Below are 57,671 nucleotides of genomic sequence, written 5' to 3'. Positions count from 1 at the left end.
TTTTAATATCTTACATTATTGCAATTTTAGCAACTCAATTTAACCATATAAAAGGTATATTTGCATTTGTTGTAATTGGCGTATATATAGTTTATTTATATTTAACATTTAATGGCAGAAGCTCAGAGCTTGAATTTAAAGACAATTTATATTTTTTTAAACTCTTTAAAATAAAAGAAAACCTTCTATCCGGTTTTTTTCAATTAATTGTGTCTTTGGCTACTATTATTTTTGGTGCTTATGCTTTTGTCAATGGTTTAAGCACTATAAGTCAACATTTTGGCTTTAATCCTCTGATATTTTCTCTATTAATTTCTCCAATAGCAACTGAGCTTCCAGAAAAAATCAATTCTCTAACCTGGACACTAAAAAACAAAGACATTTTGGCTTTTGGTAACATAAGTGGTGCTATGGTTTTTCAATCAACATTTCCAGTAAGTGTTGGAATTTTACTAACCAATTGGACTATTACGCAAAATGCTCTTTTGAGCGCATACATTGCACTATTTAATATTGCTTTAATGCTTTTGTGGGTTTGCCTGCTAAAAAAAATAAATGGGTTAGTTTTTAGCATAAACCTGATAACTTATATTTATTATATAATTAAAGTTGTATAGTTTGGTCATTGTTTTGTAAAATTATAATTAGCTAATTAGTTTTAGACAAAGGTTTTATTTTTAAAATAAATTAATTATAAATAATTGACACAAATCAACTAAAAAATTATAATTAAAACTAACTTTTAAGTAAGGGGGTTTTTATGAAACGTTTGCTGTTTAAAACAGTTTTATTTGCTCTTGTAACTATCTTTGCTATTGGCTATGGAGTAAGTAAAACTTATGCAGCTAGCAACACCATAAAAGTAGGTGTTGTGTATTCAATGACAGGACCGGTCGCTTCTTTTGGACAAAGTGCGTGGCAAGGTTTACAGGTAGCAAAGGAAATCATGCCAACCGCTTTGGGTAAAAAAATTGATCTGATCCTTGTTGATGATCAAGGCGATAAGGTTCAGGCAGCTAATGCTGTAAACAAACTAATTTATGACAACAAAGTAGATGTAATTATCGGACCTTTAATTTCGGGCAATGTTATGTCTGCAACTCCAATTGTAGAAAAAGCTAAAATTCCCTTAATCACGCCAACTGGAACAAACCCATTGTTAACAGAAGGCAAAAACTTTATATCCAGAGCCTGCTTTATTGATCCATTTCAAGGAAAAGTTGCAGCAATTTATGCTGTAAAAGACTTACATGCAAAAACTGCTGCACTAGTAATTGATTCTGCTCAAGATTATTCAGTTGGTCTTGCAAAGTTTTTTGAGGAAAATTTTAAAAAATTAGGTGGCAGAATTGTAGCTAAAACATTTATACAAACAGGCGAAAGTAACTTTTCTGCTCAAATTGCTTCACTTAAGCCAGCAAATCCTCAAATTATCTATATGCCTTGCTATTACCAGGAAATAGCTTTGTTTGCAAGACAAGCCAGAGAATTTGGATTAAAACAGCCCATACTTGCTGGTGATGGCGCAGCTGAAGCTGCTTTAATAAAAGTAGGCGGCGCTGCTGTTAATGGACTTACATTTACTACTGGCTTTGCGCCAGAAGCTATAAAAACTCCATTGGGTAAAAAATTTGAACAAGCCTACCAAGCAAAGTATCATAAACTTCCAGATAACTTTGCTGCATTATCAGCAGATGCTTATTTTATGTTAGTCAATGCAATTGATAGGGCAAAATCAGATAATCCAATTAAAATCAACACTGCACTTAGAGCAACAAAAAATTTCCAGGGTGTAACTGGTAACATAACACTTGTTAAAGGTGATGCAATAAAACCTGCGGTTATTGAGAAAGTGGAAAACGGTAAATTTGTATATGTTACTACTATTAACCCATAGTTTTGCAATATCTTTTGGAGCAGAAGTCTTCTGCTCCTTTAAACTTTTAATACATACCTAAAAAGGTGGCTAAATAGATGTTAACAACAGTATTGCAACAATTAATAAATGGTCTTTCTGCTGGAAGCCTATATGCCCTTGTAGCAATTGGATACACTATGGTATATGGCGTTTTGAGAATGATTAACTTTGCGCATGGCGACATCTTGATGGTTGGAGCATATCTAGCGTTTTTTGGAATTAGTGCTTTTATGCTACCATGGTGGGTATCATTTATTACTGCAATTATTTTAACAGGTTTTGTAGGTGTATTGGTAGAGAAATTAGCTTACAAACCCATTCGTAATGCAAGTAGGGTTTCTTTACTCATTACTGCTGTGGGTGTGTCGTTTTTTCTTGAAAATTTATTTTTAGTGTTATTTGGTGGTGTACCAAAGGCTTTTCCTATAGCACCAATATTTCATGGTGTATTGAATTATAATCAATTATATTTGCCTGTTGTTAGTATCTATACCCCTATTGTTGCACTTGTTTTGTTATATATACTACTTTATATATTGCATCATACAAAATACGGTATGGCTATGCGTTCAATTGCACTCGATATTGATACTACAAGCCTAATGGGTATAAATGTAGATATAGTTATATCTTTAGTTTTCTTTTTAGGTTCTTCTTTGGCTGCTGTTGGCGGGATCTTGTGGTCTACACAGTATCCTTCAATAAATCCATTAATGGGTATTATGCCAGGACTTAAAGCATTTGCTGCTGCTGTTTTAGGTGGCATTGGTGATGTTGCTGGCGCTGCTATTGGCGGACTTATCCTTGGAATATCAGAAGTTTTAATAGTAGCATTTTTCCCTAGTTTGGCTGGTTATAAAGACGCATTTGCATTTTTGTTATTGATACTTGTGCTTTTGTTTAAACCTACTGGTATTATGGGAAAAGAACTTGAAAGGAAGAGATTTTAATATGAAAAGAAATACAATTTTAACAATCTTAAGTATAATATTACTGTTTGTTTTTTTATATTATGCAAGTCATCACTTTAGTCGTTATACAATAATTATACTAAATAATATAGCTATTACTATGATACTGGCTGTTAGCTACAATTTGATAAACGGTATTACTGGGCAATTTTCCCTTGCTCCAAATGGTTTTGCTGCAGTTGGTGCCTATACTGCTGCACTTTTGAGTTTGACGCCAGCACAAAAACAAGCAATGTTTATAATAGATCCTATTATGCCTTTTTTGGGCTCAATCCACCTGCCTTTTTTGGCTGCACTTATAGTTGCTGGACTTGTAACAGCATTTTTTGGCTTTATTTTAGGATTCCCTGTGTTTAGAACAAGAGGCGACTACCTTGCTATTGTTACACTTGGATTTGGTATTGTTATAGATATTGTTGCAAACAATGCAATTACAATAACAAATGGCCCTTTAGGTCTAAAAGGCATATCAAACTATACGAATGTTTGGTGGAGCTATGGATGGCTTGTATTTACTATTTTTGTAGTTATGAGCATAATAAACTCCAATTACGGTAGAGCTATGAAAGCAATAAGAGACGATGAAGATGCAGCTGTAGCTATGGGCATAAATACATTTAAAATGAAAATGATCGCTTTTGTTGTAGGTGCTTTTTTTCAGGGTGTTGCAGGAGGTTTGCTTGCACACTTAATTACAACTATTTCTCCAACGCTTTTTACATTTTTCTTAACATTCAATTTGCTTGTAATTATAGTTATGGGTGGTCTTGGTAGCATAACAGGAACAGTTATAGCTACAATCGTTATTGTTTGGGGATCAGAACTGCTTAGAGTATTTGATCAACCAATGCATATATTTGGTATAACAACACCAGGCATACCTGGCTTGAGAATGATCATTTTTGCTTTACTGTTAATTTTAACCATGCTTTTTGCAAGAGAAGGCATAATGGGAAAGAAAGAATTCTCATGGGATTGGCTATTTAATGCTATAAAAGGTGGCATAAAAAATGGAAAATAATATACTTGTATGCGAACATATTACAATGAAGTTTGGTGGTCTAGTCGCTCTAAATGATGTTAGTTTAAATGTTACCAAATCAAGCATAACTGGTTTAATTGGACCCAATGGCGCAGGAAAAACTACAATGTTTAATGTTATAACATGCAACTTGAAACCAACCTTAGGAAATATTTTTTTTGAAGGCAAAAATATAACAGGTTTTAAGCCTTATAAAATTGTACCTCTTGGTATGGCAAGGACATTTCAAAATATAAGATTATTTGAAAATTTAACCGTTCTTGAAAACATAATGATAGGTTTTGCACATAAAGTTAAATATAGATTATTTGAGCCAATTTTAAAAACACCAAAATTTTTAAATCAAGAAAAAGAAATAAAAATAAAAGCGTTTGAATTATTGGAAAAGGTAAATTTAAAAGAAAAAGCGTATCTAAAAGCAACAGGTCTATCTTATGGAGAACAAAGAAAAGTTGAAATTGCAAGAGCTCTCGCAACTTCACCAAAACTATTACTTTTAGATGAGCCTGCAGCAGGCATGAACCCAAGTGAAAAGATAGCCTTAATGTACTTTATAAAAGAAATTAAAGATTCATTCAATCTAACCATACTTTTGATAGAACACGATATGAAGTTTGTAATGGGAATCTGCCAAAAAATTTATGTACTTGACTATGGTGCTAAAATTGCAGAAGGTACACCTGAAGAAATTCAAAAAAATCCAAAAGTTATAGCGGCATATTTAGGGGAAGCAAATGTTAAAGGTTAAAAATTTAAATGTTTTTTATAAACTTATACACGCAGTAAACGATATTTCATTTGAGGTTCCCGAAAGCAAAATAGTAACATTAATAGGGCCAAACGGTGCTGGAAAATCAAGTACGCTGAAATCCATTGTAGGACTTGTAGCATCAAGTGGTCAAATAAATTTTTTATCGCATAATATATCAAAAGAAAAAACATATCAGCGAATTAAACGTGGCATAGCACTTGTACCAGAAGGCAGAAAAGTTTTTGTTAACCTGACAGTTTTAGAAAATTTACGCATTGGGGCATTTAATAAACCAGCTTCAACATTAGAAGAAAAATATGAACGGATTTTTCAAATATTTCCTATTTTAAAAAAACGTGCCAAACAATATGCTGGAACACTTTCTGGTGGTGAACAGCAAATGCTGGCTTTAGGTAGAGCTCTTATGAGTGAACCTTCCCTTTTAATGCTTGATGAACCATCGCTTGGTTTAGCACCAAAAGTTGTACAAGAAGTTTTTGAGATAATCCAGCACTTAAACCGTGAGGGTATGACAATTTTACTTGTAGAGCAAAATGCTGCAATGGCATTAAAAATTGCCCACTATGGTTATGTGCTTGAAGCAGGCAAAATTGTGCTTGAAGATATAGCCCAAAACTTATTACAAAATGAAGAAGTAAGAAAAAGTTACCTGGGTGAGGTGTAAAATTAGCATAGAATGTATTTTTGATAATATTTATAAAATAGAAGTACCCCTACCTCAAAACCCCCTTAAATCAATAAACTCTTATGTGATAAAAGGAGAAAGAAGTTTAATTATTGATACTGGTATGAATAGAATTGAATGCGAGCAGACACTAAAATATGCTTTGGCAAAACTTGATATTGATCTTGAAAAAACAGATATTTTTATTACTCACATGCATGCAGACCATAGTGGATTAATTGGTAAACTATCAACACCACAATCAATTGTATATTTTACCAAAGAAGATGCGCCATACATATTAGGCACAAACTGGGAAAAATTCTGGCTTGAAGAAGCAAATTATGCAAAAAAATTTGGGTTTCCAATAGATTCTCTGTCAAATGCAATAAAAAAACATCCAGGTTACAAATACGCTTTTAGGGGCAATCTTCTTTCGAAAATTTCTTATGTTGAAGATCAGCAGGTATTAAATTATGGCAACTTGGAACTTAAATGTATTAAAACACCAGGCCACACGAAAGGTATTGTATGTCTATATGAAGCTAATAAAAAATTATTTTTTTCGTCGGATCATGTGTTGGAAGATATAACTCCAAATATATCTGCAGCATATGAAAACAAAAACCCTCTAAAAGAATATCTGGAAAGTCTTGATAAAGTTTATAATTTTGATGTAGATATGGTTTTGCCTGGACACAGAAGAATTTTTTATAATTTACAAAAAAGAATTGATGAGCTTAAAAAACACCATGAAGAAAGATTAAATGAAGTATTGAATCTTATTGATACAAAAACTCCAAACGATGCCTACAAAGTAGCCTCACTGATGCATTGGGATATAAAGTACAAAAACTGGGAAGATTTTCCTATTGCTCAAAAATGGTTTGCACATTCAGAAGCATTAGCGCATCTTTTGTATCTAGTTGATATAAAAAAAGCAAAAATCGTAATTCAAAACGATAGAAACTATTTTTTAAAAACTTGACATTTAATTTATTAAGTAATATAAAACTAGTAACTTTAATTTTAAAGGAGTGTAATTATGGACATAGCGTACCTTTTAAAACCAAAATCTCAAAGAAGAAAAGAACAATTAAAACCTACACAACCCTTACCTTTTGGCCAATTAAGAACGGATCACATGTTTTTGATTGATTATGAAGATGGAGAATGGCAAAACGCACGTATTGTACCATATGAGCCATTTACTATATCACCTGGTGCAATTGCACTGCACTATGGACAGGCTTTATTTGAAGGTGCAAAAGCTTTTATGCATCCAGATAATGAAATCTATACATTTAGAATAGATAAAAATGCAAAAAGATTAAATAAATCAGCCGAAATTCTCTGTATGCCATCCATTGATGAAAAGCTTCAAATACAAGCCATACATGCATTGATAGATGTTGATAGATTGTGGTTTCCAATTCAGAATGGTGCTTCACTATACATTAGGCCATTTATGTTTGCAACTGAAGATTCTTTAGGTGTGCATCCAAGTAAGTCTTATAGATATGCAATCATTTTATCACCAAGCGGTCCATACTACCCAGAAGGATTTACCAAACCAATCAGGCTTCTTATAACCAAAAAATTCCACAGAGCTGTAAGCGGTGGCACTGGTGAATCAAAAGCCGCAGGTAACTATGCCGCATCTTTGAGAGCCGGAGAGTTTGCAAAACAATTTGGCGCAAGCCAGGTTCTTTATTTGGATGCTCAAAATAAATACATTGAAGAAGCTGGGGCAATGAATCATTACCATATAGAAAAAGATGGGACAGTAGTTATACCTGAGTTTACTGATACTGTATTAAGAAGTATTACTTCTGAATCTATTATTGAATTACAAAACTCTTTAGGACTTAAAGTAATACAAAAAAGAGTTGCTTTAGACGAATTCATTGGAAAAATTAAAAGTAAAGAAATAATTGAAGCAGGTGGATTCGGTACAGCAGCTGTAGTATCACCTGTTGGTGAATATGTTTTTGAAGACAATAGTATTTTAACTGTAGGAGATGGTTCTATTGGAGCATACTCAAGAAAAATTTACGAGTATTATACTGGTTTACAAACAGGAAAAATTGCTGCACCTAATGGGTGGCTAAAAAAAGTAGAAAAAAGAATTTAAAGCTTTAAGACGCAAAGCCAGAACTTTGCGTCTTTTTATGCAAAGAATATATATAAATAATCAAAAGTGATAAAATTATAAAAAAAGAACCAATTAAATCTGTTAAGCTGAATTTTTCATGTAGTTGAATATATGATTCTATCATTGCAAATACAGGTATTGCAAGTGATGACAAACCAACAATGCTTGCTGGGAGTTTTTTTAATAGAAAAATCCATAAAAACCATGCAAAAGCCGTAGCTATTATACCAGTGTAGAGAATTGCAAAAATCAAATAACTATTTAAAACAACGGTTCTTTGATAAGGTATCAAAACATTAAACAAAATAACAACTAAAACGACAAATACCATTTGCCAAAATGTAAGAGAAAATACATCCCAATGAGAATATTTTTCCCAAATAATTACAGAAACTACATTACCGATACCCCAGCTTACACCATATAGTATTGCGAATAAATATCCAAAAACACTTGCCCTGAAATACCAGGGCTGCATTATAAGTATCAGCCCTATAAAAGATAAGCTAATGGGAATATATTTTATTTTTTCCAGCTTTGTTTTTAAAATTAATCTTTCTAATAATATTGTCCAAAAAGGCATAATATAGCCCAAAACAGTTACTTTGCCAGCAGATGAGTAAACCAAAGCCAAATTGTAAAAAACAACAGGCAAAGCATTTTGAAATAAACCCAGTAAAAAAGCCCATTTTATACTTTTTGGTTTTTCAAGTTTTTTCATAAATGCTGTAATTAAAAATAAAAACAAAAATCCCACTAAAACTCGCCAAAGTGTAAATTCAAAAGGACCAATATAGTTTAGTGCAATCTTTGTAACAACAGCAGTATACGACCAACCAAGGATTAATAAAACAAAAGCAACATACAGCATATCTTATTCTTTTATTTGCCTAAACCAAACAGGCGTATCTTCAAGTTGTTTTGCTAATTTAAATAATATATGATCGTTTGCATAAGATGACATAAATTGAACACCAAGCGGTATATTTTGTGAGCTAATTCCAGCTGGAATACTCATTGCAGGCAATCCAGTTTGATTTGCAAGTTGCGTAAATGGAAATACACTTAATTGCTTAAAAGCTATCTTTTTTATAATTGGTTTTATATATGAGCTTAGATTAACTGAGGATATGGTTTTTAATGCTAATTCTTCAAAGCTTGATGGTAATAAACTACCTAATTTTATATGAGGATTTGCAAGTGTTGGTGTCATATAAATATCGTATTGTTCAAAAAAACCTCGCATTAAGTAAGCTGTTTGATCCCAGAAATGCTTTATATAAACATTCAATTTTGAATGAAGACTATCACCAATTTTTGCAAGTATGTATGTAGAAGGTTCAACATCGTTAATTGTAATCTTTCTATGTAATTTGTTTTCGAGATAATCTAATAAAAATGATGTTTCTATAAACATAGCATCAATGTATGTATCGTATAGTCTGGCAAAATCTAGCTGCGGTTGAGTTTCTTCTACCGTATGACCTAAGTCTTCCAATGTTTTTGCTACTTTATAAGTTACTTCTATTATTTGACTATCTACATTGCCAAGATATGAATTGGTATTTAAAGCAATTTTAAGTGGCTTTAATGGCTTATCTAGCTCTTTGAAAAATGATTCAACTGGTTTTTGACAATAAATTGGGCCGTCAAAACCATATTCCACATCTAGAAAAAATGCACTATCCCTTACAGTTTTTGTTAAAACATGATTTACAACTAGACCCATCCATGCATCAAAAAACTCGCTACCCATTGGTGTAAAATACCTTGAAGGTTTAAAACCAAATAATCCACACATAGAGGCAGGAATCCTGATTGAGCCACCACCATCGTTACCAGTAGCCACACTAACCATCCCGCTTGCCACACTTGCAGCTGAACCACCGCTTGAGCCACCAGGTGAATATGCTGAATTAAAAGGGTTTCTTGTAGGACCAAATAGTTTTGGTTCAGTTGTTCCCATTAAAGCAAACTCAGGAACATTTGTTTTCCCTAACACAATACATCCTGCATCTAAAAGTCTCTTTACAAATGTGGATGTTTCTTTAGAAATATAGTTTTTTAAAAGTCTTGAGCCCATAGTTGAGCATGTATTTTCAATTTCATGCAAACTGTCCTTTAGCAAAATTACTACACCATAAAGCGGTGCACTTTTATCAGATGTTTCTATTTGTTTTTTAGCTAAATCGTAATGAGTACATATAACTGCATTGAGTGTGGGATTTAATTTTTCAATTTTTTCTATAGCTGCTTCTAATACTTCAAATGGGCTAACTTCTTTTTTTGCTATAAGACGAGCAATATCTATAGCATCATACTTTACATATTCATTTAATTTCATATTAATATTATACAATATTTAAAAAATTAATTCAAGCTTATAAAGCTACTTATTGCAGCACTTTTCTAAAAATTTGCTTAAATATTCCTCAGATAATCTTGGGGGCATTTTGCCATGAGAATAAAAGTAATATGCATCAAAACCCATTTTCATGAATTTCGGTATTTTACCACTAAGTGTTAAATCTCTATTTCCTCCATACATCCAGTCTGATAAAATTAAAGTTGCATTTTCTCCTCTATTCATGATACATAAAATTTCTGGTTTAAATGGTACAATTACATTTTTTTGCGTGATTTCGCTTATAATAACGCTTGCTGCTGTATAAGATTGCCTAACTGCAATATGACCTAACTTTGGCATCGAAGAAGCATTTATATCACCTGCTGCAAAAATATTTCCGTAATTAATATGTCTCATATATTTATCTGTAGGAATAAAACCAGCTTCATCAGTTAAATTTGAATCGATAAGAAATTGAGGTCCTTTGTATGGTGGAATAATTATAGCCATATCACACTCAAGTTTTGTAGAGTCTTCAAATTCTATATATTCTTTATCAATGCGCTTTAAAACTTTATTGGTTACCACATTAATATTACTTTTTTTAATTATCGGCTCCATATCTTTATGAACTTTTTCGCCTACATCTTCAAAAAAAATCTTACCTGGTGTAAAAACTGTAATACTTGTTTCGTGTCTTCTATTGTGTTTTCTTAGATAATAGTCAAGCATAAACATAATTTCGCCAATTGGTCCTTCGCATGGTGCAGCAAGTGTCTTTACAGTTGATGCACTACCCCACTTTGTAAGAGCAGCACCAATAACTATCTTTTTACCGATAGATGTTGCCCTTCTGTCTAAAAACCTTAACGCTTGTGTATAATCGCATATAGAATAACCATACTCATTAAAACCTTCTATTGCATCATAATCCTTAACAGCCCCAACACTTATTAATAGATAATCATAATCAACAATGGTATCATCTGTTAAAATAACTTGATTTACTTGTGGTTTTATTAATTTAACTTCTTTTCTTATAAATTTATGATTGAATTTTTCGATAGTTGAACCAATTGGTATAAGTGCTTCATTTAAAGCCCTTTCTCCAAAGGCAACTTCAGGTAAAATTGGCTTTGATAGACTAAAAACACTCGAATCAATAACAGTAAGCTCAGCCTTATCTTTTAATTTTTTTGCTAAGCTATAAAATGCTCCAAATCCAGCAAAACCACACCCTAAAATAACAATCTTTGGCTTCATAATAAGCCTCCCATTATAAGATATTTAAATACTAACAAATGTAACAAAAATTGTCAAGTTTTCAAAAAATTATTAATTATATTGACAAAAAAAATTTAAACGATTAATATTGCTTATATGGAATTAATCTATGGTACTATAATTGGTTTAACGCTTGGTTTAACTGGTGCTGGTGGTTCAATTATAACTATACCTATACTGCTTTATTTGCTTAAGATGAATGTTCATAGTGCAACAGGGACAAGCCTGGTTGTTGTTGGTGTAGGCTCTTTGGCTGGTGCTATACAATACATGCTTGGCAAACAAAAATATGTTCACTGGAAAATATCTATTGTATTTTCTATAGCTGGTATATTTGGTGCATTTTTAGGCTCCTACATAAATTCTTTGCTGCCAGCAAAAATTATACTGTTTGGATTTTCTGCATTGATGCTAATTATTGGCATACTAATGCTAAGGCAAAAAGAATACCAAAATAAAAAAGAATGTGAACAACCAATAAGCCTAAAAAATATCAAAGGTTTAAGCGCATGGTTAAAGTTTGTTTTGGCAGGTTTTGGTATTGGTTTAATGACGGGTTTTTTTGGCGTAGGCGGGGGTTTTTTAATAGTACCAACGCTTGTTTTGATTTTAGATTTTCCAATGAAAGATGCTATTGCAACAAGTCTCTTAGTTATTGCCTTAAATTGCTTATGGGGTATCCTTTCAAGGCTTAGTGGTGTAGGTTCAATAGAAATCACAAAAGCTATATACATAAGTATTGGTGCAATTATTGGCATGGCTATTGGTGTTATAATTGCAAAAAAGATAAAAGTAGGCTATTTAACAAGAATTTTTTCATATTTTGTTATAATACTTGCTTTTTATATGTTTGCAAGAACACTTGGTTTAATACATTAATATTTGGAGGTTTGATGGCTACAGACAAATCTTTTTCATTTAAAAGCATATCAACCCTGGCAACGCCTATCAGGCTTGTGCTTGGATGGCAATTTTTTAGTGCATTTCTAAGAAGAGTTGTAAATGATCCAGAAAAACTTGATCCAAATTCGCCTGCATTTATGGGGCACGCATTTAATCACTTTTTGCCTCATGCGCTATTTATTAAACCGATGATTGAATACCTTATTACACAACCTCATTTGCTTTATGTTTTCTTGGTAACATTTACAATAATAGAAGGTTTAGTTGGCATTGGTTTGTTATTGGGTTTGTTTACAAGACTTTCTGCTATTGGAGCAACGCTTTTATCTTTTGGAATTTTGCTTGGCTCTGGCTGGCTTGGCTCAACCTGTGTAGATGAATGGCAGATTGGCATAGCAGGCATATCAAGCGGTCTTGTTATTTTTAGTTTAGGTGGGGGTTTATTTTCACTTGATAATATGTTTTTTAAAAATAAAAATTCAAAACTCCTTGCATATTTGGCTTCAAATAACTTAAAAACTAATGAGTCTTCTTTTAAAACAGAAGCTTTGATTTTTAGTATTATAGCTATGTTTATAACACTATATACTTATCAGGCCCTTCATGGTGGCTTATACGGTAAATTGTACAATTTATCAAAAATACCAAAGATTGAAATTTTAAATGCACATCTCAAAAAAAATGGTGAGTTAAATTTAACTATTTATCGCACAAATGGTCCTGATACTTACGGTGCTTTTATTGAAGAAATAGCTCTTCTTGATGAAAAAGGCAAGGTAGTTGAAACAATAAATCCAAACAATCAAAATTTATTTAAAAATGATATAAAAAATTTTTACTTTAATAAAATTGAACCAAACAAATTTTCACTTGTTGTACCACTTGGAGCAAAAGCCACAATAAATATCAAGCCAACAGGCAACATATCACTTAAAAAAGGTTATTATACATTAGAGTTAACCGATGTTAGCGGTTTGAAATGGTCTAAGAAAATAAACTTAGATTAAAACTAATATCACAAGCTTGCTCAATTAATTGGGCAAGCTTGTCTATACCTTTATGATATGTAGATGATGTTTTAATGTATTTTATGTTTAATGTTTCAATGGCTTTTTTTGTTTTAGCAAGATGAGATTGGCTTGCTTTATCTATTTTTGTAAGCACAATTACAGTACTTAAATTATTATACTTAAGCCAATTTAAAAAAATCTCATCGCTAGGCATTATTGATATCTTTGTATCTATGAGCAAAAAAATCAACCGCAACATATTGGCATTTAGCAAATAGTTTTCTATAGGTTTTTGCCAGGCATTGACCATGGATTTTGAACGCTTTGCAAAACCATACCCTGGCAAATCAACAAGGTAAAATTTTTCATCAACCAAAAAAACATTTATTGTTGTGGTTTTTCCTGGAGTTTTGCTTACTTTAGCTATTTTTTGATTTAAAATAGCATTTATCAGCGAAGATTTACCTACATTACTTCTTCCACAAAAAACAAACTGAGGTAATTCAAGCCTTGTGGGAGCTTCTAAAAAGCTACCCACAAATTTTACTTTTTTAAAATAAGCTTGTTTCATACCTCATGGATTGCTTTTGCTATTAGATCACCCATTTGTGCTGTGTTGACCTTTTTATCTGAGTTTGTTGCAATATCTGGCGTTCTATAACCCATCTTTAAAACCAAACTAACAGCATCTTCAACGCATTTTGCTTCTTTATCAAGCTTAAGACCATATTTTAAAAGCATTGCAAGTGATTCAATCTGAGCTATTGGATTTGCAATACCAAGCCCTGCAATATCTGGAGCAGATCCATGTATTGGCTCAAACAATCCAACCTTGCCTCCCACAGATGCACTGGCAAGCATACCAATAGAACCTGTTAACATACTTGCTTCATCACTTAGTATATCACCAAATATGTTACCAGTTACAATTACGTCAAATTGCTTTGGGTTTCTAACAAGTTGCATCGCAGCATTATCAACATACATGTGATTTAGCTCTACATCGGGGTAATCTTTGGATACATCTATTACTATATCACGCCAGAATTGTGATACTTCAAGAACATTTGCTTTATCTACACTTGTTAATTTTTTTCTTCTTTGTCTTGCGATTTCAAATGCGAGTTTGGCTATGCGTCTGACCTCTTCATCTGTGTAAACCATTGTATTGAAAGCTTTTTTTCTATCTTGGCTAAAACCCCTTGGCTCGCCAAAATAAATCCCCCCCGTTAGTTCTCTAACTACAATTAAATCAATTCCTTCAATGACTTCTCTTTTAAGCGTTGATGCATCGACAAGCTCATTAAATACCTTTGCAGGCCTTAAATTTGCAAAAGCGCCTAAAGCTTTTCTGATTCCCAAAAGACCTGCTTCCGGCTTTAAATGATGTGGCAGGTTTTCCCATTTTGGACCACCTACAGAACCAAAAAATAACGCATCGGTTGACAATATCGTATCAATTGTTTCTTGTGTTAGCGGTACTCCAAATTTATCAATTGAACAGCCGCCTACATCCACATACTTATACTCAAAAGTATGATTAAATTTCTTTGCTACTTCTTCTAAAACCTTAATGCCTTCCTTTACAATCTCTGGACCAATGCCATCGCCTTCCATTACGGAAATTACAAATTTACTCATTTTAAGCTCCTTTTTGAATCATTTTTTTTGCATAATTAAACAAACCGCCGCTTTCAATCAACTCTTGCATGAATTCTGGTATAGCTGTTGCCTGGTATGTTTCGTTTTTTGTTTTATTGAAAATTTTACCAGTTTTTGTATCTATTTCTAAAATATCACCTTCACTGATTTTGTCTGTTTCGGGTAACTCTAAAATTGTTAAACCTATATTAAAAGCATTCCTGTAAAATATCCTTGCAAATGACTTTGCTATAACGCAGGATATACCAGCTGCTTTTATAGCAATAGGTGCATGTTCTCTAGATGAGCCGCTTCCAAAATTAAAACCTGCAACAATACAATCACCTTTTTGCGCTTTTTTTACAAAATCTGGATCTGCATCTTCCATACAATGTTTGGCAAGTTCAGCTTCATCAGAAGTATTTAAATACCTTGCAGGTATAATTAAATCTGTATCAATATTATCTCCAAATTTCCATACTTTTGCAACAATCATTTTATCACCTCAACTGGATTTATTATTTTTCCTGCTACAGCGCTTGCTGCAACAACAGCTGGATTGGCAAGATAAACAAAAGATTTAGGCGATCCCATTCTGCCAACAAAATTTCTATTAGATGTTGACACTGCAACTTCTGAGTCAGCCAAAATACCCATGTGTCCACCAAGACATGGTCCACATGTAGGTGTGGATATAACAGCTCCTGCTTCTAAAAAGATATCAAATAAACCTTCTTTCATAGCTTGCTTGTAAATCTCAACAGTTGCAGGTATAATAATTAAGCGCACATATTTTGCCACTTTGTTGTTTTTTAAAATTTCAGCCGCAATTCTTAAATCACTTATGCGACCATTTGTACATGAACCAATAAAAGCCTGATCTATTTTTATATCTTCTTTAATCTCGCTTATGCCTTTAGTGTTTTCTGGCAAGTGTGGAAAAGCTACTTGTGGTTCAATATTTGAAGCATCAAATTCATATATTTTTACATATTGGGCATCTTCGTCGCTTTTGAGTATCTCATAATCTGCAATATTTCTTTCTTTTAAATAATTAATTGTGGTTTCATCAGCTTCAATAATACCGTTTTTTCCACCTGCTTCTATTGCCATATTGCACATTGTCATCCTATCATCCATAGGTAACTCACTAATTGCGCTACCGCAAAATTCCATAGATTTATAAAGTGCACCATCAACACCAATTGTGCCAATTATTTTAAGTATAAAATCTTTACCGCCAACCCACTTATTTCTTTTTCCATTGATAATAAATTTAATGGATTCTGGAACTCTAAACCATGATTTACCTGTGGCGAAAGCAAAACCTACATCAGAACTTCCCATACCTGTTGCAAATGCACCAAAAGCTCCATGCGTACAAGTGTGTGAATCTGCACCTACTATTAACATACCAGGTTTAATATACCCCTGTTCAGGCAAAAGCGCATGCTCTATTCCCACCTCTCCTGATTCCCAATAATGCTTTATGTTGTTTTGTTTGACAAAATCTCTCATAATTTTACACTGGTTTGCAGAATTTATATCTTTATTTGGTGTAAAATGATCAGGAATTAGCGCAATTTTATCTTTGTTTGCTATTACACCTCCCAAATCATTAACAAATTTTATAACAATAGGTGCTGTAACATCATTTGCAAAAGCTAAATCTACATCAGCCAATATAATCTCTCCTGGCTTTACAAAATCTTTTTTTGCGTGTTTTGCAAGAATTTTTTGACTAATTGTCATTTTTTCCATTAACCCCTCCTATACCTATATCAAAACTTTTAATGTAGTTTTCTATGCTCTTTAATTCTTTTATATTTTTTTCTTCTTCAATTTTTATAACTTCTTTATCGCCTTTTGATAAAGCTTGTATTTCTTTTTCTAATTCTTCTATTCTATGCAATAAGTATCTAAATAATTTACCTTCAACATCAGGTAATTTTGTATGATCAAAATCTTTCCTTTCTTCTGCAGGTTCTTTCTTAATAATTTTACCAGGTACGCCAACAACTGTTGAATTATCTGGCACTTCTCTTACCACCACGCTATTTGAGCCAATCTTAGAATTATCTCCAATCTTAAATGCACCCAAAATTTTAGCACCACTTCCTACAACAATATTATTTCCAAGCGTTGGATGCCTTTTTACTTTTTCCAGGCTCGTACCGCCAAGCGTTACACCCTGATACAGCGTAACATTGTCTCCAATTTCTGCAGTTTCACCAATTACTACACCCATACCATGATCAATAAAAAAATTTTTTCCAATTTTAGCAGCAGGATGAATCTCAATACCTGTTAAAAATCTACTTACATGCGATGTAAATCGAGCAATTAACTTTAAATTTTTATTCCATAAATAATGCGAGAATCTATGCATCCACAAAGCATGAAGACCAGGATAACACAATACTACTTCTGGTATGCTTCGCGCTGCTGGATCTTTTTCAAAAATATTATTTATATCTTGTTTTGCTTGTTCAATAATTTTTGTTTTTTTTCCAAAATAAATACCCACAGCAACAATAGGTAAAGTTAGCAAAAACTTTTTTCTCATAATTGATTCCACTCCTGCAAAATTTGTTTTTGTAAATCAATCATTGCTTCATAATCTTTTATATTATCGTGTGAATAACCCAATAGATGCAAAAAACCATGCGCAATTAAAAATAATAAAAAATCTCTTTCATTCATTTTAGCTTTTTGAGCTTCTTTTTTTGCTACTTCACAACATATAGCAATATCGCCAAGTATAGTATCATTATAACCATAAAAAGACAATACATCTGTAGCAGTATTTTTTTTTCTGTATTGTTTATTTAATTCTTTTATTTTATCAGCATCACAAAACAAAATGTTAATTTCTTTTTTTTGTGAAATATTGAATTTTTTATACAAAAAATCAAGGAATTTTTTAAAATATAATTTGTTATTTACGCCACACTCATCAATTATTGTTTTCATTTATATTTTATCCTGTGATGGAAAATACCTATAAGTACATTAACAAAACTATCAACAATTAGATTTAATTCTCTTAAAGATAAATCAGATTCATCCAATTGTCCATCTAAAAAAATCTCGTTTGTTAAATTTTTAACGTAATTTTTTAAATGCGTAACAGTAGGTTCGTTTAAGTTTTTTGTAGCTGCCTCAACTTTGTCTGCAAGCATAACAATACCAGATTCTTTGGATTGAGGTTTTGGGCCAGGATAGCGGAAATCTTCTTCGTTAGGGTTTAAACCCATTTCTTTTGCTTTGTCATAAAAGTACTTAACAATCATTGTTCCATGATGCTGTTCTATAATGTCAATAATTTGAGAACCAAGCCTGTATTTTTTTCCAATTTCAACACCATCCTTTACATGGTTTTTAATAATTAAGCTGCTTACATATGGCATAAGTCTATCGTGGGGATTTTCTATATCAAATTGATTTTCAATAAAATATGTAGGTTTTCTTACTTTTCCAATGTCATGATAATATGATCCTACTTTTGCAAGCAACGAGTTTGCACCAATTGCCTGACAGGCTGCTTCAGAAAGGCTTGATACAACTATACTGTGGTGATAAGTTCCAGGGGCTTTTATTGCTAATTCTTTGAGTAATGGATGATTTAGGTTTCCAAGTTCGACAAGCTTTACATTCGTTGCTATATCAAATAACCATTCAAAAATTGGAAGTATACCGCTGATAATTATAGCTGTTAAAATACCATTTAGCGCACCCAATCCAATGCTAATTAATGTTACAGTATTAAATAAATTATTACTCTGTAACATATAAAATATGAGTATAAGCACAACATTAATCAGAGATATTATAAAACCTACTTTAACAATACCGCCTCTATTTCTATTTCCAACAAGGTATACACTTGCAACTGCACTATCCAAAAATGAATAAATAAAGACCATAAACCTCAAACTATTATCTACAGTAATAGAAGCTAAAATAACTGTAATTAACGAAATAGAAATTGAATATTTAAAACCTACAAGCAAAACACCTAGAATTGAAGCTACAGCAAAAGGTACTAGATAAAGTAAAACACTTTTTGGAAAGTCAGGCGAGTAATAACCCACAATTACTGACAAGAAGTAAAATACCTTTATTAAAATTATTTGTAAAAGTACAATAGTGCCAGTTATTACAATTAATTTCTTGTATGGAATTTTTTCTGTAGGCCTGAGTTTTTTATAAACAAATGCTGAAGTTACAAAAAAAACGGCCAATATTAAAATAATTCCAATTAAATCTAAAAACCTGTTTTTAACCTCAAATAAAGAATTTAATGCTTTTAACTTTACATAAGCGTTCTTATCTATTATGTCACCTTCTCTAACAACTACTTCGCCTTTGGATAACTTTAGATAAACGGGAGCTATTTTTTCTCTTGCTTGTTTTTTAAGTTCTTGAGTTTTTTCTGAATTATAGAAAGCATTTGGCTTAACTAAAGAAAAAACAAAATCTATAATCAGTTTTCTAAGATCTGAGTTTGGCACTGACCAGTGCAATTTATCATACGATAGAGCTTTAGCCGTATTCAAATCAATAAATTTCTCTGTATTAGTCTCTAATCTGCTGGTTCTTAACTCTGTGTTGTATATCAAAATCTGATTTTTTACATACTGGTAATCCGATGGTCCAGATAAAACATAATATCTGTTAATATCTTTTAATATTGTGTTTGTAAACCTTAGTATTATACTTTTATTTTTTAAAATTTTATTAAAAGTATCCAGGTCTAAATTTATATCTAAATCCTGGTTGAATTTTTTTAAAGCAAGCGTTTTATCTTTTATATTAGCTATATCATTAAATGCAGTGTATATTTTATTATATAAATTATCGTACAACTCAGGATTATAGTAAAAAACATTAGGCACAGCTTCTTCTGCTTGTTTGATTTTTGCATGTGTAGCATAGGGATCTTCAACTAACATAGATACATTTGAACGAATGGTTTTTGGCGCAACATCTCCAATTTTTAGCGAACTGATACCGAGTTTACTTTTTGGAACTATTAAAAAAACAATTAAAATAAAAAACACTATGGCTAGTAAAAATTCATTTGTAATTAAATGTTGATATTTGTCAAAAAGTGTTTTCGCTTTCTTGATTATTTTTATCTCTTTTTTCATATGCTTCAACTATTTTCGATACTATTGGGTTTCTCAATACATCTTCCCTTTTAAAATCAACAAAGCCAATTGATTCTAAATTTAGTTTTCTAAGCAAACTCACTGCATCAGCCAGACCACTTTTTACATTGTGCGGCAAATCAATTTGTGTAATATCACCCGTTATTACAACTTTCGAATCAAAGCCCGTTCTTGTCAAAAACATTTTCATCTGACTTACAGTTGTATTTTGAGCTTCATCTAAAATTATAAAAGCATTGTTAAGCGTTCTACCTCTCATGTAGGCAAGTGGTTCTATTTCAATTTTGCCTTGTTCAATTAACTTTAGCGCAAGTTCAGTTTCAATACAGTCATAAATGGCATCATATAATGGTTTCATATAAGGATTAATCTTTTCATATAAAGTTCCAGGTAAAAATCCAAGCTTTTCACCAGCTTCTACTGCTGGTCTTGTTAGTATTATTCTTTTAACTTTTTTTTCAAGTAGAGCATTAATAGCAGCAAAAACAGCTAGGTACGTTTTTCCTGTGCCAGCAGGGCCAATCCCAAATGTAATTGTATTTTTTTCAATAAGTTCTAAGTATTTTGCTTGATTAACATTTTTTGGCAATATCGCTTTTATTTTTGCATGAGTTTTTGGAGGATTAAAAACAGCTTTTGCATTTAGTGTATTGTTATTGTCAAGCTCTGAAATTAAGCTATCTATGGCATTTTCCCCTACAAGAATACCCTTATCCACCATATCATTGATATTTTTTAAATAATTGTAAGCAAGCTGTATATTTTTATCGCTACCTTTTATCAGAACCTCACCTCCCCTAAAAACAATAAAAACATTAAGCTTTTTCTCAACTTTTTTTAATGTATCTTTACGGTTATATAAAACATTACCTAAATATGCTGGATCACTTAATACAAGTCGTTTTTCCATATTACTCCCATTCAATAGTTGCTGGTGGTTTATTGGATATATCCAATACCACCCTATTTACATGTGACACTTCATTTATTATTCGTGTTGAAATACCATTTAAAACATCATATGGCAAATACGTCCAATTAGCCGTCATACCATCTAAGCTCTCCACTACTCTTAATACTATTGTGTAATCATAAGTTCTTTTGTCACCCATAACACCTACACTTTTTAAATCAAGCAAAACTCCGAATGCTTGCCAAACTTTATCGTAAAATCCGCTTTTTTTTATTTCTTCTACTATTATATCATCTGCCTGTCTTAAGATTTCAAGCTTTTGCTTTGTTACCTCACCTATTATCCTTATTGCCAGACCAGGACCAGGAAAAGGATGCCTGTTAACAAAAGAATCATCAAGATTAAGCTGTTTTGCAAGTTGCCTTACCTCATCTTTAAATAAAAACCTAAAAGGTTCAATAAGTTTGAATTTTAAATCTTTTGGCAATCCTCCCACATTGTGGTGACTTTTTATTACATCAGATGGACCTTTAACAGATACGCTTTCGATAACATCAGGATATAATGTACCCTGAGCTAAATACTCAATGTCACCTAATTTTAACACAAAATCTCTAAATACGTCAATAAAAGTATGACCTATAATCTTACGTTTTTGTTCTGGATCTTTTACATTTTTTAGTCTTGTTAAAAACAATTCACTTGCATCAATATAGTTTATTTTAATTCCTAATTTTTCAAAAGCCTTTTGTACGCTTACCTCTTCGTTTTGGCGCAAAAGCCCATTATTTATGAAAACAGGTATAACATTATCACCTATTGCTTTATTTAGTAATACTACCAAAACAGAAGAATCCACTCCACCTGATATTGCACATAAAACTTTATTGTCTTTTACTTCTTGTTTTATATCGTATATAGCCTTTTCTAAAAAATCACTCATATTCCAATCTTTTTTTATACCGCATATACGAGAAACAAAATTTTCAAGAATAATATTGCCATTTTGAGTATGGGAAACTTCTGGGTGAAATTGGATTGCCCATATTTTTTTGTCCAAATTTCTAATAGCAGCATATGGTGAATTTTGCGTATGCGAAATTGTTTCAAAACCTTCTGGCAATTTATCAATTCTATCTGCATGCGACATCCATACTATATTTTCATTTTTTATATTAAAAAATAAATCATCCTGTTTATCAATATAGATTTTTGCATAACCGTATTCTCTTTTTTGAGCCCATGCAACTTTTCCTTCAAACTTTTCTGCTACAAGTTGCATACCGTAACATATTCCAAGTATTGGTACATTTAATTCATAAATAGAATTATCTGGTTTTGGTGCATTTTTTTCGTAAACACTAAAAGGCGATCCTGACAAAATTATACCTTTTATGTTGCCGCTTGGTTTTGCATTGTATGGTAAAATCTCGGCATAATATCCCATCTGTCTTATGCGTCTTGCGATTAGTTGAGTATATTGAGATCCAAAATCCAAAATTACTAAACTCAATTTTCTCCTCCAATAACACAATCTGCAACCCAAACACTTGGGCTACCCACAGAACCAGTAAAATATAGGTCATTAGCTACTGTCATTATTTTATTTAAAATATTATAAAAATTATCAGAAAATGTTGAAGCTTTTATATAGTGAGCCTTTTGGCCAGATTCAATTAAAAACCCATTTACGCCTAGCGAAAAATCGCCACTTACAGGATTTGCCATATGCATTCCCATTATCTCTGTTATGTAAAAACCGTCAATGCTATCAAATAAATCTTGTAAGCTTTTATCAGATGGTTTTAAATAAAAATTAGCAGGGCCAACCTTAATTGGGTTTACAAAACCATAACGTCTTGCATTTGCCGTATTTTGACTTTTTAATTTATTACTGGTGTAAGTGTTATGTAAGAATGTTTTTAATTCTCCATTTTCAACTACTATTGTAGGTGTTTTTTTAATTCCTTCTTCATCAACAAAAAACTTTATACCACCTTTTGCAAAAATATCGTCTATTATGCTTATTGAACTCGAAAATGCCCTTTTGCCTAATTCTAACTTTGTAGTTTTGTCAATAACGCTTTGCGCGCTAAAAATATTAAAAAAGTACCTAAGCATGTAAGACATTACTTCATTGGATAGTATAACGCTTAACTTTTTTGTAGAAAAACTTGATGGTGATAATTTTTCTATTGCTCTGATAGACGCAGTTTTGGCAATATTTTCAAAATCAATTTCATCTAAACTAAAACCTTTTTGATCATACCAGCCTATTTCTTCTATCTTGTCTTTGGCAAGAACACTTACCTGAGCATCTACTGTGTTGTAAGCCTGATGAGATTTAAGACCATATGAATTCATTAACCAGATATGTTTTTCAATTGTATTTATAGAAGAAGATTTAACATTTTGTATGCGCTTATCTGCATTTTTAGCAATTGAACTCATCTCGTATACTGCATCTTTGATTTTTGTTTCATCAAATAAGTTTATCTCACTAAAACTTAACTCTTCATTTAATTGTGGTAAAATTTGCACATCAATTTTTTTCGAAAAACCTATAGATGATGCATTATCTATCAAACGTTCAATGCTTTTTTCATCATTTACAGTAGAATTTACAAAAAATACAAATTTGCCTTTTACTAGTCGCAAAGCAACGCCTATTGTTTCAGTTAAACCCTTCGAAAAATCAGTTTCATTTTTTAAATCAAACGATTTTTCTAGGATTTTTTCAATGTATATTTCGCATTGGCTAAAACCTTTACTTTTTGAATAATCTAGTAATCTTTCAGCAAGTTCAAACACTCAACCCCCTTTTTTCTAAGTAATTGCCCATGATTTTGGTATAAAAATTTTATAGTACAAATCCATTGCATACCTATCTGTCATACCAGATATATAATCAGCAACAGATTCTTCCTTTGTAGATCCATACTGTGGTATTAAATCTATATGTTCCATAAAATATTCAAACAAATCACTGATTACTTTAGAACTTTTTGATATTTCACTTTGTATTACATCTGACATATATACATTTTCAAATAAAAAATCTCTTAATTCACTTAAACATTCAAGTATATCATTTTCCATTAAAATTTGCTGATAATTAGACTCTTTTGTCTGTTTTATAACACTATTTACCATTGTAGTTATTCTTTTTGAGTGTGTATCACCAAGAACACTTGAAAGTCTCTGTGGTATCTTATCTATAATTTTTGCACGCTGCGCATCATCAATATCGTGATTTACATAAGCAATAATATCTGCTATGCGTACAATTTGTCCTTCGAGGGTAACAGCAGAATTTTTTTTATCAAGCAAAATATCGCCCCTGCCTTTTGAGTGTTTTACTATACCGTCTCTAACTTCGTATGTTAGGTTTAAACCTTTACCATCTTTTTCCAATACATCTACTACTCTTAAACTTTGAAACCAATGTTTAAATTTGCCATGCGTTTTTTTATTTAAAACGGTTTCACCTGCATGACCAAAAGGCGTATGACCCAAATCATGAGCTAAGCTTATTGCTTCTGTAAGTGTTTCGTTAAGCTCTAAAGCAACAGCAATAGTCCTTGCTATCTGAGATACTTCAAGTGTATGTGTCATGCGTGTTCTATAATGATCTCCAAGTGGAGAAAAAAATACTTGGGTCTTATGTTTTAATCTGCGAAACGATTTTGAGTGAATTATTCTATCCCTATCTCGCATATAATCAGTTCTGACATCGTCTTTTTCTTCTGGTTTTAGTCTGCCTTTTGTTTGGCTTGATTTTGCAGCAAATTCACACAAATAGAGTTCTTCGTTTTTTTCTATACGCTCCCTTATATTCAATCAACCTCCAAAAAGCGTTTAACAAAATCAAGCCAACAATACTCGTTGTGATCCACAAAACATGTATCTTTTTTTATATAAAATTGAGCTTTTGACATAAGTCCTACAACAAATGCATCTTGTGCACATATTGTCGTTTTAATGTCTTGTAAATCCTGTGTCTCTAAAATTAAATAAGCGCTTAGATTTTCTATATCTTCTATAACCACTGAGTTAACTTTTATACCAAGCGCATTCACAAAACCCAAAAAAACCTCATATATGGTCTTTTTTGGTACATAAGTTTGATAAACTAATAAATTTACAAGTCTTGCGCGCTCTTGTGATAAAGAAAAAGCATAAAAATCGCCATTTTCATCTTCGAATATAATTTGTGCTTGCTTTTGATCATCACTCATTATTAAATCAGTAAATTCTAATTTATACATATCTCACCATTAAAACTATGCTTATTAATTTTAGTTATTTTTACATTAACAATGTCACCTTCTTTTAAATTAAAATAAGTATTGTCTATATTTACTATTTTATTTGTTCTTGTTCTTGCTTGCATTTGATTTGAAATCTTTGCTTTGGATTCAATTAATACTTCATGCTCGCTGTTGAGATAGCTTTTATTTATTTGTTCGCTTATTTTTGATTGTAAATTCTGTATAATATTCAATCGTTTGGCTTTCTCTTCATCGCTAACCTGATTTGGCATCAAAGAAGCTTTTGCAAATGGCCTATTAGAATACTTAAAAGAATAAATTTCATCAAATTTTATTTCTTCTAAAGCTTTAATTGTTTGTTTAAAATCATCCTCTGTTTCCATTGGAAAACCAACTATGATATCACTTGTAATAGAACCTTTTGGGTTATATTTTCTAAAATATTCTACCTTTTTTGCAAACTCTTTAAAGGTATATTTTCTTCTCATTAATCTTAGCACTCTATCTGAGCCAGATTGAAGTGGCAAGTGTAGGTGCTCGCAAACTTTATCCAGCTGAGACATTGCTATTGCCAAATCTTCACTAAAATCCTTTGGATGAGATGTTACAAATCTTATTCTTTTTAATTTGTCAATTTTGTTTATCATTTCCAATAACCTAATAAAATTTACTCCATCAAAATTATATGAATTAACATTCTGACCTAATAATATAACTTCTTTTGCGCCATTTTCAACTACATTATTTATTTCTTGTAAAATATTTTTGTATGATCTTGATATTTCCCTTAAACGTGTGTATGGTACCACGCAATATGTACAAAAATTATTGCAACCATAAATTATATCAATATATGCTGTTGGTTTTTTTAAATGTCCAAATATATAATCTGGATTTATAATTTGATTAGATACAAAAATAGCTTTAAAATCTCTTAAATCTTTATTAAAAAAGTTTTTAAAATCGTAAATTGATGTTGTACCTAAAACAACGTCTGATATTTTAGAAAGTTTTTCTGGATAAATTTGCGCAACACAACCCATAGCAACTACTTTTGCTTTTTTGTTTATATTTTTAATTCTTCCAATCTCGCTAAAAATTTTTTTTTCTGATTTTTCTCGAACAGCACAAGAATTTACAATAATAACGTCGGCTTCTTTTAGATTTGATTTTTCAAAACCGCTTTCCTGCAATATCGATTCAATTTTTTCTGAATCTCGTTCATTCATTTGACAACCAAACGTTTTAATATAGTACTTCATCATCATTTCTTACCTTTTTGAAATATATCTACCCAATAATTTTGTTGTTTTAATGTAGTTGAAAATACATGTCTTCCATCATTTTTTGACACAAAATACAAATAATCCGTTTTAGCAGGATAAAATGCAGCTTTTAGAGATTCATAACTCACAGAACATATTGGTGTTGGGGGTAAGCCTTTGTGCATGTATGTATTATATTTATTCTCTCTATTTTCTAGATCTTTTAGTGTTAATTTTCCATTAAAATCTTTTATCCCATATATAACAGAAGAATCGATTTGTAAAAGCATACTTTTTTTAAGCCTATTGTATATAACGCTTGCAATTAACGGTCTTTCAGAATTAACTTTTGCTTCTTTTTCAACCATAGATGCAATTATTACTTTATCATATAAACTTTTATCAATACGATTAAAGTCTGCAAAATCCGAAAAATCTTTTTTAAATAACTCAAACATAAGCTTTATTAAAACAGATGGAGTTTCTTTTTTTTCAACAAAATAATCGCCTGCACCTAAAAAACCTTCCATATTTGGTGCATGATAGCCAAGTAATTTATAAGCATATGATTTAGAGTTTGCTAATTTGTAAAATTCATTACCATCTAGGCCAAGTCGATTAAGTCTATGTGCAATACTTTTTATATCAAAACCTGGTGGTATAGAAAATATGACATCATTTTTGTTTTCTCCAATAAGCTCATTTAGCGTTTGTTTTGGTGAATTGTTTGTATAAAAAACATGAACGCCTGATTTTATATCTTTGGATTTACCGGACAAACGTACATAATAATAAAACCAATCGTATCTTTTTATAATGTTTTGCCTTTGCAATTCTTCAGATATAGATAAAACCGATTGATTTGGAACAATAATTACATAAACCTTTTTTTTGATATTTGAATTGGGCTGATTTATGAAATTTTGAAAAGAAAAAATAGCATAAATAACAAATATAACCGAAATAAAAAGTAAAACTGTATTAATTATAATTAGTTTTTTGAGTCTTTTCATCAAACTCCACTTCAAAACAAATCAAATAATCACAATACAACAAAAAACTCCTTGCAATAACAGCCGCTTGTTAGTATAATGTCACTCGATGAAAAAAGCAACAATTTTGATTGTCTTTCTTATCCTACTATTTTTTTCCAATGCATTAAGTCTAACATTAAATTCGATAAATATAGTAAAAATTTCTCAAACAAAACAAACAATCATACTTAAGTTTGATAATCTTGAAAATTACACATACATAAGACTTTCAAATGAACTTTTTTACATTGGAACAAATAATTGCGAGGTTAAAGCAAATTTAAAACCCGGATATAATATAGAAAACATTATCTTAAAACAACTTCCAAATCAAACACGTATTTATTTTAAGCTAAATAAAGATTATAAATACAATATTAATTTATCAAAGATAAATAAAAACACTCTTATAATAAACTTGATTTCATCAGACACCTCACAAAGCGATGACAATACAATCAAAACCGCACAAACTAATTCAACTCAAACTGCAAATAACATACCTATGATAATAACTCCGGTAAAACCGCCATCCTATAATCCAAAAAATATAACTATAGTGCTTGATCCAGGTCATGGTGGAAAAGATTCTGGAGCAGTAGGTATAGGAGGGCTTCAAGAAAAAGATGTAGTTTTAAATATAGCAAAATACTGCGCAGAAATTTTAAGAGAAAAAGGCTTTAAAGTAGTTATGACGCGAGATAGTGATGTATTTATTCCTCTTTTACAAAGAGTAAAAATTGCAAATGACGCTAAAGCAGATCTATTTGTATCAATTCATGCTAACGCTTCACTAGATCCATCCGCTAAAGGCATGGAAATATTTTTTTTAAATGCTACTAGTAATCAGAAAGCTTTAAGAATAGCTGCTGTAGAAAACGATGTTCCAATTGAACAGATGGGAACAATTAATAAAATTATAATTTCTTTAATAAATCAGGCCAAACTAAAAGAATCAGCAATTCTTGCTAAAGACGTTGATGAATCAATCTATTCTATTGCAAAACCAACATACCCTGGCTTAATAAATCGTGGTATCGATCAAGCACCATTTTATGTGCTTGTAGGTACAAATTGCCCTTCTATACTAATTGAAACATTATTTATAACAAATCCACAAGATAATAGTTATTTAAAAGATACCAATTATCAACAAACTATAGCAAAAGGCATTGCGTTGGGCTTGATAAAGTATCTAGATACAACAAAATCAATTGACAAATAAACACTTTGATATATATTAAATTGTAGGCAAGTAGGTGGGGGGTCGCTGGTTTAAAACCAGAGGAAAGTCCAGGCTCTATCGGATCAAAGCGCCCCTAAAAAGGGTTGGAGTAATCCACAGGAAAGCGCAACAGAAAAGAAGTTGCTTAAAAAGTGATTCACTTTTTAAGCAAAAAGTGAAATGGTGAGGTAAGAGCTCACCGCACAACCAGTAATGGTTGTGGCATTGCAAGCCCCGCTTAGAGCAAGACCAAATAGGGAGATTGGCCTGATCCGAGCCTATAATCTCCGGGTAGGTCGCTTAGATAAATGACCTCCAAAGGATTTATTCCTTTACAGAACCTGGCTTATAGCCTGCTTGCCTTACTCTTCTTTTTTATATGCAAGCGCTTGTTTAAAGTGAACAAGTTTGAGCTTTGTGTTTAATCTGGAAATAGATTCTGTAGCTCCTAAAAATAAATATCCATTTTTATTTAAAATATCATTGTAAATTTTATCTATTACTTTTTGTCTTGATTCATTATTAAAGTAAATCAGTACATTTCTTAAGAAGATAATATCCATTTTACCAATAGTAGATAAGTCTTTGTTGTCTACTAGATTCACTTGTTTATATGTTACTTTATTTTTAACAAAATCTTTTATTTTATAAGTATTTTTTTCAATATCAAAATACTTTTGCTTTATAGCAGGCGTAAGCTCTTTTAATGCATAATCATTATAAACGCCAATTTTAGCTTTTTCCAAAACTTCTTGACTAATGTCTGATGCAAGAATTCTAGCAGGTATATTATTGCCATATTTTTCAGTTAAAGCAATTACTAAAGTATAGGGTTCTTCTCCAGTTGAGCATGCAGCACTCCATATATTTAGTATAGGTTTATAATTTAAAAGTTCATTCACAACAATTAAAAAGACTTCTATTTGCTGTGCGTGTCTGAAAAAATAAGTTTCATTTATTGTTATTGCATCAAATAGATAAAACAATTCATTTTTATTTAATTGTAAAAATTTCAAGTAATCTTCAAAATCTCTTAGTTTGAGTTCTTGTATCCGTCTGCTTAATTTATTTTCAAGTAAATATTTTTTGCTATATTCAAAAAAAATACCAGATTTTTCATAAATAAAATCTCTTAATTTCTCAAAAATCTCAGAGTCCATTTCAGGCATTTAGTATAGCTCCTTAAAGTAAGTCTTTTTTACTTCATCAATTTGCTCAAAAAGTTTGAATGTAAATAAAGCTAAATCGATCTTTTTTGAAATTTTTATATTTGAAGTTATAATTTTCCATCCTTCTTGATCTTCCATTGAAAATTTTGAGTAATTGCCACCAAAACCTATACCTTCAGAATAGGTCAGTAAATCTGCAACAGATACAATGGATGCCATTATTTGATTTTTTGCCTTTTGGGGCGTATGATGGTTCACTACCGCATCAATAAGATCTTCAGGTAAATCCCATCGCTTTAATAATTTTCCTGCTAAATCACAGTGCGTTATTCCAAAAAGCTCTTTTTCTGACTCATAAAATGATTTATTGCTTTTATAAGCATTGTTTAAAATCATATCAAAATCTTCTTGGTCATACAAATCTAATATTACTTTGCCTATATCGTGTATTACGCCTGCAGAAAATTCTAAACCTCCACTTTGAAAGTTTAAAATATTAGAGATAATTTTTGCTGTTATACCACAACCAAATGAATGATCCAAGAATTGATTTGTATTGAATCTTTTGCTAACAGGAAACTTTTTTATAGTTGAAAGTAAAGCTGAAGCTATAACTATATTTTCTATTTGTACAAAACCTAATAAATTAATAGCATGAATCAAAGAAGAAACTTTTCCATGTAAACCATAAAATGGAGAGTTTGCGGTTTTTAATATTTGAGAAACCAACGTAGGATCTTTCTGTATAAGATCATATAAATTTTTTGCAGATGTAGATTCTTTTCTTAATAAATAAGTAATTTCAAGTGCAATTTGTGGAAAAGCCGGTAAATTTTCAATAGAATCTAAATTATTATATAGTTTTTCTACATTATTCATTGTCTGACCTGCTTATTTTGTTTTTCATTATACTTTTCATTTAAGTCATATATTATGCTATCAATTAAATCTTGTTCATCTTTTGTTAGGTTGTTTTTTGTTTTTTCTTTAAGCATTTCCAGTAATTCAATACTTGCTTTTGCCATATCTAAGTCAATTTTTTTTGTATTATCAAACGGATCTTCCACTATACCAAGCTGAACATAAGCACCACCTGCCACAGACAATATAAATTCTTCAAATGTCATTTAATCCTCCGTGTAAGTTACCTTAGATGTAGATGTTTCATAAACACTAACACTATAAAGCATGCAGTCTTTTATGTGAGGTTTTAATGTTTCAAAAATATATTTAGCAATCATTTCAGAGGTGGGATTTGTTTTAGAAAAATAATCAATTTCATTTAAGTATCTGTGGTCTAGCGTTGACAATATTTCTTTTAAGTATTTTTTTAATTCTTTGAAATCAATACCTATGTAGATTTGATTTAATTTTTTACATCTAACAACAACTTCTACCTTAAAGTTATGGCCATGCAAATTCTCACATGCTCCACGATAATTATTTAATCTATGAGCAGCACAAAAATCACTTTCAACGCATATTTCAAACATGTCGACATCCTTCAATGCTACTAAAGTGATATCCTACAAGACCGCTTGGAATTTTAGGATAAAAATATGTTGATTTTTGAGGAAATGTGAGATTATTTTTTGTTATCTCAAATAATGACTCATAAGTAACAGGCTTTAACAAAAAACCAACTACAGCTTCTTTTCTATCCACGCTTTTTATAACTTCTTCTTTAGAGTGTGCGTAACCTGAAATTTCGTTACTTGCAATATCTTCATCACTTAGATTTAGCATTTTTTTAAATACTATATTTTCAAAAAGCTTAACATCGAGTTTGTCTATTAAATCTTTCGAATTTTTATCAATATATTTCAAATAAGTAAACTTACCATCATACATGACTATATCATAGTCAAAATCATCGCTTATTTCAAAATAATTATAAATTTTTTGTCTAAAATCATCAATATTAATTTTTTTTATCAATCTATGAATTGGCATCAAAGCCAATCCATCATTTTTGTCCACAAAAAATACAAGTGCATATTCACTCCCTGCCTTTTTTTGTCCAACTTTATTGTAATAATTTCTGATAGATAAGCATGTTTCATACCTATGGTGTCCATCAGCTATAACTAATGTTTGGTTTTTAATTGATTCTTTTATATGATTTACTATTTCTATGTCATTTATTTTATAAACATTATGAATTTTATCTTCAAAATTAACTTCAAAAAGATTTTGTTTTTTGCAATTTTTCACAAAATTTGATAAATGCTCGTTATTATAAATCATCATTATGGGACAAAACATAGCGTTTGTTGAAGTAATAAGCTTAAACCTATCGATTTTTGGACCCTTAAGCGTTTTTTCATGTGGTTTTATCGAACCACCAAGTTCTTCAAGCTTTAGCGCTCCCAAAAAGCCATAAAGTGTTTTTTTTGTATTATTTATATTATATGTGCAAGTATATGCATAAAATGAACAATCACTATCAAAAATTAGCTTTTCTTGAAAAATCCAGGAATCTAAGATATCTTTAGCATTTTCGTACTTTTTGTCATCTTCGCCTTCTGGCAAAACTATCCTTACTATATTAAAATCGCTTTTTGATAATAGTTGTTTTTTATAATCTTTATCTATAACATCGTATGGTGGACATATGTAAGAATCAATATTTTTTTCTTTAAATAATATCCCTTTAAATGGCTCAATAACAGGCATAATTCCTCCTAATAAATTGGCTTTATATTTTGTAGGCTACATTTTACAAATAAGTTTTTATCTATCCTAAATAAATTTTTTATATCAGGCAATCCATTGTAATTTTGACAATTTTCATTGCAATTATCAAGTCTTTTTACAATATCGTTTATACTATAGCATTGTATTATTTCACCTATAGGTGTTTTTTTCATCACAGCTAAACATTTGCTATCCATACAACTTGCCGCTATTAAATCCATAGAATTTATACAGTAGACTAAGCCGCAAAATTCAAAAAACAAACCCTTTATAGTAGAAAGTGTAACTCTAAGACTACTGTATCTTCCTGGACCAATTGTTACATACAATATTTTGATATCAGAAAAACTCAAATTGTTTTTTTTTAATAAGGTATCAAACGAAGAAACAATTGTAACAGAATGTATGGCTTTTTCTATAAAGATAGAATCAATCAATAATTCATCTTTGAAAAAAGCCATACTAAGCGATTCGGATGATCCGTCAATTGCAAAAGCAATATTATTATTATTTTGTGCTGGCGCTTGCATCAATATTTACAAACGGGTTAAAATTTATTGGCGGTAATACCACAGGTGCCAAACCCATCCTAAGCAATGTAGACTGTACAATTTCTCTAAAATACGGCCAGCTATCAACTAAAACAGTGGAATCAGCAAAAATCTTAAAAATCTCGTCATCCATGGGACCACCTACCTGGAAATCTAAAATGTAAACCGGATTAATCCTGATCAAAACGTCATCAGGGTTATTTTGGAGTGCTACCTTAAAAAAAAATTCCTGAAAAACTCTTACATGATTATCTGCTATAACCTGATAATATGCATTTTTGTCAATAAAAACTTTCGATTCTTCCATTGAAACATTAATTTTTTCATCATCAAAGTTAGCTTCGAGTTTATAAAGTCTAATGCTATGAAAAACTAAATTCGTATTAAGTTTTGTAAATCTTTCCTGAATACTATCTGCCATTGTGCCTCCTAAAAAATATCATTTTCTGTTAAAATTTTTAAACCATACTTAAAAAAATTTACTTTTAATTCTAATGGTTTTTCTTTTACATTCAAAATAATTCCTTTGCCAAAATCCTTATGGTTAATGGTTTCTCCAATCCTATACCTTTTAAGTTGAGTTTTGTTGACAGCTATCTCTTTCAAAAAACGGGATGGTATAAAACTATTGTGAAAATCAGATAAATAATAACTTAAATATAAAGTTTTCTTAGCCCTTGTAATGCCTACATACATTATGCGTCTTTCTTCTTCTATAACTGAATCTTGGTATAAGCTTGGCAAAATACCTTCATTTAGCCCAACAATAAAAACATGATCAAATTCTAAACCTTTAGCTGCGTGGATTGTCATAAGACTTACATTCGGCAAAGATAAATTATTTTCTCCATCTATGCTTTGAGAGTAATCATATAAGCTTGCATTTTCCATAAAAGATTCAATATCCATATTTTTTGCAAATTCAATAAGTTCATCAATATTCGATTGTCTTATATCTTGCCTGTAAAAGTTTTTATCTGAAAACACTTCATCAAATACAAACTTTAAACACTCGCTAATATTACCAAATTCAAGTTTTTTTTGCAAAATTTTTACAAATTCAATAAATCTAGCAACTTTTGCATATTTTTTTTGCGTGAGTGTGCTTGCTGCTATAAATAGGTTTGTATTTAAATCAATTGCTATTTTTTTAATGTCATCTATTGTTTTTAAGCCAATACCTCCAAAATTTCCAATGGAACGGATAAAAGAAACATCATCTTTCTCGTTATACGCAATTTTAATAAAACTTAATATGTCTTTTATTTCTTTTTTATCAAAAAATTTGTGAGCACCGATTTTTTTATAAGCAATACCAAACTGCATAAAATATTCTTCAAAAATCCTTGATAGGTTATTGTTCCTATAAAGAACCGCTACACTTGAATTATCATTTTGCATTAAAATATTTTTTATTTGATTTGATACAAAGTAAGCTTCATCTTTATTTGTTGCAAATTCCTTTATAACAGGTTCTACTCCAGAAATATCAGAATAAAGATTTTTTCCTATACGTGTTTTATTATGTGTTATGATAGTATTTGCAATGTTAAGTATATTTTTTGTTGAGCGGTAATTTTTTTCCAGTTTTATAATCTCGCATGGCAAAAAGTCATTGCTAAAAGATAAAATATTATTGATATTTGCGCCTCTGAAAGCATAAATTGACTGATCTTCATCGCCTACTGCAAAAATGCGATTATCTCCATTATAAAATTCCTTTATTAATTCATATTGTATATTATTTGTATCCTGATACTCATCAATTAAGATAAATTTGAATTGATTTTGAAAATTTTGCCTTAATTTATCGTTATTTTTTAGTTCTTCTATAAACTTTATCAATATATTATCAAAATCAACAGCATTATTACTTTCAAGTTTTTCTTCATAAATTTTATAAATCCTTTCAAATTCTTTTGTTGGAAATTCTAAATTTGAAGAATTTTTTATTTTAGAAATATATGATGCAACTTTAGAAGGTTGGAATTTATTTTTATCTAAATTAAGGTATGTTATAATTTCTTTTACAAGCATTTCTTGATCATGTTTGTCATAGATTGTGTATTTCTTGCCTATCTGGCGCAAAAATCTCAACGATAATGCATGAAATGTACCAATGTAGAAATTATCTATACTCGTATCCAAAATATTTGCTACTCTGTCTTTCATTTCATCTGCAGCTTTATTTGTAAATGTCAAAGCCAATATTTCCCAAGGTTTGGCTAAATTATTTTTTAAAATATAAGCGATTTTATATGTTAAAGTTTTTGTTTTACCGCTTCCGGCACCAGCAATAATAAGTAAATTTTTATCACAAATTTCAACCGCTTTTTTTTGTTGATCGTTTAGCGAATCAAACATTTGAACTTCCTTGAGCTATTTTGTTGAGTATTGCTTTTCGTCTTATTATTCCAATGACTTCCATACTTTCAAGAGATTTTACAACTGGGATTGTATTAATTTCTCTAAATCCAATTTTGTTTAAAAGTGTATATAAACTTTCTTGAGGCAAAACAACTACAAGGTCGGTGTTAGCCACATCAGCTGCAATTAAAAAATTATTAAGCAGATTTTCGTTTAATATTGTTTTTAATACATGTAGTGTAACTATCCCATATAGCTTATTGTTTTCATCTAATACAAGTATTTCGTTATACTTTTGATTTGCAAATATATCATAGATTTCTTTGAGCGTCTTATCTTTGCTTACAGTTAAAAATTTTGTTTCCATAAGCTCTTCAACTTTTATGTGCTCTAAAAGGTTGATTTTGTACTCATCAGCATGAACAAGTGAATCAACTCTGGTATTAACCTGAGCTTCTTCTAAGTTTACTTCACTTGTTAATAAAAAAGCGATAGCAACTACCCATAATGCAGGTACAATTAACTCGTAGCCGCCGGTGATTTCAGCAGTCAAAACAATTGAAGAGATAGGTGTTTTCTCGCACGCAGCTAAAAATGCAGCCATGCCCACAACAGCAAAACTTGAAGGATTAATAACTACAAATATGTCACTTTGCTTTAGTAAACTTCCAATACCCACTCCAAGTAAAGCTCCAATTATTAAAAGTGGAGCAAATAAACCAACTGGCGTTTTGCTTCCTGCTGAAATTGAAGTAGTAAACATTCTTAAAATACCAACAATAAGTAAAAAGAAATAGTTTTTTGGATCTGTAAATGCAGCTTCAAGTAAACCATAGCCCATACCAGCACTAGCTGGCAAAAAAATGCCAAATAATCCTACAACAAATCCACCAACAGCTGTTTTTAAATAAATAGGATAATCTATCATACTAGCTAATGTTTTTACATGCTTAAATAACTGGATAAACAGTATAGAGCTAATTGCAATAGCTATAGCAAGTATTGTGTATGATACAAGTTCAAGTGGGTTGTAAAAATACATTGGCGACACACTAAACATATGTTGCCATCCAAACAAAGATGAAAAAACAGAATATGCAGTAATTGATGAAATTGCGCTAGCCATTAGCGCTTCATACTCAAAATCTGCTTCTTTGTAAAGAACCTCTGTTGCAAATATTGCAGCCCCCATAGGTGCTCTAAATATTGCACCTATGCCTGCTGCAAGTCCACTTACCATTAGCATTCTTTTTTCTTTGTTACTTAAGTTAAAAACATTGCCAAGAAAAGAACCAATTGAAGCTCCGATTTCTGCTGCAGGCCCCTCTCTTCCGCCGGCAAAACCACTACCAAGTGCTATTGAGCTTGCAAAAAGTTTTACAATTGCTGATTTTGGTCTTATGGTTGATTTATGATGAAAGTATTTTATAATTTTATTTACTCCACTTTCTTTATCATTGAAGATATATAATATCAGGCCACTTAAAAAACCACCAGCAGTAATAATTACTAAAAAAAACAATGGTTTAAAGGGCTCATTTTTTAAAGTAAATAAAGATTTTTCATTTGTAGGAAACTTAAATGGAAATCCTGCTATATGATTAAGTAAATATACGCTAAAGAAATTTATCATAACAAATAAGAATATTGCACCAAGACCACTAAATATGCCAAGTAAAACATAAATTAACCATTTTCTGGCAATATTATTTTGCAAAAAACTTAAGCTTGCAATATCTTTCATTCAACAGTTACGCTTTTGGCTAAATTTCTTGGCTGGTCCACGTCATTGCCTAAAATATTTGCAATATGGTAGGCAAATAATTGCAGAGGCACAATATTAACAAAAGCAGAAAAAAAATAAGATGTATTTGGAACCTGTACAAAATCATCAGCAATATTTGAAAATTTATCAGATAAAAGTATAATCTTGCCATTTCTAGCTTTCACTTCATTTGCATTTGATATTGTTTTTGAATAAAGCGGCTCAAAGTTTGGTGCTATAACAAATGTAGGTGTATTTTCATCAATTAATGCAATAGGTCCATGTTTAAGCTCACCTGCAGGATATCCTTCTGCATGTATATATGAAATTTCTTTTAATTTTAAAGCACCTTCTAAAGCTAGAGGGTAAGATAATCCTCTTCCTAAATACATAAAATTTTTTACATTAGCGTACTTTTTTGCTATTTTTTCAACTTCAGTATTTAAACGAGAAAACTCGGTTTTTAGAATAGATGGTAAACTCATTAGTTCATTTAGGTAAGGCTTTATCTCTATGCCCTTTAGCTGAGCAATTTTTAAAGCAAATAAATAAAGCATTGCAAGCTGGCAAACAAAGGCTTTTGTAGAAGCAACACTAATTTCTGGCCCAGCAAGTGTATATAATACATAATCGCTTAACCTTGCTATTGTGCTTTCTTGGACATTGACAATTGATATTGTTTTTACACCAAAGCTTTTTGCAAGGTTTAGAGATTCTTTTGTATCTGCAGTTTCTCCAGATTGTGAAATTGCAATAAATATACTATTCTGCGTAAATATAGGTTTCAAATAGCGAAATTCAGATGCAATTTCAACATTCACCGGTATAGACAATAGCTCTTCAAAAAAATACTTTGATGTCAAACCTGCATAATAACTTGTCCCGCAAGCTACGATTGTTATTTTATCAGTTTTTTTTAATAATTCTTCATCAATATCCATATTAATTTTATCATTAAAAATATGTGCGTAAATTGTATTTGCTAAAGCTTCGTCTTCCTCGCTTATTTCTTTTAGCATAAAGTGTTTAAAACCACCCTTTTGGGCTGTTTGCAAATTCCAATCAACACTTTTTATCGTCCTTTGAACTTTTACTCCGTTATTGTAAATTTCGAATTGACCATTTTTTTCCAAAACTGCTATATCATTTTCTTCTAATACAATAAACTGCTTTGTATGTTCCAAAAAAGCACTTAAATCACTTGCCAAAAATAGCTCATTATCTTTTATGCCTATAAGAAGTGGTGATTCTTTTTTTGCAGCATATATTTTTTCTTCACCTAAATGTATAAGTGCAATTGCAAAACTTCCTTTTAATATGGAAATTGCTTTTTTTAGAGCTTCAAGTGTATTTATATTTTGGCTTAAGTAATCAATAAGAAGCAATATTGACTCTGTATCTGTGGCTGAAGTTTTTTTATAACCATTTTTTATCAAAAATTCGTCAATTTCTTTATAATTTTCTATAATACCATTATGTACAATTGCAAATTTTTTAGTCGAATGTGGATGAGCGTTTTCTTTGCTTGGTTTACCATGTGTTGCCCATCTGGTATGTCCAATACCAATTGTACCATTAAGCTCACTTCCTATAGATAAACACTGACTGACTAAATCTGCAACCTTGCCTTTAACCTTAATTACTTCTATCTGCTCATTAACAAGTGCAATACCAGCAGAATCGTAACCTCTATACTCTAAAGCTGACAAACCATTTAACAATATGCCACTGGCTTTTTTGTTTCCAATGTAGCCTACAATACCACACATTTATTTCTCCTCATGGCGTTTTCTATATTCTATAACCCAGTTTTCTTTTACTTGTTGAGGCACTCTTGATAAAACTAAACTGAATGGTGGAGTATCTTTTGTAACGGTTGTGCCTGCTGCTATCAGGCAATCATTACCAATTTTAACAGGTGCAACAAGTTGTGTATCTGAACCTATAAATACATTGTCACCAATTATTGTCTGGTGTTTTTTGTATCCATCATAATTGCATGTAATTGTACCAGCACCTACATTTACATTTTTGCCTACAATTGCATCTCCTATATAGCTTAAATGGCTTGCTTTGGTATTTTCATCCAGAATAGACTTTTTTACTTCAACAAAATTACCTATATGTACATTCTTTTTTATTACATTGTCTGGTCTTAAGTGAGAAAACGGACCTATAGAGCAATTTTCTTGTATAACCGATCCTGTTAGGACACTGTAAGGTTTTACAACAACATTGTCTGATATATCACAAGAATCTATAATGCAACCTGTGTCAATTATACAGTTTTTACCGATTTTTGTGTTTTTTCTTATGTGCACATTAGGATATATAAGCGTATCTTGTCCTATCTGGACATTGATATCAATATAAGTTGTATCTGGATCAATAAATACAACACCATTTTGCATATGAGCTTCAATGATGCGCTTTTGCATAATTTTTCTTACATTTGAGTACTCTTTTTGTGTATTGATACCCAAAATTTCATCTTTTTCGACTTCAAATAAATCACAATTTTTTGCAAACTTAACTAAGTCTGGCAGGTAATACTCGCCTTGAGCGTTGTTATTGTCTATTTTTGGTAAATTCGTTAAAGCGAAGTCTTTTTTTAGAAAAAAAATGCCACTGCTTACTAAACTTATCTTTAAAATATCATCATTTGCATCTTTTTGCTCAATAATTCTAATACCACTTTCATGCTTTACAATACGCCCGTAGCCTGTTGGATCATCAACTTCTGCTACAAGCAATAAACAATCTAAGTTTTTGGTTAAAAAAAATTCCCTGGCAATCTTTAGCGTATATGGTGTAATCAAAGCGGAATCAGCATTTATTACCAAAAAATCATCACTTATATATGGCAGAGCGAGTTCACAAGCTTTTGCTGTGCCATTTTGAATTTTTTGAACAACAACACTGCCAAAAGCAGATAATTCTTGTTCATTTTCTTTGTTTGCTGCAATTATAATTTTTTCAAAACCACTGTTTTTTAGCGTATCGACAATGTGTGAAATAATGCTTTTGCCACACAAATCGTAAAAAATTTTACTTTTGGACGTTTTCATGCGACTACTTTTTCCTGCAGCCAAAACTACAGCATCCATAAAAACCTCTATTAATGTCTAAAATGTCTTTTTTTTGTAAATATCATAGGTAGATTATACTCATTACATGCTTTAATTACCTCATCATCTCTAATCGAGCCACCTGGTTGAACAAATGCTGTTGCACCAAAAGATTTTGCCAAATCAATATTATCTCTGAATGGGAAAAAACCATCCGATGCCAAAACACTCCCTTCTAAATTTATACCTAAATCTTTGGCTTTCTGTGCAGCACATTTTACAGCATCAACCCTTGAGGTTTGGCCCGCACCGATTGCTAAAGCCTGCGAATTTAAAGCAAAACATATTGCATTTGATTTAGCAAACTTTGCCACAAACCAAGCGAACTTCAAATCTTCAATTTGGTTTTGTGTGGGTTTTGATTGAGTAACAATTTCATAACTAAAATCATCTAAATAATCGCTATCTTGAACAACAAAACCTCCAACTACACTTTTTATATCTTTATTTTCTTTATATGAATTTATATCAACCTTATCTACTTTAGCTAAAATTAAATTTTTCTTTTTTGACAAAATACTTAATGCTTCTTTTTCAAAATCAAAAGCAACAATGACTTCATAAAAACGCTCTGTTAATTTTTTTGCCAAATTTGCATCTACACTACCATTTATTCCAACTATCCCACCAAAAGCACTTATAGGGTCACAAAATAGCGCTTTTTCATATGCATCCTGTGGATTATCAGCACAAGCTACACCGCATGGTGTATTGTGTTTGATTATGGTACACATAAAAGGCTTACTCAAATAAGTAGATTCTATCATCATCCTGTAAGCAACATCAATATCTAATATATTGTTAAAAGATATTTCTTTTCCCTGAAGTTGAACCATGTTTGGCAAACCTTTTTTTAGCGGCACTCTATAGAAATTTGCCGCTTGGTGAGGGTTTTCTCCATACCTTAGAGATTTTTTTAATTTCATACCAATATTCAGTGTATCACCTTTATAACCAAATTTTTCAACAATCACAGAATCGTAATAAGAAGTTAAAGCAAAAGCTTTTAAAGCACATTTTTTTCTAAAATCTATATCTATGTTATCAAAGTTTTCCATTACTCTTGTATAATCTTTCGGATCGACCACAACCAATACCCTTTTATAATTTTTTGAAGCTGCTCTGATAAGTGTAGGGCCACCTATGTCAATATTTTCTATTAACTCGTTTGTATTGTTTGAGCGCATGGCTACCTGTTCAAAAGGATAAAGATTTACAACAACAATATCTATGGGTTCTATATTGTGAATTGATAATTCTTCTTTATGTTTTGGATTGCTTAAATCTGCAAGTATACCTGCATGAATTTTATATTGAAGCGTTTTAACACGGCCATCTAAAATTTCTTCAAAGCCAGTATAATTCTCTACACTTGTTGCGCCTATACCATTTTGTTTTAACAAATTATAAGTTGAACCCGTTGATATTATGGATACACCTTTTTCTTCTAGAAATTTTGCAAACTCCACAATACCTGATTTATCATATACACTAATAATTGCTCTCATTTTTACTCCTTATTATAATTTCATCTGATATTTTAGCATTTATAAGTTCTTTTGCACTATTTTTGTAAGCAGCAATCTCTAAAAAACCAAAAGAGCCTTCTATTACAAATAAACCTTCTCTAAACTGTCCATAATATTGAGCTTTTTTATTTATTACCTTATTATTTAATACTAATTCAAAATTATCTGTTTCTGATTTAATATTTGTAATTATATTACCAAATTTATCTATCCATAATATTTCGCCTTTTTGTTCTTTATTGTCAAAAATCACCTCCAAACAATCAAATTTCTCATAATAATCCGTTTTTACCAATTTAATATCGTTATTTAGCAATTTGCATACTATTTTTGAAAAAACATCCCTTGCATGAAAAGTAGATGATTTGCTTTTAAATTCTTCATCAATATAAAAAGCTTCAAAATCACTATCAAATGTCAAAATACCATTATCTCTACCAACAAAAATATAACTATTCCTTTTAACAACGATAGGTTTTGCCAAAGAACCAACTTGGGGATCAACAACAACTAAAAAAATACTTCCTTTTGGAAAATACTCAAATGAATGCTTAAGTATAAACTGAGCACTCTTTAAGCTAAAAGACTCTATCCCGTGAGTTAAATCAATGATTTCAACATTACAATTTGACTTTATTACACCTTTTACTATGCCTACATAAGGATCAAAATAGCCAAAATCCGACAAAAACACTACCGTTTGCATCTTTTATATTTTATACTTAATTAAAAGTTTTTCAAGTTTATATAAAATACTAATTTGAAAACTTTGTTATTATTTGGTATAATTACAACCGTGAAAATTAGAATAGCTGAAAATGCTGGTTTTTGCTATGGTGTAAAAAGGGCTATAAAAATAGCAGACGAAGCTCTAAAAAAAAACGAAATAATTTATAGTTTAGGTCCTATAATACATAATCCACAGGTTGTAGGTGAATATGAAAAAAAAGGATTAAAGGTGGTTGAAACCATAGACGAGGCAAAAAATGCTGTGCTTATTCGCTCGCATGGTATACCACCGCAAGTATATGAGCAAATAAGCGAAAAAAACTTAGAGTGTATTGACGCAACCTGCCCTTTTGTAAAAGAAGCACAAGATTACGCAAAACAATTATATGAAGAAGGCTATTTTGTAGTCATAGTTGGAGATCAAAATCATCCAGAAGTTAAAGCTCATATTGCTTATGCTAACTACAAAGCTCAAGTAATAAATTCGATACAAGAAGCAAAAAATATTGAAGCTCAAAAAATAGGTGTCATATCACAAACTACACAATCTATGGATAATTTTGTGTCTATTGTTTCAGAGTTTGTAAAAAAAGCAAAAGAAATTAGAATATTCAATACGATATGCGATGCAACAGAAAAAAGACAGGAATCAGCTAAAGAGCTTGCAAAAAATTCTGACCTTATGATAGTAATAGGTGGCAAAAATTCTGCAAACACACGCAAGTTATATGAAATTTGTCTTAACTTTTGCAAAAAAGTCTACCATATAGAAACAAAAGAAGAACTAAAAAAAGAGTGGTTTGAAGGTGTTGAAAATGTTGGCATAACAGCAGGTGCAAGCACACCAAGCTGGCTTATAGAAGATGTCATAAAAGCCATAGAAAAAATCGAAAATGATATATATTGATTTTTTTAAAAATTTAGGGAAAAAAATCCAACAATTAAATAAATTTTTTGGCGAAAAAATAGCGAGCTTTGAGTTTGAAGAAAATCCCTTTGGTGATGTAAGTGTGTATATTGACAAAAAAGCTCAGGAAATCGTTGTCGAATCAATAATAAAAGAATCAATAAAATGCACATTACTTAGTGAAGAAAGTGGATTTTTAGATTTTGGACAAAAGTACCCATTATTTATAGTTGATCCAATAGATGGAAGTTTAAATGCCAAAAGGGGTATACCATATAGTGCTTTTTCTATTGCTTATTCTACATCAGATTCAAGCGACTTCATAAATGAAGCGTATGTGTTAAACTTATCAACATCAGATGAGTTTTTTGCTTCTAAATCTAATGGTGCTTATTTAAACGGTAAACAAATAAAAAAACTCTCACTAAAAAATTACATTGCAGCAATTGAAGGAATAAAGCGACAAACTAATTTAGATGATTTAAAAAAAATCTATAAAAGCTTTTATCGTGTAAGATCAATGGGTAGTGTGGCGCTAGATTTGTGTTATTTAGCCTGTGGCAGAATAGATGTTTTTTTTCATATTCAACCTTCCAGAATTATAGATTTTGCAGCTGCAAAACTTATAGTTGAAGAATCAGGGGGTGTTTTGCTGGAATTTGAATCCAAAAACCTGTATAATGTTCCAATAGACCAGGAAAAACACAAACCATTTTGGGCTGTAGCTGAGTTGACAAATATTGATGAGTTTTATAACAAGGTTTTTATGGAGGAAGGTCAATGAAAAAATCATTATTTATTGTTTTATTTGTTTTATTTTTTGTACAAAATGCATTCTCAAAACCACTTGTTGTAACAAGTACCTATATTTTAAGTGCCCTTGTAAAACAGATTGGCCAAAATAAAATTGATACAAGATTTATTGTTCCAGAAAATGCAAACCCACATTTTTTTAATCCAACACCAAAAGATGTACAAGAATTATCTAAAGCAAATTTAGTTATTGGCGTGGGTTATGGTTTTGAGTTTTGGTTTGATAAAGTAAAAAATAATATAAAAGGTAATACTTTAATGCTTTCGGACTATTACACAAATCCTATTGAAAAAAAAATATTAAAAGGACAAATAATTGCAAACCCACACATTTGGCTTGATATGAATTTTGTCAAAAATACTGCTGTATTTGAAATTGCAAAAAATTTGTGCAAAATTGATTCAAAAAATTGTCAATTTTTTATGCAAAACGCTAAAGTCTTAAGCCAACAAATATCGCATATTCAGACAAATTATGAAAATCTATTTAAAAATAAAAATATATGTATTGTAGAAGTTGACCCTGCATTTGATTATTTTCTTTCAAGCTTTGGCCAAAAAACATGCGCTAAAATGCTCCAAGAAGGCTCTGGTGAGCTTTCAATAGGAAATTTTAAACTTTTAGAAAATTGTAAATGCAAAAAAGGTATTGTAATTTATGCTTTTAGGTCAAAACAAGCTCAAGCGATAGCCAAAGAAAAACATTACAAACCAGTATACTTAAGTCCACTTGGAAACTCAAAAGACAATAATCAAGATAGCTATACAAAACTACTTGAGTACAATTTAGAAAAATTAAAAAGTGCTATAAATGATTGAAATTCAAAATGTCAGTTTGGTTTACGATAAAAAACTTGTCCTTGACAATATTAATGCTGTTATTAAAACTTCAGAATTCGTAAGCATAATTGGACCAAATGGAGCAGGCAAAACTTCTTTAATTAAAATTATGCTAGGGCTAATTAAACCAACAAGCGGAAAAGTCTTGATTGAAGGAAAAGAACCTAAAGAGTATATTGCAAAAAACAAAGTATCGTATCTACCGCAACAAACAAGTATAAACTGGTCTATGCCTCTTAGGGTAATCGATATTATGCTTATAGAAAATCTCAAACCATTTAGTGTTTTTAAAAAACCAGATAAACATAAAATTGAACACGCAAGATTGATGCTTGATAGATTTGGGATTTTAGATATTGAAAATAAATACTTAAAAGAATTATCTGGTGGCCAAAAACAAAGAGTAGAACTGGGAAGATGTCTACTTAAAAAACCGCAACTTTTAATTTTGGATGAACCAAATACTGCTCTTGATGCTGTATTTAATGAAAAAATGTACAATATTTTGGTTGAAGAAAAACAAAAAAATAATACAACTATCATTTTAGTTAGCCATGATATAGGTGCTGTAAGTAGGTTTGTGGATAGGATTATGTGTTTAAATGTAAAGCTTCACTGTAGCGAAAAACCAGAAAATATAGATTACTCAAAACTTGTTTCTGTATTGTATGGCTCTGACACAAATATTGTAGTACATTCAAATGGGTGTGAATCATGTCAATTTTACAAAACCAAATAATACTGGATGTTTTTATTAAATCAATGATTGTAGGCATAAGTTTATCAATATTGTTATCTATTTTAAGTTATTTTATAGTTTTACAACGATTAAATTTTTTAGGTGTTGGTATATCACATTCTGTTTTTGGAGGTCTTGCTTTTAATTATCTTTTTGGATTAAGCACGCTTCTTTTACCAATTGGGTTTGCTACTCTAACTGCCTTATTAATTGGTATTTTATACAGAAAAGGCTTAAGCAAAGATAGTGCCATAAATGTAATGTTTGTATTTACAATGGCTTTGGGCGCTGTTATTTTGAGTTTTTCTTCAGGGTATTCTGCCAACATACTTGGGATGCTCTTTGGTGATATATTAGCCATAAATACAAGTGATATAGTTTATTCAATAATTCTTTTGGCAATTGGACTTGTTCTGTTTAGTTTATTTTTTTCACATATGCAACTTATAACATTTAACGAAGAGTTAGCGAAAATAAACGGCATAAATGTTGATTTATTTTATTATCTTTTTTTGATTTTTTTAGGAATCGTAATTGTATTAAGTGTAAAATTAATAGGCATAATACTTGTTAATGCCTTTTTGGTATTGCCAGCTCTAAGCGGTATGAATATGGCAAGAAGCTATAAAAGCGTCCTTTTGTGGTCGATTTTATTTTCTATTATTTCATGTATAAGCGCTATTTTTATCTCATATTATCTAAACACTCCATCTGGAGCTACAATTGTAATAACATTTTTTATTTTATGGCTATTCAGTTCAATATTTAATAAAATAACAAGGAGGTTATAATGAAAATTGCGATACCTGTAAAGGATAATTCTTTAGAAATTTTTCCAAGAACCGGTCAAGCACCTTACTTTGCAATATTTAATGATTCTAAATTTAGCCATTTGGTAAAAAACACTATTGAAGAACACGATGAAGAAAATGCCTCAATAGACCATGTAGAATTTCATAGAAAGCAAGTGGAAGCACTTGGTGACATTGATGCCGTTTTGGTTTTAAAGATAGGTAAACACATTAAACAGGCACTTGATGAAAAAAATATACAAATAATCGAATTCCCAAATAGTAATTTCAAAAATGCAAAAGACCTTATAGAAGCCTATTTTAACAATAAAAACTAATAATCAAAATTATACTTGACATATGTCCAAAAAGATTTATATTTTTTATGGGCATATGCCCATAAAGGAGGCTAAGTGCGGGGTCGTTGGCGCAGAAGGTTTATAGAGTATAAACCTCAAATTAAATGCTTTAAGCCATGTGGTGTACCTTTTAATGAGCTACATGTAAATGTGCTTTTGCACGATGAACTTGAAGCTTTAAGGCTTGCTGATTATGAAGGTTTATACCAGGAAGAATGTGCACAGCGTATGAATATTTCTCGTACTACATTTGGAAGAACAATAGAAAGTGCAAGAAAAAAGGTTACAGATTGTCTATTATATGGCAAAGCTTTAGTTATTGAAGAAGGAGGTGATACTAATGAGAGTGGCAATACCAACCAGTGATGGCAAAAATATATCAAAGCATGTGGCGCTAAGTAAGTACTTCAATATTTATGAAAACAATCAATTAGTTTCTCAAATCCAAAACCCGCTTATTGAAAATATAAAAGAGTCAGTACCACTCCACTCACACAATGGCAGGGGTTTAGGTGCTGGAAGAATTATACCATCTTTGCTTGCAAGGCAAAATGTAGGTGCGTTTTTAGCAAGAGAAATTGGAGATGGAATGAGATACAATTTAGAGCAGTTTGGAATAAAGTGCATTGAAACACAAGAAAAAAACATTGATGAAGCATTAAAAATGATTAATTAGGAGGTGTAGTATGCCATTTGGAGATGGAAGAGGGCCACTTTGGGCTAATGATAGCACATATGCGCCAAGATGGTATGGAAGAGGTTTAGGCAGAGGCTTAGGTAGGGCAAGAGGTTTTTGGGCAAGAGGATTCGGCTGGGGTTACCGATCAGGCTTTGGCGCCAACTATGATAAAGAATTTTTAGAAGAAGAAAAACGCTATCTTCAAGATCGCTTAAGAGAAATTGACTCTTTGCTTAACCGCTAAACAAACTTCTAAAGAAGGCTTTAAAGCCTTCTTTAGAGTAAATCAAATTTTATACTAAACATTGGAACATCACATTTAATAAATAGGCAGGTTTGCTGGTAAAGCTTTTCTATCCCGCTTTCAGATAAAGAAACACTATATACTGGAACTAGTAAAACTTTAGATGGTGTAAAATTTAGATTGAAGTAGATTTTTCTATAATTATCAACAAACAAAATATTATCTGATTCTTCTTCGATAAAAGAATCCATACTGTATTCTTTTTCATTTATAATTATCTGCTTATCAAAAAAGGCACTTAAAAAAGTAAAATTAAGCTCTTGGTAAAGTATATGTTGATCTTGTGTTTTGTAAATATCAACCATAAAACTTGCATTATTTATAGTATAAACTTTTCTTATGCCAAATTGTTTGTTTTCTAAATGGATGCTGTAATCCAATGCAGTGGTATTATATTTTAGAATACCATTAATTTGATTAAAAGAACTTTCAAAAATTTCCTTTAATGTTAATTCTTTGTCTACAAAATGATCCACCAGTGTATACCTATTATTTTTGTCATAAAAAATAAAGTTTTCTATACCACTTTCTTTGGCAAAAATTTCTGAATGTATACTTTCAACACCAGAATTTTGTTTTTTATAATCAATTTTTGTATGATAGAATTCTTTATGTCTTTTTATTGTATTTGTGATATTAAAATTAAAAGGTTTTATGTCAAACTCAAAAATTGAACCACTATAATTAGGTTTAACAAAAACATTAAAAATACTATTGCTCAAAACATGTTCAACACAATAATCATTATCTATATCAGCTGAAGTAACAGGATTTTCAAAATTAGCTGCAGATATAATATTTTCGTAAACGGCATTTCTTAAGTGTGGCATATATAGTCCGCCAAAAATACCATGCCAATATGCGTCATTGCATTGCGCATCAAAAAATTGCTCAGTTTTTTGTTTATTTTTTGAATCCAAAAATTGCTTTGCAAATAATACGCGTTTATGCATATTATTTGCTTCATCATATTTTGCCAAAAAATTACGCCATGTACCACCTTGTATGAAATGTTTTTTAGAATCATACAAATTCATAGATTTAATTTTGTCCATATAATCATTGTATTGCTTTTGAGCCTCAAAACCTAAAGCCCACTCACCAAGTTCAGTGTATGAACCCGTCGGTGGGTTAGCTCTTTTTATTAAACCAGTGTAGCTTTTAAAAAAATCTTTTGGCAAAACAAACTCTACAACATTATTAATTTGATTTAAAAAATTTTCAAGCCAAGCGCTTTTGTAAACCCACTCGTATGTACCAGGCCATATACCAAATTTTTCACCATCATCTGCAAATACAAAAAATGCTTCATCATTAAAATTATTAAAGTAATCAATTGTTTCTTGGGGTTGCCTAAAAGGTATAGTATAGCGTAAAACTTCATTTGATGCCAAAAGTTTAACTTTTGAAAAAACATTGTCTGCCACAAATACTGTATTTAGAACCTCACTTTCTTGGATACCACAGCGCTTTAAATGTATATCATCTATTACTACATACTCAAGTGGATCAATGACACTCGGTAAATTTGGCTCCCAAGCGCGTTCAGCAAGCCATATTCCAGAAGGCTTGCAACCAAATAAATCATAAACCAAATTATTCATGTACTCAATTTGAGCTTTTGATGAATCAAAATCCCAAACAGGCAAAATACTTTCTGAGAAGCTCCCACCAAGTATCTCAACCCTGCCCTTAAATACCATATCCCTGATAAGACCTATAAAATCAGGCTTGTTTTTTGCAAGCCACCTTAAAAGCGGTCCAGAGTAGTGAATGGCAAACTTAAAATTATCAAATTTAGAGGCTACTTCAATAAATGGCAAATAAGCTTTACTAAAAGCTTCCTCAAATACACTATCAAAATTGCCTATAGGTTGGTGATTGTGTACTACAAAGATAAATTTCTTCACTTTTGCACCATCCAGTTAAAAATTTTTAATTTTAATGGTAATAAATTACGAATATTAGCACTTTTATACAACTTATCCAAATCATACAAAATAGTTATTAAACTTTCAAGTTTTTCCTTTCCTAACCGACGCACAATATTTGTGTAGTAAGTTTTTTTGGAGTCACTTACATTATAAAAACTCAAAAAAGCATTAACAAAAATTGTTGAAAGCGTAGAAATAAAAACTAACGGAAAATCATTATACTTATCAATAATGGCACAAAATATCTCAAAATCATTGTTGACTATAGTATCAATAGCTTCAAAAATAGATGGCTCATTATCTAAAAAATCAATGTCCTCATAATTTTTAGACAACGAAAGTTTTTCAACAAGCAAATATAAAGCCGTAGCATTCGAATAAAAAGGACTACTACTTATTTTATCCAACAAATGCACATCAATATCTTTAAGTTTATTTTTTAAATATGTTTTTATTTCTTTTTCACTTAAAGGTCTAAAATTTACAATTGAATCAGATTTAATTTTACTCGAGCACTTAATAGGATCTAAAATTAATATATTTTCTGTGTGTATAATGTCAATTAATTGTTCAAGTTCAAAGTTAAGCTTAATGTGTTTTATAACCTTACTATTAAATAAATCAAAGCAACACAAACGTGGAATATCCTCTAAAAATTCTTTAAATGTTTCATATGTGAATTTTTGAACGCTTAAACCAGTTGCTCTAGATAACCTTTCTATGTATGTCTGTTTTAGAAAATAATCATCACTATTAAAAATATATAAAGTTCTAAACTTATTTTCAGATATCTCTTTTTTTAGCTCGTCTTGATTCATATGAGTAACTAACAAAAGCTTTAATAAGGGGATGAGGGTTTAATGGTCGTGATTGAAATTCAGGGTGGAATTGGACTGCAATAAAAAAAGGATGATTTTTTAGCTCAATGATTTCTATCAGTTTGTCATCTGGACTTTTACCACTAAAGATAAAACCAGCTTCTTCAAATAATTTAAGATACTCTGTGTTAAACTCATATCTATGCCTATGCCTTTCATATATGAGTGTTTGATTGTATATTCTGTGAGCCAATGTATTTTCTTCTATAACACAAGGGTAGCTTCCAAGCCTCATTGTTCCACCCAGTCTTTTTGTGCTCCCTTCAACATATACGCCATTTTTTACCCATTTATCCGCTATATGAATTACTTGGTTTGGACTTTTTTCATCAAATTCTTGAGAATTTGCATCTAATTTTAAAACATTCCTTGCAAATTCAATTACAGCAGCTTGCATTCCAAGGCAAATCCCAAGATAAGCTATAGAATTTTCCCGTGCATATTTAATTGCCAGCATTTTGCCATCAATGCCTCTTGCACCAAAACCGCCTGCTACTAAAATTCCGTCAACTCCACTAAGCAAACTAACACCATCTTTTTCTAATTCTTCAGAATCAATCCAGCGTAAATTTACCTTGATATTTAAACTTCCACCACAATGAACAAATGACTCAATTAAGCTTTTGTAAGCCTCCTTTAATGAAACATATTTGCCAACAAAAGCTATTTCTACTGCATCTTTTGGATATTTAATAGAATGAACCATTTTTTTCCATTCATTTATATCAACACCATGATCTGGTAAATCAAGCTTAGATAAAACTGCAGAATCAAGCCCTTCTTGGTTTAGTGCAACAGGTACTTCATAAACTGTATCTACATCACATGCGTTAATTACATCTTTTTTGTCAACGTTGCAAAATAAAGCTATTTTTTGTTTTAAAGAATCATCAAGAGCAATCTCGCTTCTTGCAATAATTATGTCTGGTTGTATACCCAAAGACTGCAATTCTTTTACACTATGTTGCGTGGGTTTTGTTTTAAGCTCATCTGTTACTTTAATGTATGGAACAAGCGTAACATGAATAAATACGGCATTTTTGCTTCCAAGCTCTAATTTTAGCTGTCTTATAGCCTCCAAGTATGGCAAACCTTCAATATCACCTATTGTTCCACCGATTTCTACAAGCAAAATATCTTTATTTAATGCAGCTTTTTTAATACGTTGCTTTATCTCATCTGTGATATGAGGTATTACTTGAACTGTAGCGCCAAGATAATCTCCTCTTCTTTCTTTTTCAATTACGCTATAATACACTTGTCCTGTCGTAAAATTATTGTCTTTGGTTAATCTTAAACCTGTAAAGCGCTCATAATGACCAAGGTCTAAATCTGTTTCGGAGCCATCATCTAAAACATATACTTCACCATGCTGATATGGGTTCATTGTGCCAGGATCAATATTTATATACGGATCTATTTTAAGCATAGAAATATTAAATCCTCTTTTTTTTAATAAAAACCCTAAAGAAGAGCTCGATATACCCTTACCTAAGGATGAAACAACACCGCCAGTTATAAAAATATACTTAGTATTCATAAATTACCCCTATTTTTTCAACAAAATTAATCATATAAATATTATACCACAAGATTGTTTTTTTACAAAAATTATTCATTTTTTTTAGGAAATTTTATTCTAAATAAACTTCCAACACCAACTGTACTTTCCAAATCAATTGAACCATTATAGAGTAATACCAGATGTTTTACAATAGCAAGTCCAAGACCGCTACCTTTACTTTTTATTTTATAAAATCGCTCAAATATTTTTTCCTGATGGCTTTTTTCTATACCAATGCCGCTATCTTCAACTTCAAAAATATAATAACTATCATCTTCGTAGCATTTTAGTTTTATATAACCTTCTTTTGTGTAAAAAAACGCATTATCAAGTAAATTATTTAAAATTGTTTTTAAGTGATACTCGTTAAAATGTATTGTTTTAATTGAACATTCTTTTATAAATTCAATACTTTTGCTATTTAATAAATGGTTGATGTTAAGCTCTGAAAGTAGAGCCTCTACATTTATATCTGTTAAAACATCGTTGGATTGCTTGAAATGTTCTATTTCAGCTAACTGTAAAATATTGTTTATCAAATCATTTAGATTAAGTGCATTTTTATATATATACTTTAGAAATTTGTTCTGATCTTTTTTATCTATATCTTTATTTAATAACAATGTTTCTGCATAACCAACAATACTTGTAATTGGAGTTTTTAATTCATGAGAAGCATTAGAAAAAAAGTTCATTTTCATTGCCTGGTAGGATTCTTCCTTTGTTACATCTTCAATTATTATTATGTAACCATTTTCTATAGAAATTTTATTGAATTTTAAAATTTTATGCTCAAATTCAACTTTTTGAAAATTCTCTTTTATAAACTTATCAAAAAGTGCCAATACTTTATAATTTTTCCAACCATCAATTATAGATTGCCCCTGCTCTATATTGCAACCGAAAATAAAAGAAATGTAGCTATTTGACAATATAACGGTATTTTTGCTATCAACAAGCAAAACGCCAAGTTTGATGTTTTCTATAACTTTTAAAAGATTAGACCTATGAAGACTAAGTTTATCGATTTTTTGAGATTGCCTTTCGATAATCTTGCTAACAATAGGAAAAACCCTAAAAAAAACATTACCATGATTTTGAAAACTTTCTTGTATTAAATGACTAAATCCTTCTATAAGTACAATCGTTAAAATAATGTATAAAATTAAGCTTAATAAAAATAAATGAAAAAAATGAAAAACAACTAAACTAATAAGAAAATTTAATAATAGAATTAAAAAAAATAAAAATTTATAAAATAAGGCCATAACCTACTTTTGGCTTTGATTTAATTATATCTGCTTTAGTACCTAATTTTTTACGCAAAGAAGATATATGAACATCAACCGTCCTTGTTTGTACTTGACTATCGTAGCCCCAAACTTTTGTAAATAATTCTTCTCGCGAAAAAATTTTATTGGGGTTTGATAAAAAAAGTCTCAAAAGTTCGAATTCTTTGGTTGTTAAATCAAGAATTTTATTGTCTAAATACGCACTAAATGTATTTAAGTCTAGCTCTATACCGTTAAATATCAGTTTGTTATCTTTCTTTTCAATTCTTCTTAATAATGCTTTTATCTTAGCTATTAAAACTTTTACAGAAAATGGCTTGACAATATAATCATCTGCTCCGTCTGCAAGCAATTTTGTGATTATGCTTTCTTGCGATTTTGCACTCAAAATAATTACAGCAATATCTTTGTACTCATTTTTAGATTTTAATAATTTAAGAAAATCTTCCCCCTGTAAACCAGGAAGCATAAGATCCAATATTATAACATTGGGTATGAAATCCTTTAAAAGAAGCATTGCGTAATTAGCATCATCTGCAATAACTGTTTTGAAACCCTCTTTATTTAAATTAAACTCGATTAAGTGAGATATTGTTTCTTCATCTTCTACAATTAGTATATTAAACATTTCTTACAAATCTTTGATGCGTTTGTGCTTAAAAATTTCACCTGTTGCTATATAAAGTGATAATTCTGCAATATTTGTAGCTTCATCTGCAATGCGCTCTATAGCGCGTGCTATAAAAATCATTGGTATAGTCAAAATTGAAGCATTTTGCTCATTTGTTATCTGTGCCATCTCTTTAATTATAGATAACTCACATTTATCAACATAATCATCGCTTTTTATAACAGAAATAGCTTTAGAATAATCTTTAGAAAAAAAGGAATCAAGTGCTGTTTCAAGCATAATAATAGTCTTGTCTTTCATATTGGAAATTTCACTCGTATCAACTCTAAAATCTACAAAATCAATTTTTTCTACCCATTCTGCAATATTTGTAGCATTATCAGCAATACGCTCCAGAAATGTATTGATTTTTAAAGCAGATAAAACAATCCTTAGATCTTCAGCTAAAGGCCACCTTAGGGCTATTAAGTTTGCACAAAACTCATCTATATCATTATCCAAAGCATCAACTTCATCATCAAGTTCTTTTACTTTTTGAGCCAACTCCAGGTCTTTATTTATCAATGAATCAATAGAGTAAATAAACATACGTGTAGCTGCCTGTGCCATATTTGAAATTTTTACCCTCAATTGTCTTAAATCTTCATCTAATAGTCTCATATATGCTCCTATCCAAACCTACCCATAATGTAGTCTTGTGTTTTTTTATCTTTTGGGTTTGTAAACATTATATTTGTTTTATCGTACTCAATAACTTCACCATCCATTAAAAAAAGTGTATATTCAGATACACGAGCTGCCTGTTGCAAATTATGTGTTACTGCTATAATAGTCAACTTTTTCGAAAGTTCAACCATTAAATCTTCAATTTTTGATGTTGATATAGGATCAAGTGAAGCGGTAGATTCATCAAACACCAAAACTTCAGGGTCAACTGCAATTGCACGTGCAATGCACAATCTTTGCTGCTGACCACCGGATAAATTTGTGGCAAGCTTATCAAGTCTATCTTTTACTTCATCCCAAAGAGCAGCATCTTTTAGAGCTTTTTCTACTCTATCTTTTAATTCTGTTTTATTTTTGATACCTTTTAATTTTAAACCAAATGCAATATTTTCGAAAATCGACATAGGAAAAGCGGTAGGCTTTTGAAAAACCATACCAACTCTATCTCTTAATTCTATCAAATCTATTTTAGGATCCAAAATATTTGTATCATCAATAAAAATTTCACCTTCGTATCGATTATTTGCATATAAATCATGCATGCGGTTAAAACACCTTGCAAGCGTAGTTTTGCCGGATCCAGATGGTCCAATGAGTGCCAAAATCGTGTTTTCTTTCACGCAAAAATTTAGATCTTTTAAAGCAATCTTGTTGCCATAATAAAAATTAAAATTCCTTACATCAATTTTTTGTTTCCCATCGATTTTACAAATATATTTCAACGACTAAACCTCCAATAAGAAAACAATCTGCTTGCAATATTAAATAACAAAACACTAAAAGTCAAAATTATTGCTGCAGCCCATGCTAAATGGTGCCAGCTATCATATGGTCCCATAGCGTAATCATACATTGTTACAGTTAGAGTTGCTATAGGTTTGTTTAGTTTGTAACTTTCAAAATTACTGTTAAATGATGTAAACAAAAGCGGAGCCGTCTCACCTAAAATTCGCGATATAGCAAGCAATATAACACTCACTATACCAACAATAGCTTCTTTTGCTACAACTTTAAAAATTACTATGTACTTTGGTGCCCCAAGTGCATAAGCTGCTTCTCTTAACTCATTTGGCACAAGCTTTAATATATTATCTATAGAGCTTATTACAATTGGTATCATAAGCAAAGCAAGCGCAATAGAACCTGCAATAACAGAAAAGCCACCCATTGGCACAACGACCAACGCATAAACAAAAATACCTATTATTATGGAAGGAATACTTGTCATGGCATCAGAAACATTCCTAATAATATTAGATAAAAAACTATCTTTGCCATATTCACTCAAATATATACCACCAAGTATGCCAGTTGGTATACCAAGCAGTGATGCTAAACCTACAACTTCCAATTGGCCTAAAATAGCAAACTTTAAACCACCACCTTCATCTCCAGGTGATACAGCATTTTGTGTAAACACAGACCAGTTAATATAATGAAAGCCTTTTTCAATTAAACTGACAATTATCCAAAACAAAAAAAATAATCCAATAAATGCACTAATTGTAGAAATAGATAATCCAATATAATTTTTTATTTTGCGTTTTCTCATTTTAATTCCCCGTTTTTCTCAAAAAAAACATTTTTGATCCAATAATCAAAAGAAAACTCAACAAAAATAAAATAAGAGCCAATAAATACATTGAGGATAAATATAAGTGAGAACTTGCTTCTGTAAACTCATTTGCAATCGTTGCAGTAACTGTAGTGGTTGCAGACATTAATGATGTAGGAAGGCTGTCCTGATTTCCAATAACAAATGTTACAGCCATAGTTTCACCTATTGCCCTACCCAAACTTATAAGCACAGCACCAATAATAGCACTTTTTGAATATCTAAACATAACCTTTGAGATAGTTTCCCACTTTGTTGCACCAAGCGCATATGCAGACTCTTTAAGTAAATCTGGCGTTATCTTTAGCGCATCTCTAGCCAATGCTGCAGTAAATGGTATAATCATTATTGCAAGCACAACACTGGCCGTAAATAGACTAACACTTGAAGAATACCCATAAAAATATTGGCCAATAACAGGCAGTTTTGCAAGTGTAGAATTAAATAAAGGTTGTACATATTTTTCAATCAATGGACCTAAATAAAATAGACCCCAAAAACCATAAATTACACTAGGAATAGCTGCAAGCAATTCTATAGCTATCCCAATTGGTGTTTTTAAAAAATTTGGACAAATTTCAACTAAAAAAATTGCTATGCCAAGCGCTATAGGTATAGCAATAATAGCCGAAATAACTGTTGTTAGAAATGTGCCAACAAGCGCAATTAGACCTCCAAACTTATCAAATGCTGGAGACCATACGTTGCTTGTTATAAAGCTAAAAAAACCAAAGTGGCTTATCGCATCCTTTGAATTTATATAAAGGACTAAAAATAAACCCGCAATAACAAGTAAAGTAAAATATGCAAAAAACATGGAAATATGTTTTAAAAAAAAGTCAATAATAATAAACTTTTTTTTCATTATTATTCCTCTTTATTTATTTTAATTTTAAGGTTAACATCACGTAAAATTTTATAATTTATTTTCATTTAAATACTTAATTATTTTATCTTTTGTGTTTTTTGGCAGTGGAATGTAGCCCAAACTTTCAGCAGCTTTGTCACCATGGGCAAAACCCCATTTGAAAAACTCAGCTGCTTCTTTGTGTGGTAATGTAGGTTTTTTAGGAAT

59 protein-coding genes and 1 other RNA gene (1 of these 60 running past the window's edge) are annotated in these 57,671 nt (G+C 30.8%); 21 read left to right on the top strand and 39 right to left on the bottom strand.

Annotation, left to right across the window (positions count from 1 at the left end):
• From BLQ93_RS07365 to BLQ93_RS07330, 8 genes are all read left to right on the top strand, one after another.
• On the top strand, positions 1-617 hold the 3' portion of the coding sequence (locus BLQ93_RS07365) for a sodium:calcium antiporter (protein WP_092129301.1). Its footprint begins 364 nt before the window's first position; 617 of the gene's 981 nt are visible here — the last part of the coding sequence; the start codon falls outside the window, past its left edge; it ends in the stop codon at positions 615-617.
• A 143-nt stretch (positions 618-760) separates the two neighbouring features.
• Entirely contained in the window at positions 761-1,897 is a 1,137-nt protein-coding gene (locus tag BLQ93_RS07360) for an ABC transporter substrate-binding protein (RefSeq protein WP_092129299.1), read from the top strand.
• 77 nt (positions 1,898-1,974) lie between these two features.
• Positions 1,975-2,868, top strand: coding sequence for a branched-chain amino acid ABC transporter permease (locus BLQ93_RS07355; protein ID WP_092129297.1), 894 nt, complete (start codon positions 1,975-1,977; stop codon positions 2,866-2,868).
• A 1-nt stretch (position 2,869) separates the two neighbouring features.
• Positions 2,870-3,910 (top strand): branched-chain amino acid ABC transporter permease, encoded by a 1,041-nt coding sequence (locus BLQ93_RS07350; protein WP_025392006.1) that lies wholly within the window; start codon positions 2,870-2,872, stop codon positions 3,908-3,910.
• Positions 3,900-4,679 carry an ABC transporter ATP-binding protein gene (locus tag BLQ93_RS07345; protein WP_038572337.1) on the top strand — a complete coding sequence of 260 codons (780 nt, stop codon included), beginning with the start codon at positions 3,900-3,902 and terminating at the stop codon, positions 4,677-4,679. Before BLQ93_RS07350 ends, BLQ93_RS07345 begins: the two co-directional genes overlap by 11 nt.
• Complete coding sequence (locus BLQ93_RS07340; RefSeq protein ID WP_092129295.1) at positions 4,666-5,367, top strand: ABC transporter ATP-binding protein; 702 nt, start codon at positions 4,666-4,668, stop codon at positions 5,365-5,367. Before BLQ93_RS07345 ends, BLQ93_RS07340 begins: the two co-directional genes overlap by 14 nt.
• Entirely contained in the window at positions 5,357-6,355 is a 999-nt protein-coding gene (locus tag BLQ93_RS07335; protein ID WP_216818759.1) for an MBL fold metallo-hydrolase, read from the top strand. The genes BLQ93_RS07340 and BLQ93_RS07335 overlap by 11 nt, the downstream gene beginning before the upstream one ends.
• Positions 6,356-6,412: 57 nt before the next feature.
• A complete protein-coding gene (locus BLQ93_RS07330; protein ID WP_092129292.1) occupies positions 6,413-7,501 on the top strand; it encodes a branched-chain amino acid aminotransferase in 1,089 nt (362 codons plus the stop codon).
• 4 nt (positions 7,502-7,505) lie between these two features.
• Here BLQ93_RS07330 and BLQ93_RS07325 read toward each other — a convergent pair whose 3' ends face one another.
• From BLQ93_RS07325 to BLQ93_RS07315, 3 genes are read right to left on the bottom strand one after another with little or no spacing between them, the layout of a single operon-like run.
• Positions 7,506-8,393: a DMT family transporter gene (locus tag BLQ93_RS07325; protein WP_092129289.1), complete on the bottom strand. Its 888-nt coding sequence runs from the start codon at positions 8,391-8,393 to the stop codon at positions 7,506-7,508.
• 3 nt (positions 8,394-8,396) lie between these two features.
• Complete coding sequence (locus tag BLQ93_RS07320; protein WP_092129287.1) at positions 8,397-9,866, bottom strand: amidase; 1,470 nt, start codon at positions 9,864-9,866, stop codon at positions 8,397-8,399.
• Positions 9,867-9,911: 45 nt separating this feature from the next.
• Complete coding sequence (locus tag BLQ93_RS07315; protein ID WP_092129284.1) at positions 9,912-11,132, bottom strand: NAD(P)/FAD-dependent oxidoreductase; 1,221 nt, start codon at positions 11,130-11,132, stop codon at positions 9,912-9,914.
• Positions 11,133-11,249: 117 nt separating this feature from the next.
• Here BLQ93_RS07315 and BLQ93_RS07310 point away from each other — a divergent pair, with 117 nt between their 5' ends.
• Positions 11,250-12,032, top strand: coding sequence for a sulfite exporter TauE/SafE family protein (locus tag BLQ93_RS07310; RefSeq protein WP_092129282.1), 783 nt, complete (start codon positions 11,250-11,252; stop codon positions 12,030-12,032).
• A gap of 14 nt (positions 12,033-12,046) precedes the next feature.
• On the top strand, positions 12,047-13,063 hold the full coding sequence (locus tag BLQ93_RS07305) for a TQO small subunit DoxD (protein ID WP_092129280.1): 1,017 nt from the start codon (positions 12,047-12,049) through the stop codon (positions 13,061-13,063).
• On the opposite strand, the gene yihA is transcribed toward BLQ93_RS07305, so the two are convergent.
• Genes yihA through mltG form a run of 14 tightly spaced genes read right to left on the bottom strand, consistent with a single transcriptional unit; the run spans position 13,041 to position 27,343 of the window.
• A complete protein-coding gene (yihA, locus tag BLQ93_RS07300) occupies positions 13,041-13,637 on the bottom strand; it encodes a ribosome biogenesis GTP-binding protein YihA/YsxC (protein WP_092129278.1) in 597 nt (198 codons plus the stop codon). The genes BLQ93_RS07305 and yihA overlap by 23 nt on opposite strands.
• Complete coding sequence (leuB, locus tag BLQ93_RS07295) at positions 13,634-14,707, bottom strand: 3-isopropylmalate dehydrogenase (protein WP_025392017.1); 1,074 nt, start codon at positions 14,705-14,707, stop codon at positions 13,634-13,636. Before leuB ends, yihA begins: the two co-directional genes overlap by 4 nt.
• A 1-nt stretch (position 14,708) precedes the next feature.
• Positions 14,709-15,203: a 3-isopropylmalate dehydratase small subunit gene (gene leuD / locus BLQ93_RS07290; RefSeq protein ID WP_092129276.1), complete on the bottom strand. Its 495-nt coding sequence runs from the start codon at positions 15,201-15,203 to the stop codon at positions 14,709-14,711.
• A complete protein-coding gene (gene leuC / locus BLQ93_RS07285) occupies positions 15,200-16,468 on the bottom strand; it encodes a 3-isopropylmalate dehydratase large subunit (RefSeq protein WP_025392019.1) in 1,269 nt (422 codons plus the stop codon). Before leuC ends, leuD begins: the two co-directional genes overlap by 4 nt.
• Positions 16,449-17,273, bottom strand: a complete 825-nt coding sequence (cysE, locus tag BLQ93_RS07280; RefSeq protein WP_051438122.1) for a serine O-acetyltransferase — start codon at positions 17,271-17,273, stop codon at positions 16,449-16,451. The genes leuC and cysE overlap by 20 nt, the downstream gene beginning before the upstream one ends.
• A complete protein-coding gene (gene ybeY / locus BLQ93_RS07275) occupies positions 17,270-17,680 on the bottom strand; it encodes an rRNA maturation RNase YbeY (RefSeq protein ID WP_092129274.1) in 411 nt (136 codons plus the stop codon). Before ybeY ends, cysE begins: the two co-directional genes overlap by 4 nt.
• On the bottom strand, positions 17,677-19,860 hold the full coding sequence (locus tag BLQ93_RS07270; RefSeq protein WP_092129271.1) for an HD family phosphohydrolase: 2,184 nt from the start codon (positions 19,858-19,860) through the stop codon (positions 17,677-17,679). The genes ybeY and BLQ93_RS07270 overlap by 4 nt, the downstream gene beginning before the upstream one ends.
• Complete coding sequence (locus BLQ93_RS07265) at positions 19,814-20,791, bottom strand: PhoH family protein (RefSeq protein ID WP_025392023.1); 978 nt, start codon at positions 20,789-20,791, stop codon at positions 19,814-19,816. Before BLQ93_RS07265 ends, BLQ93_RS07270 begins: the two co-directional genes overlap by 47 nt.
• A gap of 1 nt (position 20,792) precedes the next feature.
• Positions 20,793-22,328, bottom strand: coding sequence for a glutamine-hydrolyzing GMP synthase (guaA, locus tag BLQ93_RS07260; protein WP_092129269.1), 1,536 nt, complete (start codon positions 22,326-22,328; stop codon positions 20,793-20,795).
• Positions 22,304-23,605, bottom strand: a complete 1,302-nt coding sequence (locus BLQ93_RS07255; protein WP_092129267.1) for a TldD/PmbA family protein — start codon at positions 23,603-23,605, stop codon at positions 22,304-22,306. Before BLQ93_RS07255 ends, guaA begins: the two co-directional genes overlap by 25 nt.
• A 15-nt stretch (positions 23,606-23,620) precedes the next feature.
• Positions 23,621-24,634: a deoxyguanosinetriphosphate triphosphohydrolase gene (locus BLQ93_RS07250; protein WP_025392026.1), complete on the bottom strand. Its 1,014-nt coding sequence runs from the start codon at positions 24,632-24,634 to the stop codon at positions 23,621-23,623.
• Positions 24,631-25,062 carry a DUF151 domain-containing protein gene (locus BLQ93_RS07245; RefSeq protein ID WP_092129265.1) on the bottom strand — a complete coding sequence of 144 codons (432 nt, stop codon included), beginning with the start codon at positions 25,060-25,062 and terminating at the stop codon, positions 24,631-24,633. Before BLQ93_RS07245 ends, BLQ93_RS07250 begins: the two co-directional genes overlap by 4 nt.
• A complete protein-coding gene (miaB, locus tag BLQ93_RS07240) occupies positions 25,050-26,327 on the bottom strand; it encodes a tRNA (N6-isopentenyl adenosine(37)-C2)-methylthiotransferase MiaB (RefSeq protein WP_025392028.1) in 1,278 nt (425 codons plus the stop codon). Before miaB ends, BLQ93_RS07245 begins: the two co-directional genes overlap by 13 nt.
• Before the next feature lie 2 nt (positions 26,328-26,329).
• The gene (gene mltG / locus BLQ93_RS07235; RefSeq protein ID WP_092129263.1) at positions 26,330-27,343 is read right to left on the bottom strand and encodes an endolytic transglycosylase MltG; all 1,014 of its coding nucleotides are present in this window, start codon (positions 27,341-27,343) and stop codon (positions 26,330-26,332) included.
• Positions 27,344-27,431: 88 nt separating this feature from the next.
• On the opposite strand from mltG, the gene BLQ93_RS07230 reads away from it, so the two are divergent.
• The gene (locus BLQ93_RS07230) at positions 27,432-28,589 is read left to right on the top strand and encodes an N-acetylmuramoyl-L-alanine amidase family protein (protein WP_092129261.1); all 1,158 of its coding nucleotides are present in this window, start codon (positions 27,432-27,434) and stop codon (positions 28,587-28,589) included.
• Between the two features lie 26 nt (positions 28,590-28,615).
• Positions 28,616-28,954, top strand: an RNA gene (rnpB, locus tag BLQ93_RS07225) — RNase P RNA component class A.
• On the opposite strand, the gene BLQ93_RS07220 is transcribed toward rnpB, so the two are convergent.
• From BLQ93_RS07220 to BLQ93_RS07160, 13 genes are read right to left on the bottom strand one after another with little or no spacing between them, the layout of a single operon-like run.
• Positions 28,952-29,758 carry a CheR family methyltransferase gene (locus tag BLQ93_RS07220; protein WP_092129259.1) on the bottom strand — a complete coding sequence of 269 codons (807 nt, stop codon included), beginning with the start codon at positions 29,756-29,758 and terminating at the stop codon, positions 28,952-28,954. The two genes, rnpB and BLQ93_RS07220, sit on opposite strands and share 3 nt — an antisense overlap.
• A complete protein-coding gene (locus BLQ93_RS07215) occupies positions 29,759-30,637 on the bottom strand; it encodes an HDOD domain-containing protein (protein ID WP_092129257.1) in 879 nt (292 codons plus the stop codon). It abuts the gene before it with no gap.
• Positions 30,634-30,885 carry a DUF1844 domain-containing protein gene (locus BLQ93_RS07210; RefSeq protein WP_025392033.1) on the bottom strand — a complete coding sequence of 84 codons (252 nt, stop codon included), beginning with the start codon at positions 30,883-30,885 and terminating at the stop codon, positions 30,634-30,636. The genes BLQ93_RS07215 and BLQ93_RS07210 overlap by 4 nt, the downstream gene beginning before the upstream one ends.
• Positions 30,886-31,251 carry a 6-carboxytetrahydropterin synthase QueD gene (gene queD / locus BLQ93_RS07205; protein WP_092129255.1) on the bottom strand — a complete coding sequence of 122 codons (366 nt, stop codon included), beginning with the start codon at positions 31,249-31,251 and terminating at the stop codon, positions 30,886-30,888.
• Positions 31,244-32,434, bottom strand: coding sequence for a DUF1015 family protein (locus tag BLQ93_RS07200; protein ID WP_092129253.1), 1,191 nt, complete (start codon positions 32,432-32,434; stop codon positions 31,244-31,246). The genes queD and BLQ93_RS07200 overlap by 8 nt, the downstream gene beginning before the upstream one ends.
• An 8-nt stretch (positions 32,435-32,442) precedes the next feature.
• On the bottom strand, positions 32,443-32,985 hold the full coding sequence (locus tag BLQ93_RS07195) for a hypothetical protein (RefSeq protein WP_092129251.1): 543 nt from the start codon (positions 32,983-32,985) through the stop codon (positions 32,443-32,445).
• Positions 32,963-33,427, bottom strand: coding sequence for a hypothetical protein (locus BLQ93_RS07190; protein ID WP_092129249.1), 465 nt, complete (start codon positions 33,425-33,427; stop codon positions 32,963-32,965). Before BLQ93_RS07190 ends, BLQ93_RS07195 begins: the two co-directional genes overlap by 23 nt.
• Positions 33,428-33,435: 8 nt before the next feature.
• Positions 33,436-35,370 (bottom strand): ATP-dependent helicase, encoded by a 1,935-nt coding sequence (locus BLQ93_RS07185; RefSeq protein ID WP_092129247.1) that lies wholly within the window; start codon positions 35,368-35,370, stop codon positions 33,436-33,438.
• Complete coding sequence (locus BLQ93_RS07180; RefSeq protein ID WP_092129245.1) at positions 35,363-37,117, bottom strand: chloride channel protein; 1,755 nt, start codon at positions 37,115-37,117, stop codon at positions 35,363-35,365. The genes BLQ93_RS07185 and BLQ93_RS07180 overlap by 8 nt, the downstream gene beginning before the upstream one ends.
• Positions 37,114-38,907 (bottom strand): glutamine--fructose-6-phosphate transaminase (isomerizing), encoded by a 1,794-nt coding sequence (glmS, locus tag BLQ93_RS07175; RefSeq protein ID WP_092129243.1) that lies wholly within the window; start codon positions 38,905-38,907, stop codon positions 37,114-37,116. Before glmS ends, BLQ93_RS07180 begins: the two co-directional genes overlap by 4 nt.
• Positions 38,908-40,245: a bifunctional UDP-N-acetylglucosamine diphosphorylase/glucosamine-1-phosphate N-acetyltransferase GlmU gene (gene glmU / locus BLQ93_RS07170; RefSeq protein WP_092129242.1), complete on the bottom strand. Its 1,338-nt coding sequence runs from the start codon at positions 40,243-40,245 to the stop codon at positions 38,908-38,910. It abuts the gene before it with no gap.
• A gap of 11 nt (positions 40,246-40,256) precedes the next feature.
• A complete protein-coding gene (gene purH / locus BLQ93_RS07165; protein WP_092129240.1) occupies positions 40,257-41,774 on the bottom strand; it encodes a bifunctional phosphoribosylaminoimidazolecarboxamide formyltransferase/IMP cyclohydrolase in 1,518 nt (505 codons plus the stop codon).
• The gene (locus tag BLQ93_RS07160; RefSeq protein ID WP_084323596.1) at positions 41,758-42,501 is read right to left on the bottom strand and encodes an SAM hydrolase/SAM-dependent halogenase family protein; all 744 of its coding nucleotides are present in this window, start codon (positions 42,499-42,501) and stop codon (positions 41,758-41,760) included. The genes purH and BLQ93_RS07160 overlap by 17 nt, the downstream gene beginning before the upstream one ends.
• Before the next feature lie 90 nt (positions 42,502-42,591).
• Between BLQ93_RS07160 and BLQ93_RS07155 the strand changes: the two genes are divergently transcribed.
• The 9 genes from BLQ93_RS07155 (at position 42,592) to BLQ93_RS07115 (ending at position 47,896) form a co-directional block, all read left to right on the top strand.
• Positions 42,592-43,431 carry a 4-hydroxy-3-methylbut-2-enyl diphosphate reductase gene (locus tag BLQ93_RS07155; protein ID WP_025392044.1) on the top strand — a complete coding sequence of 280 codons (840 nt, stop codon included), beginning with the start codon at positions 42,592-42,594 and terminating at the stop codon, positions 43,429-43,431.
• The gene (locus BLQ93_RS07150; protein WP_092129239.1) at positions 43,418-44,215 is read left to right on the top strand and encodes an inositol monophosphatase family protein; all 798 of its coding nucleotides are present in this window, start codon (positions 43,418-43,420) and stop codon (positions 44,213-44,215) included. The genes BLQ93_RS07155 and BLQ93_RS07150 overlap by 14 nt, the downstream gene beginning before the upstream one ends.
• Positions 44,212-45,063 carry a metal ABC transporter substrate-binding protein gene (locus BLQ93_RS07145; RefSeq protein ID WP_092129237.1) on the top strand — a complete coding sequence of 284 codons (852 nt, stop codon included), beginning with the start codon at positions 44,212-44,214 and terminating at the stop codon, positions 45,061-45,063. The genes BLQ93_RS07150 and BLQ93_RS07145 overlap by 4 nt, the downstream gene beginning before the upstream one ends.
• Positions 45,056-45,823 (top strand): metal ABC transporter ATP-binding protein, encoded by a 768-nt coding sequence (locus tag BLQ93_RS07140; RefSeq protein ID WP_025392047.1) that lies wholly within the window; start codon positions 45,056-45,058, stop codon positions 45,821-45,823. The genes BLQ93_RS07145 and BLQ93_RS07140 overlap by 8 nt, the downstream gene beginning before the upstream one ends.
• A complete protein-coding gene (locus BLQ93_RS07135) occupies positions 45,799-46,614 on the top strand; it encodes a metal ABC transporter permease (protein ID WP_092129235.1) in 816 nt (271 codons plus the stop codon). Before BLQ93_RS07140 ends, BLQ93_RS07135 begins: the two co-directional genes overlap by 25 nt.
• Positions 46,614-46,952, top strand: a complete 339-nt coding sequence (locus BLQ93_RS07130; protein ID WP_092129233.1) for a NifB/NifX family molybdenum-iron cluster-binding protein — start codon at positions 46,614-46,616, stop codon at positions 46,950-46,952. The genes BLQ93_RS07135 and BLQ93_RS07130 overlap by 1 nt, the downstream gene beginning before the upstream one ends.
• A gap of 75 nt (positions 46,953-47,027) precedes the next feature.
• On the top strand, positions 47,028-47,339 hold the full coding sequence (locus BLQ93_RS07125; RefSeq protein ID WP_025392050.1) for a DUF134 domain-containing protein: 312 nt from the start codon (positions 47,028-47,030) through the stop codon (positions 47,337-47,339).
• A complete protein-coding gene (locus BLQ93_RS07120; RefSeq protein ID WP_092129231.1) occupies positions 47,314-47,649 on the top strand; it encodes a NifB/NifX family molybdenum-iron cluster-binding protein in 336 nt (111 codons plus the stop codon). The genes BLQ93_RS07125 and BLQ93_RS07120 overlap by 26 nt, the downstream gene beginning before the upstream one ends.
• Before the next feature lie 10 nt (positions 47,650-47,659).
• A complete protein-coding gene (locus tag BLQ93_RS07115; protein ID WP_092129229.1) occupies positions 47,660-47,896 on the top strand; it encodes a DUF5320 family protein in 237 nt (78 codons plus the stop codon).
• A gap of 32 nt (positions 47,897-47,928) precedes the next feature.
• Here the strand turns inward: BLQ93_RS07115 and BLQ93_RS07110 are convergent, their stop codons facing one another.
• The 9 genes from BLQ93_RS07110 to pstC form a co-directional block, all read right to left on the bottom strand.
• Positions 47,929-49,866 carry an alpha-amylase/4-alpha-glucanotransferase domain-containing protein gene (locus BLQ93_RS07110; protein WP_092129227.1) on the bottom strand — a complete coding sequence of 646 codons (1,938 nt, stop codon included), beginning with the start codon at positions 49,864-49,866 and terminating at the stop codon, positions 47,929-47,931.
• Positions 49,863-50,708, bottom strand: a complete 846-nt coding sequence (locus tag BLQ93_RS07105; RefSeq protein ID WP_092129225.1) for a DNA polymerase III subunit delta — start codon at positions 50,706-50,708, stop codon at positions 49,863-49,865. Before BLQ93_RS07105 ends, BLQ93_RS07110 begins: the two co-directional genes overlap by 4 nt.
• Complete coding sequence (locus tag BLQ93_RS07100; protein WP_025392055.1) at positions 50,674-52,308, bottom strand: CTP synthase; 1,635 nt, start codon at positions 52,306-52,308, stop codon at positions 50,674-50,676. The genes BLQ93_RS07105 and BLQ93_RS07100 overlap by 35 nt, the downstream gene beginning before the upstream one ends.
• A gap of 71 nt (positions 52,309-52,379) precedes the next feature.
• Positions 52,380-53,600 carry a sensor histidine kinase gene (locus BLQ93_RS07095; protein ID WP_092129223.1) on the bottom strand — a complete coding sequence of 407 codons (1,221 nt, stop codon included), beginning with the start codon at positions 53,598-53,600 and terminating at the stop codon, positions 52,380-52,382.
• Positions 53,584-54,252, bottom strand: a complete 669-nt coding sequence (locus BLQ93_RS07090) for a winged helix-turn-helix domain-containing protein (protein ID WP_025392057.1) — start codon at positions 54,250-54,252, stop codon at positions 53,584-53,586. Before BLQ93_RS07090 ends, BLQ93_RS07095 begins: the two co-directional genes overlap by 17 nt.
• Positions 54,253-54,255: 3 nt before the next feature.
• The gene (phoU, locus tag BLQ93_RS07085; protein WP_092129221.1) at positions 54,256-54,915 is read right to left on the bottom strand and encodes a phosphate signaling complex protein PhoU; all 660 of its coding nucleotides are present in this window, start codon (positions 54,913-54,915) and stop codon (positions 54,256-54,258) included.
• An 8-nt stretch (positions 54,916-54,923) separates the two neighbouring features.
• Entirely contained in the window at positions 54,924-55,703 is a 780-nt protein-coding gene (gene pstB, locus BLQ93_RS07080; RefSeq protein ID WP_092129219.1) for a phosphate ABC transporter ATP-binding protein PstB, read from the bottom strand.
• On the bottom strand, positions 55,700-56,533 hold the full coding sequence (gene pstA, locus BLQ93_RS07075) for a phosphate ABC transporter permease PstA (protein WP_092129217.1): 834 nt from the start codon (positions 56,531-56,533) through the stop codon (positions 55,700-55,702). The genes pstB and pstA overlap by 4 nt, the downstream gene beginning before the upstream one ends.
• A gap of 1 nt (position 56,534) precedes the next feature.
• Positions 56,535-57,461 (bottom strand): phosphate ABC transporter permease subunit PstC, encoded by a 927-nt coding sequence (gene pstC, locus BLQ93_RS07070; protein WP_025392061.1) that lies wholly within the window; start codon positions 57,459-57,461, stop codon positions 56,535-56,537.
• Positions 57,462-57,671 lie beyond the last annotated feature (210 nt).

Source organism: Desulfurella multipotens (genome assembly GCF_900101285.1).
Lineage (GTDB): Bacteria > Campylobacterota_A > Desulfurellia > Desulfurellales > Desulfurellaceae > Desulfurella > Desulfurella acetivorans.
Note: the sequence above shows the minus strand (reverse complement) of the source record. Positions and strands in the feature narration are given on the sequence as shown.

Excerpts from the sequence above, each read along its gene's own strand:
- BLQ93_RS07360 (WP_092129299.1), top strand. The coding sequence starts at position 761 with ATGAAACGTTTGCTGTTTAAAACAGTTTTATTTGCTCTTGTAACTATC.
- BLQ93_RS07355 (WP_092129297.1), top strand. The coding sequence starts at position 1,975 with ATGTTAACAACAGTATTGCAACAATTAATAAATGGTCTTTCTGCTGGA.
- BLQ93_RS07350 (WP_025392006.1), top strand. The coding sequence starts at position 2,870 with ATGAAAAGAAATACAATTTTAACAATCTTAAGTATAATATTACTGTTT.
- BLQ93_RS07345 (WP_038572337.1), top strand. The coding sequence starts at position 3,900 with ATGGAAAATAATATACTTGTATGCGAACATATTACAATGAAGTTTGGT.
- BLQ93_RS07340 (WP_092129295.1), top strand. The coding sequence starts at position 4,666 with ATGTTAAAGGTTAAAAATTTAAATGTTTTTTATAAACTTATACACGCA.
- BLQ93_RS07330 (WP_092129292.1), top strand. The coding sequence starts at position 6,413 with ATGGACATAGCGTACCTTTTAAAACCAAAATCTCAAAGAAGAAAAGAA.
- BLQ93_RS07325 (WP_092129289.1), bottom strand. The coding sequence starts at position 8,393 with ATGCTGTATGTTGCTTTTGTTTTATTAATCCTTGGTTGGTCGTATACT.
- BLQ93_RS07320 (WP_092129287.1), bottom strand. The coding sequence starts at position 9,866 with ATGAAATTAAATGAATATGTAAAGTATGATGCTATAGATATTGCTCGT.
- BLQ93_RS07315 (WP_092129284.1), bottom strand. The coding sequence starts at position 11,132 with ATGAAGCCAAAGATTGTTATTTTAGGGTGTGGTTTTGCTGGATTTGGA.
- BLQ93_RS07310 (WP_092129282.1), top strand. The coding sequence starts at position 11,250 with ATGGAATTAATCTATGGTACTATAATTGGTTTAACGCTTGGTTTAACT.
- BLQ93_RS07305 (WP_092129280.1), top strand. The coding sequence starts at position 12,047 with ATGGCTACAGACAAATCTTTTTCATTTAAAAGCATATCAACCCTGGCA.
- yihA (WP_092129278.1), bottom strand. The coding sequence starts at position 13,637 with ATGAAACAAGCTTATTTTAAAAAAGTAAAATTTGTGGGTAGCTTTTTA.
- leuB (WP_025392017.1), bottom strand. The coding sequence starts at position 14,707 with ATGAGTAAATTTGTAATTTCCGTAATGGAAGGCGATGGCATTGGTCCA.
- leuD (WP_092129276.1), bottom strand. The coding sequence starts at position 15,203 with ATGATTGTTGCAAAAGTATGGAAATTTGGAGATAATATTGATACAGAT.
- leuC (WP_025392019.1), bottom strand. The coding sequence starts at position 16,468 with ATGGAAAAAATGACAATTAGTCAAAAAATTCTTGCAAAACACGCAAAA.
- cysE (WP_051438122.1), bottom strand. The coding sequence starts at position 17,273 with ATGAGAAAAAAGTTTTTGCTAACTTTACCTATTGTTGCTGTGGGTATT.
- ybeY (WP_092129274.1), bottom strand. The coding sequence starts at position 17,680 with ATGAAAACAATAATTGATGAGTGTGGCGTAAATAACAAATTATATTTT.
- BLQ93_RS07270 (WP_092129271.1), bottom strand. The coding sequence starts at position 19,860 with ATGAAAAAAGAGATAAAAATAATCAAGAAAGCGAAAACACTTTTTGAC.
- BLQ93_RS07265 (WP_025392023.1), bottom strand. The coding sequence starts at position 20,791 with ATGGAAAAACGACTTGTATTAAGTGATCCAGCATATTTAGGTAATGTT.
- BLQ93_RS07245 (WP_092129265.1), bottom strand. The coding sequence starts at position 25,062 with ATGTATAAATTAGAATTTACTGATTTAATAATGAGTGATGATCAAAAG.
- miaB (WP_025392028.1), bottom strand. The coding sequence starts at position 26,327 with ATGAAGTACTATATTAAAACGTTTGGTTGTCAAATGAATGAACGAGAT.
- mltG (WP_092129263.1), bottom strand. The coding sequence starts at position 27,343 with ATGAAAAGACTCAAAAAACTAATTATAATTAATACAGTTTTACTTTTT.
- BLQ93_RS07230 (WP_092129261.1), top strand. The coding sequence starts at position 27,432 with ATGAAAAAAGCAACAATTTTGATTGTCTTTCTTATCCTACTATTTTTT.
- BLQ93_RS07220 (WP_092129259.1), bottom strand. The coding sequence starts at position 29,758 with ATGCCTGAAATGGACTCTGAGATTTTTGAGAAATTAAGAGATTTTATT.
- BLQ93_RS07215 (WP_092129257.1), bottom strand. The coding sequence starts at position 30,637 with ATGAATAATGTAGAAAAACTATATAATAATTTAGATTCTATTGAAAAT.
- BLQ93_RS07210 (WP_025392033.1), bottom strand. The coding sequence starts at position 30,885 with ATGACATTTGAAGAATTTATATTGTCTGTGGCAGGTGGTGCTTATGTT.
- queD (WP_092129255.1), bottom strand. The coding sequence starts at position 31,251 with ATGTTTGAAATATGCGTTGAAAGTGATTTTTGTGCTGCTCATAGATTA.
- BLQ93_RS07200 (WP_092129253.1), bottom strand. The coding sequence starts at position 32,434 with ATGCCTGTTATTGAGCCATTTAAAGGGATATTATTTAAAGAAAAAAAT.
- BLQ93_RS07195 (WP_092129251.1), bottom strand. The coding sequence starts at position 32,985 with ATGCAAGCGCCAGCACAAAATAATAATAATATTGCTTTTGCAATTGAC.
- BLQ93_RS07190 (WP_092129249.1), bottom strand. The coding sequence starts at position 33,427 with ATGGCAGATAGTATTCAGGAAAGATTTACAAAACTTAATACGAATTTA.
- BLQ93_RS07185 (WP_092129247.1), bottom strand. The coding sequence starts at position 35,370 with ATGTTTGATTCGCTAAACGATCAACAAAAAAAAGCGGTTGAAATTTGT.
- BLQ93_RS07180 (WP_092129245.1), bottom strand. The coding sequence starts at position 37,117 with ATGAAAGATATTGCAAGCTTAAGTTTTTTGCAAAATAATATTGCCAGA.
- glmS (WP_092129243.1), bottom strand. The coding sequence starts at position 38,907 with ATGTGTGGTATTGTAGGCTACATTGGAAACAAAAAAGCCAGTGGCATA.
- glmU (WP_092129242.1), bottom strand. The coding sequence starts at position 40,245 with ATGGATGCTGTAGTTTTGGCTGCAGGAAAAAGTAGTCGCATGAAAACG.
- purH (WP_092129240.1), bottom strand. The coding sequence starts at position 41,774 with ATGAGAGCAATTATTAGTGTATATGATAAATCAGGTATTGTGGAGTTT.
- BLQ93_RS07160 (WP_084323596.1), bottom strand. The coding sequence starts at position 42,501 with ATGCAAACGGTAGTGTTTTTGTCGGATTTTGGCTATTTTGATCCTTAT.
- BLQ93_RS07150 (WP_092129239.1), top strand. The coding sequence starts at position 43,418 with ATGATATATATTGATTTTTTTAAAAATTTAGGGAAAAAAATCCAACAA.
- BLQ93_RS07145 (WP_092129237.1), top strand. The coding sequence starts at position 44,212 with ATGAAAAAATCATTATTTATTGTTTTATTTGTTTTATTTTTTGTACAA.
- BLQ93_RS07140 (WP_025392047.1), top strand. The coding sequence starts at position 45,056 with ATGATTGAAATTCAAAATGTCAGTTTGGTTTACGATAAAAAACTTGTC.
- BLQ93_RS07135 (WP_092129235.1), top strand. The coding sequence starts at position 45,799 with ATGTCAATTTTACAAAACCAAATAATACTGGATGTTTTTATTAAATCA.
- BLQ93_RS07130 (WP_092129233.1), top strand. The coding sequence starts at position 46,614 with ATGAAAATTGCGATACCTGTAAAGGATAATTCTTTAGAAATTTTTCCA.
- BLQ93_RS07120 (WP_092129231.1), top strand. The coding sequence starts at position 47,314 with ATGAGAGTGGCAATACCAACCAGTGATGGCAAAAATATATCAAAGCAT.
- BLQ93_RS07115 (WP_092129229.1), top strand. The coding sequence starts at position 47,660 with ATGCCATTTGGAGATGGAAGAGGGCCACTTTGGGCTAATGATAGCACA.
- BLQ93_RS07105 (WP_092129225.1), bottom strand. The coding sequence starts at position 50,708 with ATGAATCAAGACGAGCTAAAAAAAGAGATATCTGAAAATAAGTTTAGA.
- BLQ93_RS07100 (WP_025392055.1), bottom strand. The coding sequence starts at position 52,308 with ATGAATACTAAGTATATTTTTATAACTGGCGGTGTTGTTTCATCCTTA.
- BLQ93_RS07095 (WP_092129223.1), bottom strand. The coding sequence starts at position 53,600 with ATGGCCTTATTTTATAAATTTTTATTTTTTTTAATTCTATTATTAAAT.
- BLQ93_RS07090 (WP_025392057.1), bottom strand. The coding sequence starts at position 54,252 with ATGTTTAATATACTAATTGTAGAAGATGAAGAAACAATATCTCACTTA.
- phoU (WP_092129221.1), bottom strand. The coding sequence starts at position 54,915 with ATGAGACTATTAGATGAAGATTTAAGACAATTGAGGGTAAAAATTTCA.
- pstA (WP_092129217.1), bottom strand. The coding sequence starts at position 56,533 with ATGAGAAAACGCAAAATAAAAAATTATATTGGATTATCTATTTCTACA.
- pstC (WP_025392061.1), bottom strand. The coding sequence starts at position 57,461 with ATGAAAAAAAAGTTTATTATTATTGACTTTTTTTTAAAACATATTTCC.